Annotated in this window: 55 protein-coding genes, 1 tRNA gene and 1 pseudogene (2 of these 57 only partly in view); 26 read left to right on the top strand and 31 right to left on the bottom strand. The window is 71.9% G+C overall.

The features are described from left to right. Positions 1–1,118 carry the 3' portion of a hypothetical protein gene (locus ACEZDG_RS02590; RefSeq protein ID WP_380501737.1) on the top strand. It extends 277 nt beyond the left edge of the window, so 1,118 of the gene's 1,395 nt are visible here — the last part of the coding sequence; its start codon lies off the left edge, out of view; it ends in the stop codon at positions 1,116–1,118. A 90-nt stretch (positions 1,119–1,208) separates the two neighbouring features. Here the strand turns inward: ACEZDG_RS02590 and ACEZDG_RS02585 are convergent. Then, positions 1,209–2,469 (bottom strand): annotated as a pseudogene (locus ACEZDG_RS02585) (IS256 family transposase). Between the two features lie 306 nt (positions 2,470–2,775). Further along, positions 2,776–2,849: transfer RNA gene (locus ACEZDG_RS02580), tRNA-Pro, on the bottom strand. 258 nt (positions 2,850–3,107) lie between these two features. On the opposite strand from ACEZDG_RS02580, the gene ACEZDG_RS02575 reads away from it, so the two are divergent. Next, positions 3,108–4,895 carry a cytochrome c biogenesis protein DipZ gene (locus ACEZDG_RS02575; RefSeq protein ID WP_380501735.1) on the top strand — a complete coding sequence of 596 codons (1,788 nt, stop codon included), beginning with the start codon at positions 3,108–3,110 and terminating at the stop codon, positions 4,893–4,895. On the opposite strand, the gene ACEZDG_RS02570 is transcribed toward ACEZDG_RS02575, so the two are convergent. Continuing rightward, positions 4,857–5,585, bottom strand: coding sequence for a TetR/AcrR family transcriptional regulator (locus ACEZDG_RS02570; protein ID WP_380501733.1), 729 nt, complete (start codon positions 5,583–5,585; stop codon positions 4,857–4,859). The two genes, ACEZDG_RS02575 and ACEZDG_RS02570, sit on opposite strands and share 39 nt — an antisense overlap. Before the next feature lie 92 nt (positions 5,586–5,677). Here ACEZDG_RS02570 and ACEZDG_RS02565 point away from each other — a divergent pair, with 92 nt between their 5' ends. Next, positions 5,678–6,379 carry an SDR family oxidoreductase gene (locus tag ACEZDG_RS02565; RefSeq protein ID WP_380501731.1) on the top strand — a complete coding sequence of 234 codons (702 nt, stop codon included), beginning with the start codon at positions 5,678–5,680 and terminating at the stop codon, positions 6,377–6,379. Between the two features lie 202 nt (positions 6,380–6,581). Here ACEZDG_RS02565 and ACEZDG_RS02560 read toward each other — a convergent pair whose 3' ends face one another. Then, complete coding sequence (locus ACEZDG_RS02560; protein WP_380501729.1) at positions 6,582–7,511, bottom strand: LysR family transcriptional regulator; 930 nt, start codon at positions 7,509–7,511, stop codon at positions 6,582–6,584. Between the two features lie 130 nt (positions 7,512–7,641). Here ACEZDG_RS02560 and ACEZDG_RS02555 point away from each other — a divergent pair, with 130 nt between their 5' ends. Continuing rightward, positions 7,642–8,004 (top strand): YybH family protein, encoded by a 363-nt coding sequence (locus ACEZDG_RS02555; protein WP_380501727.1) that lies wholly within the window; start codon positions 7,642–7,644, stop codon positions 8,002–8,004. A gap of 14 nt (positions 8,005–8,018) precedes the next feature. Here ACEZDG_RS02555 and ACEZDG_RS02550 read toward each other — a convergent pair whose 3' ends face one another. Continuing rightward, positions 8,019–8,648 carry an ArsR/SmtB family transcription factor gene (locus ACEZDG_RS02550; protein ID WP_380501725.1) on the bottom strand — a complete coding sequence of 210 codons (630 nt, stop codon included), beginning with the start codon at positions 8,646–8,648 and terminating at the stop codon, positions 8,019–8,021. Between the two features lie 105 nt (positions 8,649–8,753). Here ACEZDG_RS02550 and def point away from each other — a divergent pair, with 105 nt between their 5' ends. Further along, positions 8,754–9,416: a peptide deformylase gene (def, locus tag ACEZDG_RS02545; protein ID WP_380501723.1), complete on the top strand. Its 663-nt coding sequence runs from the start codon at positions 8,754–8,756 to the stop codon at positions 9,414–9,416. Between the two features lie 47 nt (positions 9,417–9,463). Here def and ACEZDG_RS02540 read toward each other — a convergent pair whose 3' ends face one another. The 5 genes from ACEZDG_RS02540 to ACEZDG_RS02520 form a co-directional block, all read right to left on the bottom strand. Next, positions 9,464–10,099: a carbonic anhydrase gene (locus tag ACEZDG_RS02540; protein WP_380501721.1), complete on the bottom strand. Its 636-nt coding sequence runs from the start codon at positions 10,097–10,099 to the stop codon at positions 9,464–9,466. Positions 10,100–10,158: 59 nt separating this feature from the next. Further along, positions 10,159–10,728, bottom strand: coding sequence for a hypothetical protein (locus ACEZDG_RS02535; RefSeq protein WP_380501719.1), 570 nt, complete (start codon positions 10,726–10,728; stop codon positions 10,159–10,161). 97 nt (positions 10,729–10,825) lie between these two features. Then, positions 10,826–11,836 carry a magnesium transporter CorA family protein gene (locus ACEZDG_RS02530; RefSeq protein WP_380501717.1) on the bottom strand — a complete coding sequence of 337 codons (1,011 nt, stop codon included), beginning with the start codon at positions 11,834–11,836 and terminating at the stop codon, positions 10,826–10,828. Then, positions 11,829–12,830 (bottom strand): polyphosphate kinase 2, encoded by a 1,002-nt coding sequence (gene ppk2, locus ACEZDG_RS02525; protein WP_380501715.1) that lies wholly within the window; start codon positions 12,828–12,830, stop codon positions 11,829–11,831. Before ppk2 ends, ACEZDG_RS02530 begins: the two co-directional genes overlap by 8 nt. Before the next feature lie 66 nt (positions 12,831–12,896). After that, positions 12,897–13,682, bottom strand: coding sequence for a hypothetical protein (locus ACEZDG_RS02520; RefSeq protein ID WP_380501713.1), 786 nt, complete (start codon positions 13,680–13,682; stop codon positions 12,897–12,899). A gap of 244 nt (positions 13,683–13,926) precedes the next feature. On the opposite strand from ACEZDG_RS02520, the gene ACEZDG_RS02515 reads away from it, so the two are divergent. Beyond that, a complete protein-coding gene (locus ACEZDG_RS02515) occupies positions 13,927–14,094 on the top strand; it encodes a hypothetical protein (RefSeq protein ID WP_380501711.1) in 168 nt (55 codons plus the stop codon). A gap of 94 nt (positions 14,095–14,188) precedes the next feature. On the opposite strand, the gene ACEZDG_RS02510 is transcribed toward ACEZDG_RS02515, so the two are convergent. Both ACEZDG_RS02510 and ACEZDG_RS02505 read right to left on the bottom strand, forming a co-directional pair. Continuing rightward, the gene (locus tag ACEZDG_RS02510) at positions 14,189–16,024 is read right to left on the bottom strand and encodes a discoidin domain-containing protein (RefSeq protein WP_380501709.1); all 1,836 of its coding nucleotides are present in this window, start codon (positions 16,022–16,024) and stop codon (positions 14,189–14,191) included. 206 nt (positions 16,025–16,230) lie between these two features. After that, positions 16,231–18,711: an RICIN domain-containing protein gene (locus ACEZDG_RS02505; RefSeq protein ID WP_380501707.1), complete on the bottom strand. Its 2,481-nt coding sequence runs from the start codon at positions 18,709–18,711 to the stop codon at positions 16,231–16,233. Positions 18,712–18,970: 259 nt separating this feature from the next. Between ACEZDG_RS02505 and ACEZDG_RS02500 the strand changes: the two genes are divergently transcribed. Further along, positions 18,971–19,414: an ATP-binding protein gene (locus ACEZDG_RS02500; RefSeq protein WP_380501705.1), complete on the top strand. Its 444-nt coding sequence runs from the start codon at positions 18,971–18,973 to the stop codon at positions 19,412–19,414. Between the two features lie 66 nt (positions 19,415–19,480). Continuing rightward, entirely contained in the window at positions 19,481–20,356 is an 876-nt protein-coding gene (locus ACEZDG_RS02495) for a DNA-formamidopyrimidine glycosylase family protein (RefSeq protein WP_380501703.1), read from the top strand. On the opposite strand, the gene ACEZDG_RS02490 is transcribed toward ACEZDG_RS02495, so the two are convergent. Beyond that, on the bottom strand, positions 20,329–20,598 hold the full coding sequence (locus ACEZDG_RS02490; RefSeq protein WP_380501701.1) for a GlsB/YeaQ/YmgE family stress response membrane protein: 270 nt from the start codon (positions 20,596–20,598) through the stop codon (positions 20,329–20,331). The two genes, ACEZDG_RS02495 and ACEZDG_RS02490, sit on opposite strands and share 28 nt — an antisense overlap. A 178-nt stretch (positions 20,599–20,776) precedes the next feature. Here ACEZDG_RS02490 and ACEZDG_RS02485 point away from each other — a divergent pair, with 178 nt between their 5' ends. Then, positions 20,777–21,346, top strand: a complete 570-nt coding sequence (locus ACEZDG_RS02485) for a DUF421 domain-containing protein (protein ID WP_380501699.1) — start codon at positions 20,777–20,779, stop codon at positions 21,344–21,346. Positions 21,347–21,371: 25 nt separating this feature from the next. Here the strand turns inward: ACEZDG_RS02485 and ACEZDG_RS02480 are convergent, their stop codons facing one another. Both ACEZDG_RS02480 and ACEZDG_RS02475 read right to left on the bottom strand, forming a co-directional pair. Next, complete coding sequence (locus ACEZDG_RS02480; RefSeq protein ID WP_380501697.1) at positions 21,372–21,704, bottom strand: nuclear transport factor 2 family protein; 333 nt, start codon at positions 21,702–21,704, stop codon at positions 21,372–21,374. Between the two features lie 62 nt (positions 21,705–21,766). Beyond that, entirely contained in the window at positions 21,767–22,588 is an 822-nt protein-coding gene (locus tag ACEZDG_RS02475) for a MerR family transcriptional regulator (RefSeq protein WP_380501695.1), read from the bottom strand. 184 nt (positions 22,589–22,772) lie between these two features. On the opposite strand from ACEZDG_RS02475, the gene ACEZDG_RS02470 reads away from it, so the two are divergent. Further along, on the top strand, positions 22,773–24,191 hold the full coding sequence (locus tag ACEZDG_RS02470; RefSeq protein WP_380501693.1) for a lamin tail domain-containing protein: 1,419 nt from the start codon (positions 22,773–22,775) through the stop codon (positions 24,189–24,191). An 83-nt stretch (positions 24,192–24,274) separates the two neighbouring features. On the opposite strand, the gene ACEZDG_RS02465 is transcribed toward ACEZDG_RS02470, so the two are convergent. Together ACEZDG_RS02465 and ACEZDG_RS02460 are read right to left on the bottom strand one after the other, a co-directional pair. Next, positions 24,275–25,342 (bottom strand): cation diffusion facilitator family transporter, encoded by a 1,068-nt coding sequence (locus tag ACEZDG_RS02465; protein ID WP_380501691.1) that lies wholly within the window; start codon positions 25,340–25,342, stop codon positions 24,275–24,277. A gap of 105 nt (positions 25,343–25,447) precedes the next feature. After that, complete coding sequence (locus tag ACEZDG_RS02460; protein ID WP_380501689.1) at positions 25,448–26,347, bottom strand: aminoglycoside phosphotransferase family protein; 900 nt, start codon at positions 26,345–26,347, stop codon at positions 25,448–25,450. Positions 26,348–26,517: 170 nt separating this feature from the next. Here ACEZDG_RS02460 and ACEZDG_RS02455 point away from each other — a divergent pair, with 170 nt between their 5' ends. From ACEZDG_RS02455 to ACEZDG_RS02445, 3 genes are all read left to right on the top strand, one after another. Then, the gene (locus ACEZDG_RS02455; RefSeq protein ID WP_380501687.1) at positions 26,518–30,105 is read left to right on the top strand and encodes a DNA polymerase III subunit alpha; all 3,588 of its coding nucleotides are present in this window, start codon (positions 26,518–26,520) and stop codon (positions 30,103–30,105) included. Continuing rightward, positions 30,075–31,100 carry a DNA polymerase Y family protein gene (locus ACEZDG_RS02450; protein WP_380501685.1) on the top strand — a complete coding sequence of 342 codons (1,026 nt, stop codon included), beginning with the start codon at positions 30,075–30,077 and terminating at the stop codon, positions 31,098–31,100. Before ACEZDG_RS02455 ends, ACEZDG_RS02450 begins: the two co-directional genes overlap by 31 nt. A gap of 331 nt (positions 31,101–31,431) precedes the next feature. Then, entirely contained in the window at positions 31,432–32,160 is a 729-nt protein-coding gene (locus ACEZDG_RS02445) for a COG4705 family protein (protein WP_380501683.1), read from the top strand. 9 nt (positions 32,161–32,169) lie between these two features. Here ACEZDG_RS02445 and ACEZDG_RS02440 read toward each other — a convergent pair whose 3' ends face one another. Then, the gene (locus ACEZDG_RS02440) at positions 32,170–33,030 is read right to left on the bottom strand and encodes an aldo/keto reductase (protein WP_380501681.1); all 861 of its coding nucleotides are present in this window, start codon (positions 33,028–33,030) and stop codon (positions 32,170–32,172) included. Positions 33,031–33,140: 110 nt separating this feature from the next. On the opposite strand from ACEZDG_RS02440, the gene ACEZDG_RS02435 reads away from it, so the two are divergent. Beyond that, complete coding sequence (locus ACEZDG_RS02435) at positions 33,141–34,055, top strand: LysR family transcriptional regulator (RefSeq protein WP_380501679.1); 915 nt, start codon at positions 33,141–33,143, stop codon at positions 34,053–34,055. An 11-nt stretch (positions 34,056–34,066) separates the two neighbouring features. Here the strand turns inward: ACEZDG_RS02435 and ACEZDG_RS02430 are convergent, their stop codons facing one another. From ACEZDG_RS02430 to ACEZDG_RS02415, 4 genes are read right to left on the bottom strand one after another with little or no spacing between them, the layout of a single operon-like run. Next, complete coding sequence (locus ACEZDG_RS02430; protein ID WP_380501677.1) at positions 34,067–35,284, bottom strand: sensor histidine kinase; 1,218 nt, start codon at positions 35,282–35,284, stop codon at positions 34,067–34,069. Continuing rightward, positions 35,281–35,949 (bottom strand): response regulator transcription factor, encoded by a 669-nt coding sequence (locus ACEZDG_RS02425; protein WP_380501675.1) that lies wholly within the window; start codon positions 35,947–35,949, stop codon positions 35,281–35,283. Before ACEZDG_RS02425 ends, ACEZDG_RS02430 begins: the two co-directional genes overlap by 4 nt. A 4-nt stretch (positions 35,950–35,953) precedes the next feature. Then, positions 35,954–36,451 (bottom strand): FMN-binding protein, encoded by a 498-nt coding sequence (locus ACEZDG_RS02420; RefSeq protein ID WP_380501673.1) that lies wholly within the window; start codon positions 36,449–36,451, stop codon positions 35,954–35,956. Between the two features lie 19 nt (positions 36,452–36,470). Continuing rightward, positions 36,471–37,808, bottom strand: a complete 1,338-nt coding sequence (locus ACEZDG_RS02415; RefSeq protein WP_380501671.1) for a ferredoxin reductase family protein — start codon at positions 37,806–37,808, stop codon at positions 36,471–36,473. Positions 37,809–37,965: 157 nt separating this feature from the next. On the opposite strand from ACEZDG_RS02415, the gene ACEZDG_RS02410 reads away from it, so the two are divergent. Then, positions 37,966–38,319 carry a YciI family protein gene (locus ACEZDG_RS02410; protein ID WP_380501669.1) on the top strand — a complete coding sequence of 118 codons (354 nt, stop codon included), beginning with the start codon at positions 37,966–37,968 and terminating at the stop codon, positions 38,317–38,319. Positions 38,320–38,321: 2 nt separating this feature from the next. After that, on the top strand, positions 38,322–39,623 hold the full coding sequence (locus ACEZDG_RS02405) for an RNA polymerase sigma factor (protein ID WP_380501667.1): 1,302 nt from the start codon (positions 38,322–38,324) through the stop codon (positions 39,621–39,623). A gap of 263 nt (positions 39,624–39,886) precedes the next feature. Here ACEZDG_RS02405 and ACEZDG_RS02400 read toward each other — a convergent pair whose 3' ends face one another. Then, positions 39,887–40,510: a LysE/ArgO family amino acid transporter gene (locus tag ACEZDG_RS02400; protein WP_380501665.1), complete on the bottom strand. Its 624-nt coding sequence runs from the start codon at positions 40,508–40,510 to the stop codon at positions 39,887–39,889. Positions 40,511–40,576: 66 nt separating this feature from the next. Here ACEZDG_RS02400 and ACEZDG_RS02395 point away from each other — a divergent pair, with 66 nt between their 5' ends. Continuing rightward, positions 40,577–41,476, top strand: coding sequence for a LysR family transcriptional regulator ArgP (locus ACEZDG_RS02395; protein ID WP_380501663.1), 900 nt, complete (start codon positions 40,577–40,579; stop codon positions 41,474–41,476). A gap of 26 nt (positions 41,477–41,502) precedes the next feature. On the opposite strand, the gene ACEZDG_RS02390 is transcribed toward ACEZDG_RS02395, so the two are convergent. Beyond that, positions 41,503–42,240 carry a Mut7-C RNAse domain-containing protein gene (locus tag ACEZDG_RS02390; protein WP_380501661.1) on the bottom strand — a complete coding sequence of 246 codons (738 nt, stop codon included), beginning with the start codon at positions 42,238–42,240 and terminating at the stop codon, positions 41,503–41,505. Between the two features lie 79 nt (positions 42,241–42,319). Here ACEZDG_RS02390 and ACEZDG_RS02385 point away from each other — a divergent pair, with 79 nt between their 5' ends. Further along, on the top strand, positions 42,320–42,571 hold the full coding sequence (locus tag ACEZDG_RS02385) for a hypothetical protein (protein WP_380501659.1): 252 nt from the start codon (positions 42,320–42,322) through the stop codon (positions 42,569–42,571). 448 nt (positions 42,572–43,019) lie between these two features. Here ACEZDG_RS02385 and ACEZDG_RS02380 read toward each other — a convergent pair whose 3' ends face one another. Continuing rightward, positions 43,020–43,751 carry a DUF7873 family protein gene (locus tag ACEZDG_RS02380; RefSeq protein ID WP_380501657.1) on the bottom strand — a complete coding sequence of 244 codons (732 nt, stop codon included), beginning with the start codon at positions 43,749–43,751 and terminating at the stop codon, positions 43,020–43,022. Between the two features lie 67 nt (positions 43,752–43,818). Continuing rightward, complete coding sequence (locus ACEZDG_RS02375; protein ID WP_380501655.1) at positions 43,819–44,466, bottom strand: hypothetical protein; 648 nt, start codon at positions 44,464–44,466, stop codon at positions 43,819–43,821. 131 nt (positions 44,467–44,597) lie between these two features. On the opposite strand from ACEZDG_RS02375, the gene ACEZDG_RS02370 reads away from it, so the two are divergent. Continuing rightward, positions 44,598–45,308, top strand: a complete 711-nt coding sequence (locus tag ACEZDG_RS02370) for a transglycosylase SLT domain-containing protein (RefSeq protein ID WP_380501653.1) — start codon at positions 44,598–44,600, stop codon at positions 45,306–45,308. Between the two features lie 54 nt (positions 45,309–45,362). After that, positions 45,363–46,319: an NAD-dependent epimerase/dehydratase family protein gene (locus ACEZDG_RS02365; RefSeq protein WP_380501651.1), complete on the top strand. Its 957-nt coding sequence runs from the start codon at positions 45,363–45,365 to the stop codon at positions 46,317–46,319. 19 nt (positions 46,320–46,338) lie between these two features. On the opposite strand, the gene ACEZDG_RS02360 is transcribed toward ACEZDG_RS02365, so the two are convergent. Further along, positions 46,339–47,088: an HNH endonuclease family protein gene (locus ACEZDG_RS02360; protein ID WP_380501649.1), complete on the bottom strand. Its 750-nt coding sequence runs from the start codon at positions 47,086–47,088 to the stop codon at positions 46,339–46,341. Positions 47,089–47,289: 201 nt separating this feature from the next. Between ACEZDG_RS02360 and ACEZDG_RS02355 the strand changes: the two genes are divergently transcribed. Next, entirely contained in the window at positions 47,290–47,979 is a 690-nt protein-coding gene (locus ACEZDG_RS02355; RefSeq protein ID WP_380501647.1) for a DUF4232 domain-containing protein, read from the top strand. 27 nt (positions 47,980–48,006) lie between these two features. Beyond that, entirely contained in the window at positions 48,007–48,783 is a 777-nt protein-coding gene (gene cobF, locus ACEZDG_RS02350) for a precorrin-6A synthase (deacetylating) (RefSeq protein WP_380501645.1), read from the top strand. Here the strand turns inward: cobF and ACEZDG_RS02345 are convergent. Beyond that, positions 48,758–49,516, bottom strand: coding sequence for a cobalt-precorrin-6A reductase (locus ACEZDG_RS02345; RefSeq protein ID WP_380502230.1), 759 nt, complete (start codon positions 49,514–49,516; stop codon positions 48,758–48,760). The two genes, cobF and ACEZDG_RS02345, sit on opposite strands and share 26 nt — an antisense overlap. A 14-nt stretch (positions 49,517–49,530) precedes the next feature. Further along, positions 49,531–50,514: an acetylxylan esterase gene (locus tag ACEZDG_RS02340; RefSeq protein ID WP_380501643.1), complete on the bottom strand. Its 984-nt coding sequence runs from the start codon at positions 50,512–50,514 to the stop codon at positions 49,531–49,533. 151 nt (positions 50,515–50,665) lie between these two features. Here ACEZDG_RS02340 and ACEZDG_RS02335 point away from each other — a divergent pair, with 151 nt between their 5' ends. From ACEZDG_RS02335 to ACEZDG_RS02325, 3 genes are all read left to right on the top strand, one after another. Further along, the gene (locus ACEZDG_RS02335) at positions 50,666–51,403 is read left to right on the top strand and encodes a DUF2470 domain-containing protein (RefSeq protein WP_380501641.1); all 738 of its coding nucleotides are present in this window, start codon (positions 50,666–50,668) and stop codon (positions 51,401–51,403) included. 199 nt (positions 51,404–51,602) lie between these two features. After that, positions 51,603–51,821, top strand: a complete 219-nt coding sequence (locus tag ACEZDG_RS02330) for a CbtB domain-containing protein (RefSeq protein WP_380501639.1) — start codon at positions 51,603–51,605, stop codon at positions 51,819–51,821. A gap of 33 nt (positions 51,822–51,854) precedes the next feature. After that, the gene (locus tag ACEZDG_RS02325; RefSeq protein WP_380501637.1) at positions 51,855–52,724 is read left to right on the top strand and encodes a CbtA family protein; all 870 of its coding nucleotides are present in this window, start codon (positions 51,855–51,857) and stop codon (positions 52,722–52,724) included. A 55-nt stretch (positions 52,725–52,779) separates the two neighbouring features. On the opposite strand, the gene ACEZDG_RS02320 is transcribed toward ACEZDG_RS02325, so the two are convergent. Next, entirely contained in the window at positions 52,780–53,742 is a 963-nt protein-coding gene (locus tag ACEZDG_RS02320; protein ID WP_380501635.1) for an aldo/keto reductase, read from the bottom strand. Next, entirely contained in the window at positions 53,739–54,131 is a 393-nt protein-coding gene (locus ACEZDG_RS02315) for a winged helix-turn-helix transcriptional regulator (RefSeq protein ID WP_380501633.1), read from the bottom strand. The genes ACEZDG_RS02320 and ACEZDG_RS02315 overlap by 4 nt, the downstream gene beginning before the upstream one ends. Before the next feature lie 104 nt (positions 54,132–54,235). On the opposite strand from ACEZDG_RS02315, the gene ACEZDG_RS02310 reads away from it, so the two are divergent. Beyond that, positions 54,236–54,447, top strand: the 5' portion of a protein-coding gene (locus ACEZDG_RS02310) for an SDR family oxidoreductase (RefSeq protein ID WP_380501631.1). Its footprint extends 646 nt past the window's final position; 212 of the gene's 858 nt are visible here — the first part of the coding sequence; it begins with the start codon at positions 54,236–54,238; its stop codon lies off the right edge, out of view.

The following is a 54,447-nucleotide window of genomic DNA, read 5'->3' as shown; positions in this document are numbered from 1 at the left end:
TCCTCGTGGACTTCACCGGCGCGACAGCGCATGGCAGGGCAGAACTACGTGAGGGGCGGATGGACCTGTCCCTGCTGGTGGGCGAGCAGTCGCTGGCCTCGGACGGCTGGGAGCATCTGAAGTCACCAGCTCTCGATGCGCTCTGGCAGGAGGCCGAGCGCGATCGACGGAGTTTGGCGGAGGACCTGCAGCGCCAACTCACCCATCGACTGCCCATGATGCTGGCAGCGCAGTGGATCCTGAACGGCAAAACTCCGCGCAGGCGCCAGCCCCGATACACCGCCTTCCTGAACGTCGCGGCGGACGAGTTCAAGGCCCGCGAGATCACTGCGTCGACGAGCACCCGCTACCTCGACAACGAGGACCTCCTGCCGTTCTGGCTTCACCAGGTCGCCCACGGTCGCTCGGCGACATCCGCGACCACGGACATGAGCGAGCGAGTGGAGAGCGAGACCCGCCACTACCGCAGCGACCTCGAAGAGGACTTCTACACCCGGCTGCGCGCAGCAATGGCCCAGGTCGGACAGGCTTGGGCGCACAAGCTCGACGGCGTCGTACTCGCCCACTCCGGAGACGTCGCCGCCCTCTTCGACGAGCACAAGCTCCTCATCTCCTGGGACCTGCAGTGCGTCCTGGCCTCGGTGCTGCCCTGCGCCCGGCTGCGCACGACGGACTTCTCCTGGGTGGCCGGCCGCGTCCCCGCGATCCTCTCCCTGTTCCTGCGAGAGAGGGACAAGGGCCTGGTCGGGCTGGTCCTGGAGACCGAGCGCACCCAGACCTTCGAAGCGGAGCAGGCCACCCTGCTCCTGCGCAACATCGTCCGCCTGCTCGACCGGCCGGCCCTCCTCGACCACATCGCGCAGTGCGGCGCCGAGCCCATCGGTCCTCGACGGCCCATCACCGTCAGCGACCACGTCGAGTCCGAACTGCACTGGCAGCTCCACGGCTTCGGGTACGGGATCCATGACGCCGGACTGACGCCTGCCAAGCTGCTCCCTGCTATTCAGGCGACCTGGGACGGGTGCGAGTTGGAGACGCCCAGGAGCCGAGGGGCGGCGTCGAGGCAGGGGCGGCCGACTCGCCCGCGGACTGCGGCCCGGCTTCGTGACCAGGGATGACCAGAAGGTCTCAGCGGGCCGGCTCGGGGGCCAGAACGCCTGCGGCCCGAGGGTGTGTCCAGCGAGTGGTGGGAACTTGTTTGATGGGGTTCAGCGGCGGGCAGCGGAGAACCGTCCGTCGAAGGCGATGTCGAATGATGGCCCAGCGTTTGCGGCCTGTGCCGGTCGGGTCCAGGCTCATGACCGCCAGATAGACGCACTTGAGGGCGGCCTGCTCGTTCGGGAAGTGCCCGCGGGCGCGGACGGCCTTGCGGATGCGGGCGTTGACCGACTCGATGGCGTTCGTCGTGCAGATGATCTTTCGGATCTCGACGTCGAACTGCAGGAACGGCACGAACTCCGCCCACGCGTTCCCCCAAAGCCGCACGACCGCCGGATACTTCGCGCCCCAGGCCTCGGTGAACTCCAGGAACCGCTCCAGGGCGGCGTCCTCGGTCGGCGCTGTGTAGACCGGCCGCAGCGCCTTCGCGATCTTGTCCCAGTCCTGGCGGGCCGCGTATCGGAACGAGGCCCGCAGGAGGTGAATCACACAAGTTTGGACAATCGTTGCAGGCCAGACGGTGTTTACAGCGTCCGGAAGTCCGGTCAGTCCGTCACAGACGACCATGAGGACGTCGTTGACGCCGCGGTTCCTGATCTCGGTCAGGACCTGCAGCCAGTACTTCGCGCCCTCTCCGCCGTCGCCGACCCACAGGCCCAGGATGTCGCGGGTGCCGTCGGCCGTGACCGCCAGCGCCACGTAGATCGGCCGGTTGGCCACCTGGCCGTCGCGGACCTTCACGTGCACACAGGCGATGAACACGACCGGGTAAACGACGTCCAGGGGCCGGTTCTGCCATTCCGTCATGCCGGCCACGACGCTGTCGGTGATCGTGGAGATCGTCTGCTTGGAGACCTCGGCGCCATAGACCTCCCGCAGGTGGGAGGAGATCTCCCCATGCGTCAAGCCCTTCGCCGACAGGGACAGCACCATCTCGTCAACCCCGGACAGGCGCCGCTGGCGCTTGCGCACCAGTTGCGGCTCGAACGTCCCCTCCCGATCCCTGGGCACCGCGATCTCGACCGGCCCCACCTCAGTGGTCACCGTCTTGGTGCGGTGCCCGTTGCGGTGGTTGGGCGCCTCCTCGCCACCGGCCACCTCATGCCGGCCACGGCCCAGGTGGTCGGTCATCTCACCTTCGAGCGCCGACTCCAGCACCCGCCGAGTGAGCTCCGCCAGCAGGCTGCCCTCGCCCGTCAGCTTCATCCCACCAGCCCTGGCCTGAGCCACCAGTTGCCCGACCAGATCCCGATCCACCAGGTCCAGCACGGGGCTCGCAGCCCCGGGCGCGGCCGACCCGTCGGCCTCGATCTCACTCGTCACGGTAGACATCAACTAGCACTTCCTGTCCGGAAGTTCCCACCACTCACGGTACAGACCCCGGAGCAGTGGAAGCCGTCGCCCGCCTCCTGGCCCAAGCCGAAGGCGACAACCATGCGACAGCCAGCCCCGCCCCCTCCACCACCCGCAGAATATGGAAAAGCCTGCTCAGAAGGCACCAAAACACCACCCTGCAGGCCGCGTGAACAAGCGTTCACGACCACACTGCGACCACCACGCAAAAGAGACCGTCCCCACCAGAAGGTGGAGACGGTCTCTGACCTGCGAAAACTTCTGTCGGGACGACAGGATTTGAACCTGCGACCCCCTGACCCCCAGTCAGGTGCGCTACCAAGCTGCGCCACGTCCCGAGGCTGCGCTGCCTTGCGGCTTTGCGGCCCTGTTCCCGGTCTCCCGGGCACAGGAAGAACAATACAGCACGTCGGGCGGTGTTCGCGCCCACCTTTCGCGCGGCGGGTATGGGGCGTCTGCGGGGCGGAAGCCCTGGTCAGGGCGGGGGTGGGGGAGGGAAGGGGCGAGTACGGGGGGTTCCCAGGTACTCCCAGGTACGGGGCCTAGGCTGGGGCCGGCCGGTGAACTGTGCACCGGGGCCGTTTGGGGAGGCACCCTTGATCACGCTGCTCCTGATCGGGTTTGTGGGTGGCCTGATCACTGGCATCTCGCCCTGCATCCTGCCGGTCCTGCCGGTGATCTTCCTGTCCGGCGGGGTTCAGGGCGTCCAGGCGGACCGGAGGCGTCCGTACCTGGTGGTGCTGGGGCTGACGCTGAGCTTCGCCGCGTTCACCCTGGTCGGGACGCTGCTGCTGAGCGCGCTGCCGCTGCCGCAGGACATCATCCGCTGGGCGGGGCTCACGGTGCTGGTGCTGCTCGGGGCGGGGATGCTGTTTCCGCAGGTGGAGGCGCTGCTTGAGCGGCCGTTCGCGCGGATTCCGCAGCGCAGGGTGGCCGCGGACCGGGGTGCGTTTGTGCTCGGGCTGGCGCTCGGGGCGGTCTACGTGCCCTGCGCGGGTCCGGTGCTCGCGGCGATCACGGTGGCCGGTGCGACCGGGCGGATCGGCGCCGACACCCTGGTGCTGACCATGGCCTTCGCGGTCGGGACCGCCCTGCCGCTGCTGGCGTTCGCGCTGGCGGGACGGGGTATCGCCGAGCGGCTGCGGTGGTTCCGCAGTCGGCAGCGCGGGATCCGGATCGGTGCCGGGGTGGTGGTGATCGCCCTCGCTGTCGCGCTCACCTTCCATGTCACGGATGCCGTCCAGCGGGCCATCCCCGACTACACCTCCGCGCTCAACCGGGCCGTCGACAGCCCGCACAGCGTGGCCAAGGCGCTGGCCGGCCAGCAGGGAACGGGATCAGGGACAGGAACGGGGTCGGACGACGGGGCGGGGGCCGGGGCGGGAACGGCGCCGTCGTTCGCGCTGTCCGACTGTGTGCAGGGCGCCAGCACCGGCGAGGGTCCGGCCGGGCTGCAGGACTGCGGCCCGGCGCCCGCGCTCTCGGGGATCCAGCAGTGGCTGAACACCCCAGGGGACGCGCCGGTCAGCCTGTCCTCGCTCAAGGGCAAGGTCGTCCTGATCGACTTCTGGGCCTACTCCTGCATCAACTGCCAGCGTGCCATCACCCATGTCAACGCCTGGTACTCGGCCTATCGGGCCGACGGTCTCGAGGTGATCGGGGTGCATACGCCGGAGTACGCCTTCGAGCACGTCCCCGGCAATGTCGCGGCGGGGGCGAAGCGGCTCGGCATCGGCTACCCGGTCGCCCTGGACAACAACTACAAGACCTGGAACAGCTTCGGGAACCAGTCCTGGCCGGCCGACTACCTGATCGACTCGACGGGCACGGTGCGCCATGTCGGCATCGGCGAGGGCAACTACGCGGGGACCGAGTTGCTGATCCGCCAACTGCTCAGCGCCGCCGATCCGGGCGTCGTGCTGCCTCACGCGACCGACGTCGCGGACACCACGCCGACCTCCGCGACCCAGACTCCGGAGACGTACCTGGGCGCGGCCCGTGCGGACAACTACGCGGGCCGGACTCCGCTCACCCTGGGGACCAAGGCCTTCGCCTACACCGCCTCCGTCCCCGGCGACGCCTTCACGCTGGCCGGGAGTTGGACGGTCAGCGACGAGTCGCTGACCGCGAAGGCCGACGCCGGGATCACGCTCAGCTTCGAGGCGGACGAGGTCTACCTCGACGTGGGCGGCACCGGGACGATCACGGCGACGGTGGACGGGAAGACCACGACCCGCCGGGTCTCGGGGGCGCCCAACATCTACACCCTGGTCGACCGCAAGGCCGGGGCGCAGGGGTCGGCGCAGGCCCAGGGGCAGGGGCAGGACACGCTTCGGGTGACGCTGTCACCCGGCCTGAGCGCGTACTCGTTCACCTTCGGCTGAGGCTGAGTCAGAAGAATCAGAAGCAGATTGAGCGGCGTCGGTCAGGCCGGCCGCGTTCAGGAGGACCAGGGCGGTTGCCGTGGCCAGGCCGTCCAGGGGCTGGTCCTGGACCACGGTACGGGCCCCGGCGCCGTCGAAGACGATGGTCAGCTGCCGGGCCAGGGTTTCGGGGTCGGACACGCCCGCACGCGCGGCCTGTGTGTGGAAGAACGCGGTCAGGGCCTGCTTGTAGCGGCGGGCGACCAGGCTCGCGGGGTGCCCCGGGTCCTTGATCTCGGTCGCCGTGGAGACGAACGGGCAGCCCTGGTACTCGGAGGTCGCCGACAGCGCGTCCAGGCGCTCGAACACGTGCAGCATCAGCGCACGGGGCGGACGGGGATCGTCGGGGGCCGGCAGCAGCAGTTCCTGGTAGGCGGGGCCGCTGCGTTCCAGGCTCGCCGCCAGCACCTCGTCCTTGCTGCCGAACAGCTGGTACATGGAGCGCTTGGAGACCCCGGCGGCCTTGCACAGCGCCTCGACGCCGATGCCGACGCCGTCGCGGTAGAAGAGCGCGGCGGCGGCGTCCAGCAGGCGGTCGCGCGAGGCGGCCCCGGGCACGCGGCTGGCGGGGGCGGCGGGGGCGGCGGGCGCGGCGGGGGCCGCGGAGCCCTCGGTGGCCGCGGTGATCGTGGGGGTCTCTGGCGTCGTCATGGTTCCGAGGTTACGCCGGGCGGTGGCGATCGGAAACCGATCGGTGTATGTTCGGTGGAAACCGATCGGTTTCCACGACTGAGGGAGAGACCATGACTGAGATCGCAGGCGCCACCGTCCTCGTCACCGGCGGCAGCCGGGGCATTGGCCGGGCGCTGGTGGAGGCGCTGTACGAACGTGGCGCCAAGAAGGTCTATGCCACGGCCCGCGACGTCTCGACCGTGCGGACCCCCGGGGCGATCCCGCTGGCCCTGGAGGTCACCGACCCCGCCTCGGTGGCGGCTGCCGCGGCCCAGGCCCAGGATGTGACCATCCTGATCAACAACGCCGGCCGGGCGGTCAACGCGTCCTTCCTCGATGCCCCGATCGAGGACGTCCGCACTGAGTTCGAGACCAACTTCTACGGCCCGCTGCTCACCGCCCGCGCCTTTGTGCCGATCATCGAGCGCAACGGCGGCGGGCACCTGCTGAACGTGGCCTCCGTGCTGTCCTGGATCGGGCTGGCCGGCTCCTACAGCGCCTCCAAGGCGGCGCTCTGGTCGCAGACCAACTCGCTGCGGCTGGACCTGAAGCCGCGGGGCATCGGCGTCACCGGCCTCCATGTCGGCTATGTCGACACGGACCTGGCCGCGCACATCGACGCGCCCAAGTCCTCGCCCGCGGACGTCGCCAGGCAGGCGCTGGACGGCATCGAGTCGAACGCCTTCGAGGTGCTGGCCGACGAGTTGTCACGTCGGGTGAAGCAGGGCCTGGCCGGCGACATCGGCGCGCTGTACCCGCAGTTGGCGGGATAACCGAGGGCGGCGGCGGGGCGGCGGCGTCGGGGGGCGCCGGTCGTGCTCGGCCCGGCAGGAGAATGTGCGCGTGGGGTGAGAGAAAAGAGTGCGCAGACTGTTGATTAGTGTGACGTGTACGTGCCATCCTTGGGATGCCCGGACGGTGATGGTCGCAACCCGCCGCCCGGGCGCATACATCTACCACTCTGCATTGCTGCATCTAGATCGACGGTGTGAACTCCCGTCGGCAGTGCAGCAGTAGCTCCCGCAGGGCGGGGCCGCCGGTCGCCGTCCAGACCAGGGCCAGCACAGCCGGTGTGTCGACGTCCTCGATCGGGACGGCGACCAGTCGGTCCGCGCAATCCACTGCCGCGGACCCCGCGGACCCTGTGGATCCCAAGGACGCCATGGACTCGGAGAGGACGGCGACGCCGAGCCCGCGGGCGGCCAGGTCGGCGACCGCGGTCGGCGCACTGGCCTGGAGGGCGATGTCCGGGCGCAGGCCCGCTGCGGCGCAGGCCGCGTCGAACACGGTCCGGATCCCGGTCCCTTGCGGCAGGCAGACGATCGGATGCGCGCAGACCCGGTCCAGCGTCGTCCGCGACCGCGCGGCCAGCGGGTGGTCCGGCGGCACGAGGGCGACCAGGCGTTCGCTGACGATCGGCAGGGCGTCCAGGCCCGCCGGGGCCGTGCCGGAAGCGCCGATCAGCGCGAGGTCCAGCGCGCCGTCGCGGACCCGCTCGACCAGCTGGTCGGAGGTGTCCTCGACCAGGGTGATCTGGATGGACGGGTGGCTGCGGTGGAACGCCGCCAGCGCGTCGAACAGCGGCGTGACCGTGCACGCGGTGACCATACCGACCACCAGCCGGCCCCGGACCAGGCCGTTCACCTCGTCCACGGCCTTCTGCAGCGCGTCCGCGGAGGCGAGTGCGGCCCGTGCGTGACCCAGAGCGGCTGCGCCGGCCTGGGTCAGGGTCGCGGTGCGACCGCTGCGGCCCGCGCGGTCGAGCAGTTGGGCGCCCAACTCCTGCTCCAGTTGCCGGATCTGGGCGCTGACCCCGGACTGGCTGATGTGCACGCGCTCGGCGGCGCGAGTGAAGTTCGCCTCCTCGGCGACGGCGACGAAGTACTCGAGCTGCCTCAGTTCCATAGCTGCTGATTCTAGTAGCGAGAAGAACTATCTGTTGGATTTCTGATGAGACCCGTTCCAGACTGGGAAGTGAGCCGGAACGAATGATCGTCGACAACGGGAGGCAGCAGTGTCCGAGAACGAGCGAGCGATGAAGCCCGAAGACCTCACCCGCCTCTTCGTCGAACGCGCCAACGCCGGTGACGCGGCCGGGATCGCGGCGCTCTACGAGGAGAACGCGGTGATGGCCTACCCGCCCGGCAGCCGGACGGTCGGCCGCGCGGCGATCCGTGAGCTGTGGGAGAAGGTACTGGCCCAGGGGCCCCACTTCGAACCGGAGCAGCCGCTGCCCACGCTGCTCAGCGGGGACCTGGCACTCACCTCCACCCCGCCCAAGGACGGCTCGGGCGCGAGGGCGCAGGTCGTCCGCCGTCAGCCGGACGGCAGCTGGCTGCGGGTCCTGGATCAGCCCGAGTTCAACCCGCCCACGCCGCCCACGGCGCCCAAGGAGTAGCGCGGTCAGCGGTTTCAGTCCTGCTCGGACGTCCCCGGCGTCGGGAGCAGCGGGAACAGGCGGGTGATCAGGGCGACCGGGCGGGCGTCCGCGGGGCGGGCGGAGGGCTCGTGCTCCCGGGGCAGGTAGTGGGCCAGGGTCTGGCGCACGGCGTCGGCGACGGCGGTCAGTTCGTCCGGGGTCAGGTAGACCACGGCGCTGAAGGCCTCGTCCCGGCGCCACTCGGGCGGGGCCTGGTCCCGCTGGGCCAGCCAGCGCTGGTGGCTCTCGTCCTCCAGGCCGCGGGCCAGTTCGCCGAAGCCCTCCTCGGCGGGTGAACCGGGCAGTGGGCCGGCCCCACCGGCCCCACCGGCGGCGTCGGCGTCGGAACCGGGGGTGCTCGGCGCCGGGCGCAGGCGCCAGGGCCGGGCCCGGCCGCCGGCCTGCGGAACTTCCTCGATGCGGCCGTAGCGCGCGAGTTGACGCAGATGGAACGAGCACAGGCCGGAGCTCTGGCCGAGCCGCGCGGCTGCCTCCGTCGACGTGACCGTCCCGAGCTCCGCCAGCAGGTCGAGCAGGGCGCTGCGCAGCGGGTGCGCCGGCATGCCCTGGTCCATGCCCTCGTCGGTGTGCGGGCGCGAGGCTCGGATTTCGTCTTCGGTCACTTTGCAAAGTCTGCTACTTTGCAAAGGATGCGGTCAAGCCGCCCGGCCGACCGCGACCGTGTTCCTGGGACCGTGTTCCCGGTGCGAGAAAAGGTGAGGTCCGCAGTGTCCGCGCTTCATGGCCGTCCCGATGCCGTCGATCGTCGGGTCCGGGTGCAGGGTGTGCCCGTCGACTCCTATCCGGCCCTCCCTCCGGAGGCCGGACGCGGCTCGGTCCGGCGGATCACCGTGGTGGGGGAGGAGATCCTGCACCGTCCCTGCCGGCCGGTGACCGAGTTCGGGACCCCTGAACTGGCCCAGCTCGTCGACGACATGTTCCTGAGCATGTATGTCGCGGAGGGCGCGGGGCTGGCGGCCAACCAGGTCGACGTCGACCTGCGGCTGTTCGTCTACGACTGCCAGGACGAGAACGGGGTCCGGCACGTCGGACACATCGTCAACCCGGTGCTGGACGAGCCCGATCCGGCCCACCGCGTGCTGATCGAGGACGGCGAGGGCTGCCTCTCGGTCCCCGGCGCCGGGGTGGAGGTCCCGAGGACCGACTACACCGTGGTCCGCGGTTTCGACCAGGACGGGAACGCCCTGGTCATCGAGGGCACCGGCTACTTCGCCCGCTGCCTGCAGCACGAGACCGACCACCTGAACGGCTTCCTCTACCTGGACCGGCTCTCCAAGCGGGACCGGAAGGAGGCGCTGCGACAGATGGCGGACCGTCAGGAACGGGTCTTCGCCGAGCGGGTCAGCAAGGCGGCAAGCCTGGGCCGCTAGGGCCTCACCGGCCTCCTCGCGTCCGGCGACACCGTGGGGTCGGGACCCTACTGTTCGGCGTCCTTCTCGTTCGGTCCGACCACGATCCGGGCGCTGCCGTCCGCCAGGCGGTAGGAGAGGCCGACGACGGCGACCCGGCCCTCGGCGACGGCCTCGGCCAGCAGCCGCGAGCGGTTCAGCAGTTGGTCGACGGTGCGGCGTATGTGCGTGTCGATGAAGTCGTCCGGCTCGGTCAGCCCGGCGGCGTGGGTGGCCAGCACGCTGGGGGTGACCCGTTCGACCACGTCGCCGACGTAGCCGGGCTGCTCCGTCCCCTGCTCCACCGCGCTGCGGGCCGCGCCCACCGCGCCGCAGGCGTCGTGGCCGAGCACGACCACCAGCGGGCAGCCGAGCAGGCTGACCCCGTACTCGATGCTGCCCAGCACCTCAGGGCCCGCGACATGTCCGGCGGTGCGGACGACGAACAGGTCGCCCAGGCCGCGGTCGAAGATGATCTCGGCGGCGAGCCTGGAGTCGGAGCAGCCGAACAGTACGGCGAACGGGTACTGGGACGGGGCCAGCGAGGCACGGTGTGCGGCGTCCTGGTTGGGATGCTCGGCGCGGCCGTCGACAAAGCGGCGATTGCCCTCCTGCAGCAGGCGCAGGGCTTGGACGGGAGTCAGGTCAGCAGTGGCTTCAGGCACAGCATGATCATACGGCGGTCCCGTTCGGACGGCCCGGACAGCCCCGAACGTCGCCGCCCTCAGGGCTCCCGGGCGGGCAGCGGCTCGCCGCACTGCCCGCAGTAGCGCGCCGACAGCTCGGGGGAGAGCCGCCCGCAGGCCGTGCACACCCGGTCCAGTCGGCACGGCCCCTCGCCGCCGGCGGAGCCCGTGCCGGTGCTGGTGCTGGTGCCGGTGCTGTCGGGCAGGCTCAGCCCCTTGATGCTCAGGGCCGGGCGCCGCTGGTGCACGGTGAGGTACACCAGCCCCTCCGGGCCGGCGTTCAGCGACCGCCGCGAGCCGCGCGGCAGCCACACCACGCTCCGCGGCGCCAGGAGCTCCGCACCCCCGTCACCCGTCCCGCCCGCTCCACCCGTCCCGCCCGCTCCGCCGAGCCGTCCGCTGCCCTCGATGACGACCAGCAGGACGTCCAGGTCCTCCTCGACGTGCTCGTCCACCCCGCCTCCGGGCGGCAGCCGCACCACATTGGCGTCCAGCTGCCGTCCCGGCTCGGCGAGCCGCCACAGCGCCCCGCTCCGACCCGCCGCCGCCCGCGCCAGGCACTCGTCGAGCCCGACCAGCACCTGCGGCACGTTCCGGGTGGGTGACATCGGCGACCGCCTCCGGGTGGACCCCATGGGGATGGATGGATGTATGGCTGAGGGCCTTCGCATCGTAGTCGCGGGGGACGGCGGCGCCGCGGACGGGTCAGATCCAGTCGCGGCGCCGGAAGACCAGGTAGAGCACCAGGGACAGCAGGACCATGATCGCGCAGGACACCCAGAACCCCGCATGCGTTCCGAAGCCGGGGTAGGGGACGTTCTGCCCGTAGAAGCCGGTCACTGCCGTGGGGACGGCGATGACCGCGGCCCAGCTGGTCACCTTCTTCATGATCAGGTTCATCCGGTTGCCCTGGATGGTCAGATTGGTCTCCATCACCGAGGTGACCAGGTCGCGCAGCGACTCGGTCCACTCGGTGACGCGCAGCACATGGTCGTAGACGTCCTGGTAGTAGGGCAGCAGCGGCTCGGTCACCAGGCGCAGGTCGCGCCGCAGCAGCGAGTTGACGAGCTCGCGCATCGGCAGCACCACCCGGCGCAGCCGGACCAGGTCCCGGCGCAGTTCGAACGAACTGCGCTGGACCGCGTGGATGGCGTCGCGGCTCTCCTGGAACAGCAGGTCCTCCAGTGCCTCTATCCGCTCGTCCAGCTCCTGGACGGCGCTGAAGTGGTTGTCGACCAGGTAGTCGAGCAGGCCGTGCAGCAGGAAGCCGACGCCCTCCTTGGCCAGGTCGGGGGAGTCGTCCCAGCGGGAGACGACCTGGTCGAGGTCGAGCCGGTCCCCCTTGCGGATGGTGATCAGCGCGTTCGGGGTGACGAACACCGAGACCTCCTCGGCGGTGAGCCGCCCACCGCCCGGATCGGGGCAGACCGCGTAGGCGCTGAGGAAGAGGTGGGTGGGGTAGCGGTCCAGCTTGGGCCGCTGGTGCTCCTGCCCGGCGTCCTCCACGGCGAGCTGGTGCAGCCCGAACTCCTCGGCGATCATCGCGAAGTCGGACGAGGTCGGATCGCAGACGTCCAGCCACACCGTGCAGCCGCTGTCCTGCACATGGTCGGAGATGTCCTGGACCGGGAAGTCCTCCCGCTCCAGCACGCCCTTGCGGTAGAGCCGGGTCCGCGCCGCCCCGGCCGCCCCCTCGACGTGGTGCGGTTCACCCATGCTCGCCCGCAGACGGCACCACGGACGGCGCCACAGAGGACGGCGCCACCGAAGGCTCCGCCGCCTCCTCGCCGGCCTCCAGCAGGTTCGCTGCCGCGCCGATGATCCGCGGGTCCGGAGCGCCGACGACCTCGGCGTCCTTGTCGGTGTAGTCGAACCGCGCCAGGACGCTGCGCATCGCCTCGACCCGGGCGCGCTTCTTGTCGTTGCTCTTCACCACCGTCCAGGGGGCGTGCTCGGTGTCGGTCTCCCGGAACATGGCGACCTTGGCGGCGGTGTACTCGTCCCACCGGTCCAGCGAGGCCAGGTCCATCGGGCTGAGCTTCCACTGCCGCACCGGGTCGATCTGACGGATGGTGAAACGGGTGCGCTGCTCCTCGCGGGAGACCGAGAACCAGAACTTCACCAGCGCGATGCCGTCGTCCACCAGCATCTTCTCGAAGGCGGGGGCCTGCCGCATGAACCGCTGGTACTCGTCCTCGCTGCAGAACCCCATCACCCGCTCGACCCCGGCCCGGTTGTACCAGGAGCGGTCGAACAGCACGATCTCGCCCGCGGTGGGGAGGTGCTCCACATAGCGCTGGAAGTACCACTCGCCGTTCTCGCGGTCGGTGGGCTTCTGCAGGGCGACCACCCGGGCGCCGCGCGGGTTGAGGTGCTCGGTGAACCGCTTGATGGTGCCGCCCTTGCCGGCCGCGTCCCGGCCCTCGCAGACGATGACGATGCGCTGGCCGGTGTTCTTCACCCAGCTCTGCAGCTTCAGCAGCTCGATCTGCTGCTGCCGCTTGTGCAGCTCGTACTCCGGGCGCTGCATCCGCTCGTCGTAGGGGTAGTTCTCGCGCCAGGTCTGCACGGCGCTGCCGTCCTGGCGGATCAGTACCGGCTCGTCCTGGTCGGTGTAGTCGATGCGGAAGTCGGAGAGAAGTTCGATTCCATCGAACAGGGCTCGGGTCTGGGTACCGGTGCTGTCGGGTGACACGGGCTGTCCTCTCATGCTGGGCCGGTGCTTCTGCGGTTCTGCGGGGCTTTTCGTCGAGGCGGGTCCGTACCGGCGGCTCGGTCAGGGCGATTGGGCGAACCACAGCACCAGTGCCCCTGACAGCAGCGTCACCACGGCCCCGGCCATTCCGAGCGACCGGGCCAGGCTCCGCGAGTTCGCCGCCTGCAGGCGGCGCCGCTCCCGGACGGCCGTCCGGTCGTCGGTGGTCAGCACGGTGAAGCCGCCGTGCCGGGTCGGCAGCAGGACGATGGAGCCCTGCCGGTGGCCGTGGCCGGCCGAACCCAGGGCGTACACCTGCCGTCCCGCCGCGAGCCGGGTCTCCCACAGCTCCAGCCGCTCATGGCTGCGGGCGGTCTCGATCAGCCGGCGCGGGACGATCGGCGGGGCGGTGTCGACCGACGAAGGGCCGAGCACCCGCAGGGTCAGCTCGGTGGCCACCGGGTCGTGCAGATTCGGCGGCCCGGTCAGCAGGCGCGGGTCGATCAGCACATGGCCGGACGGGTCGACCAGCGCGGGCGGCATCGGCGCGGCCAGGTCCAGCAGCAGGTCCTCGCCCGGGGTGTCCTCGGTCTGGCGTCGGGTCGGCGTCCGGACCAGCCGGATCGCGAACCAGGCGCACTCCTCGCCGCTGACCGGTGCGGTCAACGGCCCGGCGGGCCCGTACGCGGTCTCGCCCACGGCGGCGATCCGCCGTCTGCCGCCGTGCAGGGCGCCGAGCGGCGTCAGCGGTGTGCGTTCGACCAGCCGCCCCTCGTGGAGCTCGCCGACATGCAGCAGCAGTGAGGTGGCGGCGGCGATGAGGAGACAGAAGCCGAATATCAGTGCGAGCACCATGACGGTGAGCATGCGACCACGGTAGGGATGCAAGGTGAACGCAGGACAGGCCTGGGCACACATCCGTTTACATCCGCTGTACACGCGGGCGCGTACGGTTGACCGGAGCTCATTGGAGAGTTGAGTCGCCCGCGACGGGTAGACGACAGGACAACACCCACCCCCGCAGGAGGGCAGTACCGTGTGGGAATGGCGGCGACCGCGCTCCCGCTCCGCTCAGGACCAGCCGAAGCTGCGTCTTGGCATCCGTCCGGCCGTGCCCGCCCATCCGGCCGCCGCAGTGGACTACGTCCTGGCCCAGGCCACCGCGCTGCTGTCCTGCGCCCGCGCGGCCCGGGACGGGGTGGAGGTGCAGCGGCTGCTCCAGTGGATAGACGCCCGCCTGGACGAGCGCCTGCGGCTGACCCGGTCGCCCAGCCCCTGACCGGAACACGGGGGAGGGGTGGAGCCGCCCGGTCAGGCGGCCCCACCCCTCCCTTTGTCATTCCGGCTCGACCAGGGTCTGTCCGGCGCGGCGGTCAGCTGCCGAGCACCTGGAACTCGTAGAGCGAGTAGCCGTAGGCGGTGCCCCGCTGGGTCCCGTAGACCCGGACGTAGCGGCCGGTGCCGGTGACGTTCAGGGTCTGGTTGCCGCCGGTGCCTGTGGTGGTGGAGTAGACGGTGGTCCAGTTGGTCCCGTCGGGCGAGGTCTGGATCTGGAACGCCTTGGCGTACGCGGCCTCCCAGTTGAGCTTGACCTGGCTGATGCTGTGGCTGGCGCCCAGGTCGACCTGGAGCCACTGCGGGTCGCTGAAGGCGCTGGACCAGCGGGTCCCGGCGTCGCCGTCGACCGCCGCCGAGGCGGGGAAGGTGGCGTTCTCGGTGGACGAGGCGGTCGCCGGGTGGCCCTGCGAGAGCAGCGTGCCTCCGCCGCCGCCCGCCGCCGGTGTCCCGTTGACCGAGAACTCGTAGAGCGAGTAGCCGTAGGCGGTGCCCCGCTGGGTTCCGTAGACCCGGATGTAGCGGCCGGTGCCGGTCACCGCCAGGTCCTGGACTCCGCCGGTGCCGGTGGTGGTGGAGTAGACGGTGGTCCAGTTGGTCCCGTCCGGGGAGGTCTGGATCTGGAACGCCTTGGCGTAGGCCGCTTCCCAGTTGAGGGTGACGTGGCTGATGTCGTAGGACTGGCCCAGGTCGACCTGGAGCCACTGCGGGTCGCTGAAGGCGCTGGACCAGCGGGTGGTGGTGCTGCCGTCCACCGCCGCCGAGGCCGGGGTGCCGGCGTTCTCGGTGGAGGAGGCCGTCGCGGTCTTGCCCTGGGCGATGTTCGTCCCGCCGCCGGTGCCCCCGCCGCCGCCCGGGGCCTTGTTGTAGACGGCGACGTAGTCGATGTTCATCTGCCCGCCGGAGACGGTGGCCGCGTTGGGGCCTCCGCCGAAGGCCGCCGGGAAGCCGCCGCCCATGGCCAGGTCGTAGATGATGAAGAACGGGTGGTCGACGGCGTTCGCCCAGGTGGTGGCGTCGACCTGGGTGGAGTTGACGGTGAAGTAGTTGCTGCCGTCGAGGTACCAGCGGATCTGCTCGGGCGAGACCGAGCGGTCGATCTGCACGGCGTAGGTGTGGTAGCCGGTCTGGCAGCCGGCGCAGGCGCGCTCACCGCTGCCGATGCCGGTGGTCTCGTTGCAGGGACCGCCCTGGCCGACCCCGCAGTGCAGGGTGCCGAAGACCGAGCTGCGGCTGTTGATGTCCTCCAGGATGTCGACCTCGCCGGAGCCCGGCCACGGGGTGCCGGTGCGCAGCGTGGAGCCGAGCATCCAGAAGGCCGGCCAGTACCCGGCGCCGTTGGCGGTGGTCAGGTTGGGCTGCTGGATCGAGGACTGCATCTCGACCACGCCGCCGGGAGGGGCGCCGAAGGTCGCGGCCTGGGTCTCGATCCTGCCGGAGGTCCAGCCGGAGTTGGGGTCGCTGCCGGAGTGCAGGGCCTTGAGGACCAGGTGTCCCGCGCCGTCCTGGTAGACGTTGGAGGCGCTGTTGGTCATGGTCTCGATCTCGCCGGTGCCGAAGCTGCTGCCTGGTCCGGTGTCGTACTTCCAGTTGCCGGCGTCGACGCCGCTTCCGGAGGCGCCGTTGAAGTCGTCGCTCCAGGTGGTGGTGAACCCGCTGGGTGCGGCGGGCACCGTCGCGGGGGAGACGGCGGCGGGTGCGGCGGCCGGTGCGGCGGCGACCGTGGACCCGAGCGCGCTGGGGGCGACGCCGAGGCCGATCCCGCCGAGGCACAGCGCTCCGACCGCGACTGCTGCGGCGAACCGCCGTGTCCTGAACGGGGAATGACGCTCTGTCTGATTGTCAGTGCTGCGTGGTGTGCGGCCCGTGAACATGGGTCTCCTTAGCGGAGGGTGCACGCCCGCAGGGGGATACGGGCGTGCAGGTGGGGGCCTCCGGCCCAGGGCGCGGCGCGGTCCGAATTGAGGGGTTTCAATTCAGAGAGCGCTCTCAGATCCAGGACGCTACCAGCGCTTGACGCAGTCAAGTCAACCCCTGTGCAGCTCCGGAACCGCGATCCAGGGTTTTGTCACGGTGGTTGTCACAGCAGTTGCCAGAGATGGTCACTGGTGCCGTTGTCGGCGAACTGGACGACCTGGGCGCTGTTGGCGGTCGACATGCCGGCCACGCCCAGCACCTTGCCGGAGTTCTGGTTGCGGATCCGGAACCAGCCGCCGCCGCTGTCCAGCAGCTGCCAGAGGTGGTCGGCCGTGCCGTTGTCGTCGAACTGGACCACATTGGCGCTGTCGGCCAGTGACATGGTGTCAACACCCATCACTTTGCCGGAGTTGAGGTTGCGGATCCGGTACCAGCCGCCGCCGTTGTCGACGAACTGCCAGAGGTGGTCGGCGGTGCCGTTGTCGTCGAACTGGACCACCCGGGCGCTGTTGGCGGTGGACATTACGTCCACGCCGATCAGCTTGCCGGAGTTCTGGTTGCGGATCCGGACGTAGCCGTTGCCGGGGGTCCAGGGGCGGCCGGTCGCCGAGGTGGTGGGGAAGGCGCTGATCCGCAGCCGGGCCGCGCCCATCGGGATCAGGGTGACCGTCTCGGTGGTGGTCGTGGTGAGCGCGGGGCTGTCCTCCAGGGTGGTGACCACCTGCTGGCTGTCGGCCGCCCAGGAGGGGATCCGCTGGGCCGGCGCGGTGATCCGTACCGGCACCGTGCCCTGGGTGAAGGGATTGGCGGCCAGCGTGCCGCCGACAGCGGTGAAGGCCAAGCCTGTTGCGGGTGCGGACGGGTTCAGCGCCAGGCCGTAGTTCCACGGGGTGGTGGCATGGACCGCGTACTCGGGGAACTCGGCGCTGCCCGCGTACTGGACGTAGCTCTCGCCGATCTGCAGCGAGTACTCCAGCGGGCCGTGCGAGACCGACACCGCGCTGTGGTCGCTGCCCCAGGTGCGGACGGCGGTCTGCTGCGGCAGCCGCAGGGTGACGGTGTCGCCGTTCGCCCAGGTGCGGCTGAGCTTGGTGTAGGCAGGACCGGCCGGGGCGCTCACCGTCTGCCCGTTGACCGCGAGTTGGGGGCTGCCGCACCAGCCGGGGATGCGCAGGTAGAGCGGGAAGGCGAGGCTCTTCGGCAGCGACAGGGTGAGTGTGACGGTTTCGGCGAAGGGGTAGTCGGTGGTCTCGGTGATGGTGACCGAGGTCCCGTCGGCGACCTTGGCGGTGACCGCGCTGGCCGCGTACATCGCGGCGGCCAGGCCCTTGTCCGGGGTGGCCAGCCACAGCTCCTCGGTGAAGTAGGGCCAGCCCATGCCGTAGTTGTGCGGGCAGCAGCGGTACTGGTCGACGCCGGGCATGTACGCCTGCATGGCCCAGTTGTTGGAGAACTGCCCCTGGGTCTTGGCATTGTCGTCCAGGTCCACGCTGTTGGCGGAGGTGATGTAGTGCACCCCCTTGCCATTCGGATCCAGGGCCGCCGGAAGGGAGTTGAAGGCCAGCTCCTCGCAGCGGTCGGCCCAGACCGGGTCGCCGGTGATCCGGTTCAGCAGCTGGTGGCTGGCCATGAACTCGACGATGCCGCAGGTCTCGAAGCCCTGCCGCGGATCCCCGTACCCGGGACGGGCGTTCTCGTCCCCGGCGAAGCCGCCGCCGGGGAACTGCCCGTAGGCGTTCATCACGGCGGTGTAGTTCTGGTAGGCGGACTGGCTGAGCGCGGCCGAGGGGGAGCGCAGCGCGTACTGGGCCGGCTCCCGGAAGCCCTGGGCGATATTGACGTTGTGCAGGGTGGGGAGGTTGTTCACCCAGTTGGCGCCGCCCGCGTGGATCCTGTCGGCGAGGCTGAGCAGGGCGGCGTCCCCGGTGCGGTTGTACAGCCAGAAGATGCTGTCCAGGCCGTCGCCCCAACGGAAGGACACCCAGCTGCTGTTGAAGGCGCCGGGCCCCTGTGCGTTCATGTAGTGGAAGAAGTCGGTGAGCAGCGGGACGATCCGGCTGTCGCCCGAGTACTCCTGCCAGGAGCGGAGCGCCCAGGTCAGCGGCAGGAAGGGCCAGAAGTCGGGCCCGCCGTTGAGGGAGGTGCGCAGGGCGGTCGGGCCGAAGAAGCCGTCCGGCTGCTTGGTGGCGATGATGGCGTCGATCCAACTGCCGGCGCTGGCAAGGGCAGTGGCGTCACGGGTGGCGATGGCGAGGTCGACGTAGCCGCGCAGCCAGTAGGGCACCTCCTCCCAGCCGACCTGGCTCGGGTTGGCCCAGCCGGAGTTGGCCTTGACCAGGAAGTGCGAGGTGTCCTGGTAGCGCCCGCACAGGCCGCCCAACTGCAGTTGCAGCTGGCCGGCCAGCCAGCCCCGGGCGGTGACGCTGCCCGGCGGCAGCCGGAGGAAGGCGGTCGGCTGGAGCGGGGCGGCGTTGGGGGAGTAGAGGCCGCCGGGGGCGGGGGCCACGGTGGCGGCGGCCGGTGTGGCGGCGGCGCCGCGGGCGGTGGCTGGGGTCGCGGCGTTTGCGCCGGGGGCGGGCAGGACCAGCCCGGCGGTGCCGGTGGCCAGGATGGTGCCGACGAACTGGCGTCGGTTGAGAGGCATGGCGAACTCCGGGAGGGGACGACGGAAGGGTGGGGGGTCGTTCCAACGTTGGAAGAGTGGTCGCAAACGGAATGAGAGCACGCGGTGCGGTCGCTGTCCAGGTTTTTTGCCCGCATTTGCTGTTTTTCAACGTTGAAACTGCTGCTGCTGAGGCGTGCTGATACTCGGGGGAATGCCCTGTCGGAACCGGGGTAGGGGATGCCCTGTCGTTCGAGTGGCTGACCGGGGCCCCGGGCGCGGTGCGGGAAAGCAGGCAGGGATGGACCAGGGAGCAGCGGTGCGGATGCAGCGGCAGGACCAGCTGTACGGTGCGCCGATCAGGGCCGGAGTCTCCTACGACGGCCGTCCCGGCACGATCGCCGCCGCGCGCGACTTCGTGGCCGGCTTCCTGCGGCAGGCCCAGGCCGAGCACGCGGTGCCGGTCACGGCGCTGCTGACCGAGGACGTCCGGCTGGTCGTGAGCGAGCTGGTCACCAATGCCGCCAAGTACGCGCCGGGGCCGTGCCTGCTCGACCTGGAGATCCTGGACGACATCCTGCGGATCACCCTCTGGGACACCGAGGCCGCGCTGCCCGTCCCGATCGGCGCCGACCCGGGCCGGGTGGGCTGCCACGGGATGGAGATCGTGCTCGCGCTGTGCCGCCGCTACGAGGTCGAGCGCCAGGCCGGCGGCAAGCGGGTGCAGGTCGACCTCGCGCTCTGAGGCCGGCGGCTCCGCCCCCGCAAGGTGGTTTCGTCCCCGGCCGCAGCGGCCGGGTAGCGTGGTCGCATGCCCGAGGGTGATTCGGTGTTCCGCGTGGCCGCGCAGCTGCAGCAGGTGCTGGGCGGGCGCGTGCTCACGCTCGCGGACCTGCGGGTGCCCGCCCATGCCACGGCCGACCTGGTGGGACGCCGGGTGCTGGAGGTCGCACCGCGCGGGAAGCACCTGCTGACCCGGCTGGACGGCGGGCTCACCCTGCACACGCATCTGCGGATGGACGGCCGGTGGAAGGTGTTCACCGCCGGTGAACGCTGGACCGGCGGCGCCGACTGGCAGATCCGCGCCGTGCTCGGGACGGCCGGGCACACCGCCGTCGGCTACCGCCTGCCGGTGGTCGAACTGCTGCCCACCGCACAGGAGGAGAGCACGGTCGGCCACCTCGGACCCGATCTGCTGGGGCCCGGCTGGGACGCCGAGGAGGCGCTGCGGCGGCTGCTCGCACAGCCGGAGCGGCCGATCGCGCCCGCGCTGCTCGACCAGTGCAATCTGGCCGGCATCGGCAACGTCTACGCCAATGAGCTGTGCTTCATGGCCGGGGTCACCCCGTGGACGCCGGTCGGGCAGGTGGCCCGGCTGGACCGGGTGGTGGCCCTGGCCCACCGGCTGCTGGGGCTCAACCGGCTGCGCCACGGCCATGTCACCACCGGCGACACCCGGGTCGACCGGCGGCACTGGGTCTACGGCCGGGCCCGGCAGCCCTGCCGCCGCTGCGGCACCCCGGTCCGGACGACCGGCTTCGGGGCGGCCGGTCCGGGGGCGTCGGCGCAGGACCGGGTCGTGTTCTGGTGCCCGCGCTGCCAGAGCGGCCCCACCGGTGCGAGCACCGATGGGGCCGGGGGGAGTCGGACAACCGAGGGTCAGACCCGTCGGCGGCGATTGGTGTAGGCCGGGGTGGCCAGGGCGACCAGGACCGCGGCCACGCCTATCTGCAGCAGGTGGCGGATCCAGTCGATGCCGTTGGTGTGACGTACGCCGACGTAGTTGGAGATCCAGTTGCCGATGAGCGCGCCGACGATGCCGAAAATGATCGTCAGCAGGATCGGGACGGGGTTGCGGCCAGGGACAGCGAGCTTCGCGAGCACGCCGATGACCAGGCCTTCGAGGATGAGCCAGACGAGCCAGAGCACGATGCCTCCTGATGCAGTATCAGTTCCTTGGTCACTGACTGGAACTGCCGACATCTCGCATGTGCCCGGCAACGGGCGGGCCATGCCTGCCGCGGGTCGGTGAACTCCGCGGGCCGCCCCGCGCCGGATACTGGGCCGGATACCGGGCCGTGCGAAACGTTGCTGAAGGGGAGAGTCCATGTGGCATGACCTGTGGTCGGTCCAGGTGCCGATCGCGGAGAAGGTGATCCGCACGGTGCTGGTCTACGCGCTGCTGCTGGTGCTGTTCCGGGTGGCGGGCAAGCGCGGGCTCGCCAATCTGAACACCTTCGACTTCGTGGTGATCTTCCTGCTGTCCAATGTGGTGCAGAACGCGATCATCGGGGCGGACAACAGCCTGCTGGGCGGCGTCATCGGCGCGGTCACCCTGGTCGTCGTCAACGCGGGCGTCACCAGCTGGCTGGCCCGCGACAGCCGCGCCGAACGCCTGCTGGAGGGCACGCCGACCACGGTGATCGAGGACGGCGCGGTGGTGCCGGGGGCGCTGCGGAAGCTGTCGCTGCGCAGCGGTGAGATCGAACAGGCCGTGCGGCTGCAGAACGGCGACAGCATCGACGGCGTCGCCCTCGGCAGCCTGGGCCCCGACGGCCAACTGGTGATCACCCTCAAGCGCGACGAGCAGAACGCCACCCGGGGCGACGTCGAGGCGCTGCAGGCCCGCCTCGCCGCGATCGAGGAGCTGCTGGCCGACCTGGCCGCCCGACCCTGACCCCGGGTCGGATGGTGACCCCGGGTCAGCCCAGGATCGTCAGCGACGCGATCCGGTCGTCCCGGAGCGCGAAGTGGAAGTACAGCGTGACGGGGCTGCCGGGGAAGTCGCCGGCGACCTCCACGGCCACGACGGTGCGGTCGGCGACCGCTGCCACGTCCTCGACGGCGTAGGTCGCGCCGACCGCCTTGCTGGCCTTCTCGTTCCAGGCCCGGATCGCGTCGCTGCCCCGGTACTCGTTGCCCTCGTCGGTGATCACCGCGTCCTCGGTGAGCGCGGCGAGCAGGGCGTCGCTGTCGTGGGCCTGCTTGGCCTCCAGGTAGGCGGCGACGGGGGCGGGGAGTGTGGTGACGGACATGGCCTTCTCCAGTTCGGTGTGTTCGGTGTGTGGGTCTGTTCGGTTCGCGGGGCCGGTGCTGCTCAGCGGTCGCCGGTGCGGAACACCGGCCAGGCGATCTCGGTCCGCCAGCGGGTGGCGTCCGGGGTGTCGAAGCGGTCGGTCAGGTAGTACTCGCGTACCGGCCCCTCGACGCCCAGCGCGTGCTCGGCGACGTAGGTGCCCAGCGCGCCGTAGGTACGGTCGGCGTCCGCGTGCGAGCCGCAGTGGGTGCTGACCGCCAGTTCGGCGCCCGGCACCCGCAGGGCCCTGGTCCGTCCCAGCGCCGCCGGAGGCTGCGCGACGGGGACGAACGCGACGATCTCGCCGCACTCGTCCGCGAACAGCTCGGTGGCGAGGAGCGCCCCGTACGGGCCGTCCGCCACCGCGCCCAGGCCGCGCAGCGCGCCGTGCAGCTCGTCGAAGGCGGACTGCCACCAGCGGCCCAGGTCGTCCAGGTGCACGGTCCCGGTGATCGCCAGGGCGGTCACCTCCGGTACCGTCCGGTGCTCCACCGGGACCGGCAGGTCCGGATGCTCGATCAGTGCGCGCAGTGACTCCACCGCTGATCGGGTCTGCTCCAGCTGGTCCTGCATCCGGTCGAGATGCGCCAGGATCAGCCGGTTCCGGACGGCCGGATCGTCGGTAGCGAGCACGGCCCCGACCTGCTCCACCGGCATCCCCAGCTCCCGGAACCGCCGGATCACCTGCGCCGCCGGGACCTGCCCGGTGACGTAGTAGCGGTACCCGGTGGCCGGGTCGACCTCGGCCGGCTCCAGCAGTCCCACCTGGTGGTAGTGCCGCAGCGTCTTGACGCTGAGGTGCGTCATCCGGGAGAAGTCGCCGATCGCCAGCCGTGTGTCCATGTCCGCCAGTGTTCGCCCTCCCGCAGGGGGAGAGTCAACGCGGCGCGCGGCAGTTCGAACGCTTAACTACCCGTACTGTTCGCGGCCTGTTCAGACCAGGGTCGCCGGTGTGCCCGAAGCTTCGCCGGGAGCGCGAGCGCGCTCCTCGCCTGCTCGTCCACCCACATGAAGAGGACCGGCCATCTTGCGTACGCACTGGCGTAGACAAGTCTCCATCACCGCCGTTGCCCTTGCCTTCCTCGCTCTCGGCCTGTCCGGTGTGCCGGCCTCGGCGCAGAGCCAGTCCACGGTGCGGATCAACGAAGTCGAGTCGAGCGGCGGCAGCCCCGGCGACTGGATCGAGCTTGTGAACACCGGGACCTCCGCGGTCGACATCTCCCAGTGGGTCGTCAAGGACAACGACGACTCGCACTCGTACAAGATCGCCAAGAACACCTCGCTGGCCGCGGGCGCGTTCCTGGCACTGGACGTCGAATCCTCGTTCGGGCTGGGGAGTTCGGACTCCGCGCGGCTGTTCACCTCGGACGGCTCGACGCTGGTGGACTCCTACACCTGGACCGACCACGCCAGCACCACGTACGGGCGCTGCCCGGACGGCACCGGGGCGTTCACCACCACCCTCGCCCCGACCAAGGGCGCGCCCAACTCCTGTGCCGGAAGCGGCGGCGGGGGCAGCCAGCCGACCCACGGCGCCTGGCCGGGCGGCTCCGCGGTGACCATCGCCGACGCCTCGAACGTGTTCGGCGAGAACCTCAGCGGCCTGTCCTTCGAGAGCCCCAGTGTGCTGTGGGCCGTGGACAACGGTCCGAGCAAGCTCTACCGGCTGGTGCCCAACGGCGCTACCTGGAAGCCCGATACGACCGGTGGCTGGTCCTCGGGCAAGGCCCTGCACTACCCGGGCGGCAGCGGCGACCCCGACTCGGAGGGCGTGGTCACCACCCCCGACGGGATGTTCGTCTCCACCGAGCGCGACAACAGCCACGACTCCACCAGCAAGCCGGAGATCCTGCGCTTCGACGCCACCTCCACCGCCTCCTCGCTGAACGCGACCGGCGAGTGGAACCTCACCTCCGACCTGCCCTCCGTCGACGCCAACTCCGGCCTCGAGGGCGTCTCCTGGATCCCCGACTCCTTCCTGACCGCGCACGGCTTCCGCGACCAGCACACCGGCGCCGCCTACAACCCGGCCAACTACGCCAACCACGGCACCGGCCTGTACTTCGCCGGCCTTGAGGCCAACGGCACCGTCTACGCCTACGCCCTCAACCTGACCAGCGGCGCGTACACCCGGGTCGCCACCATCGCCAGCGGCTTCCCGGCCGTGATGGACCTGGAGTTCGAGCCCGCCACCGGACACCTGTGGGCGGCCTGCGACGACACCTGCCAGGGCCAGACCGCGACCCTGGACATCAACGCCCAGGGCCAGTTCGCCCTCACCGCCACCTACGACCGCCCCAGCGGGATGGCCAACTACAACAACGAGGGCTTCGCCATCGCGCCCCAGTCCACCTGCACCGGCGGCCACAAGCCGGTCGTCTGGTCCGACGACGCCAACGACGGCGGCCACGCCCTGCGGGCCGGCACCCTGAACTGCACCCCCTGACAGCAGTGGGGTGGATGGAGCAGTAGCGAAGGCCGCGGTCCTCCCGGACCGCGGCCTTCGTCCGTATCGCGTGCCGGCGGTGCTCAGGCGTCGGCGTGGTGGGTGAGCGGGGCGTGCGGGTCGGTGCCGTGGGCCGCCAGGTGGTCGGTGTGCACGGTGGCGGCGGTCAGCCGCGGGACGGCGTGGATCAGGGCGTGCTCGGCCGACACGGCCACGGTGTGGGCCTGGACGACGGTCAGCCGGGGGTCCACGACGATGTCCGCCTCGGCCCGCAGCGCGTGGCCGATCCAGCGCATCCGCACCTGCCCGGTGCCCAGCACGCCGTCGACGCCGCGCAGGGCGGCTTCGGCGCGGTCGACCAGGGCCGGGTCCACGGAGTCCATCAGCCGCCGGTAGACCTCGCGGGCGGCGTCCTTGAGGACCATCACGATGGCCAGGGTGATCAGCAGGCCGATGACCGGGTCCGCCCGGCGCAGGCCGAGCGCCGCCCCGCCGGCGCCCAGCAGGACGGCCAGCGAGGTGAAGCCGTCGGTACGCGCGTGCAGGCCGTCGGCGACCAGGGCGGCCGAACCGATCCTGCGTCCGGTGCCGATGCGGTGGCGGGCGACCCACTCGTTGCCGACGAAGCCGACCACCGCGGCGGTCGCCACCGCCCACAGGTGGCTCACGTCGCGCGGGTTCAGCAGCCGGTCCACGGCCTCGTAGGCGGCCAGCGCGGAGGAGGCGGCGATGGTGAGCACGATCGCGATACCGGCCAGGTCCTCGGCGCGGCCGTAGCCGTAGGTGTAGCGGCGGTTCGCCGTCCGGCGTCCCAGGACGAACGCGAGACCCAGCGGGACCGCGGTCAGTGCGTCGGCGGCGTTGTGGACGGTGTCGCCCAGCAGCGCCACCGATCCCGACAGCGCCACCACCACCGCCTGGACCAGTGCGGTCGCCCCCAGGACGGCCAGCGAGAGCCACAGGGTCCGCATCCCCTCGCGGGAGGCCTCCATGGCGGAGTCGACCTTGTCCACGGCCTCGTGGCTGTGCGGGGCGACCAGGTGCGAGAGCCGGTGCCGCAGCGGGTGCCGACTCTCACCGTGGTCGTGGCTATGGCTGTGGTCGTGGCTGTGGTCCGCGGGGTGTTCGTGAGGGTGCCGGTTGTCCTCCATGCGGGCCACCGTGTCATAGGGAACCCATTGCAGCGACCCCCGTCATACTGGCTCTGAGCAGTTGCGACGCATGCGCAACTGCTGGGCGCGGCGCCGGTGCCGGCGTCAGAGGCCCTTCAGGACACGGTCGAGCGCCGACCGGCCCGCAGGTCCCCAGTTCGACTTGCCGCCGGGCAGGCCGCGGTCCCCGCTCTGGCCCATCAGCATCAGGAACAGGCACTTCATCGCGGCCAGCCCGCGCGCCCGTCGGACCGCCGCCTCGTCCGCCTGCGCATAGCCGTCGAAGAACCGTGCGGCGGCGCCCGCGGGGAGCAGCAGCCAGGCGGCGGAGAGGTCCCAGGCCGGGTCGCCGGCGAAGACGTTGCCGAAGTCGACGATGCCCGCCAGCGTCCCGTCCGCGACGACGACGTTCGCGGGATGCAGGTCGCCGTGCACCCACACCCGCGGGCCCTGCCAGGCGGGAGCCGTGACCGCGTCGTCCCAGACGGCCCGGATGTCGGCGGCGGCGAAGCGGCCCAGGTCCACGTCCCGCAGGAAGTTCTCAAAGCCCTGCGTGTACTCCTCGGGGTGGCCGCCGCGGTCCGAGGCGTCCGGCGCCTCGGCGGGCGCCTCCATGTGCAGCGCCTTGAGGAAGGCCGCCAGGATGTCGGCCGCGTGGTCGCCGCGGGTGATCGAGCCGTGGTCCAGCGGCGTGCCCTCGACCCAGGTCATGACGGTCCAGATCTTGGGGAAGCGCTCGGACGGCGCACCGGCCCGCACCGGGACCGGGATCGGCAGCGGCAGGCGTGAGGCCAGGGTCGGCAGCCAGCGGCGCTCCTTGAGCTGCGGCTCCGGGCTGGTGTCCATCCGCTGCATCCGGACCGCCAGTTCGTCCCCGAGGCGCCACATCTGGTTGCCCCAACCGCCCTCCACCGGGCGGACGGGCAGCTCGGCCAGATCCGGATGCTGGTCCCGCAGCAGGTCGCGGACCAGTTCCTCGCTGATCCCACTCTCGGATTCGATCATGCGAAGTCACAGTACTCGCGGCAGGCGGAGGCGTCCGCCGTTCGTCACTGCTGACCCAGGAGCTTCACTGCTACCCTCACGATCGAATAGATGTTCGAACAGTGACGTACGATAAGGGGCTAAAGGGAGATGTCGGGCATGAGGGCGAGCGGGAGGAGGGAGGCCGTGGTGTGTTTACGCATCTGCAGGTCGCATCCGGCTACTCCCTGCGCTTCGGCGCCTCCCACCCCGACGCCCTGGTGCGCCGGGCGGTCGAGCACCGCATGGGGGCGCTGGCGCTGACCGACCGCGACACCGTGTCGGGCGCGGTCAGGTTCGCGAAGGCATGCGCGCGGCACGGGGTGCGGCCGGTGTTCGGCGCCGATCTGGCCGTCGCGGCGTTCGAATCCGCCCCGTCGGCGGCGGTCCCACCGGCACCTCCGGTACCGGCGGTGCCGACCGTCACACGCCGGTCGCCGGTGCGCGGAGGCGCGTTCGTGGACGAGTCCGCGCCCCGGGTGACCCTGCTGGCGCGGGACCGGACCGGCTGGGCGGCGCTCTGCCGCCTGCTGAGCGCCGCCCACGCCGACCCGGGGTCGCGGCAGCCGCTGCTGGCCCGGTCGGCCCTGCGGCAGTGGGGGGACAACGACGGCCTGACCGTGCTGCTCGGCCCGGACTCCGAGCCGCTCCGCGCGCTGGCCGCGGGCCGTCCGGACCGGGCCACCGCGCTGCTGGCGCCGTGGCGCGAACTGTTCGGCGACCGGCTGCGGCTGGCCGCGGTGGCCCACCACCGGGGCGGCACCGGGCCCGGCTCGCTGCGCCTGGCCGCGCGTACCGTCGGCCTGGCCGCGGACCTCGGCATCGAGGCGGTCCTCAGCAACGCCGTGCGCTACGCCGACCCGGCGCAGGCCTCGGTCGCCGACGTCCTGGACGCCGCCCGCCGGCTCGTCCCGATCGACGAGCGCCGGCTCGACGGCGGGCAGCGCTGGCTCAGGCCCGAGGTCGACATGCGGCGGATCGCCGAGCACATCGCCGCGGCCGCAGGCCAGGAGCACGGCGGGGCGGCCCGCCTGCTCGCGGCGACCGAGCGCACCGCGGAGCAGTGCCGGGTGGACCCGTACGCGGATCTGGGCCTGGCGGATCCGGACCCGAGGGCGGGCCTGATCCGGGGCCGGGAGCACCTCCCCGAGCCCTTCACGGTGGGCGCGGGACGGCGCTCGGCGCGCCGGGTGCTGGAGTCCCGGACGATCTCGGCGATGCTCCGGCACGGCTACCACCGGGACCAGGACATGCTGCGGCGGCTGCGTTCGGAGCTGGAGATCATCCGGAACCGGGGCTTCGAGACCTACTTCCTCACCGTCGCCGCCGTGGTCGACGACGCCCGCGGCCTGGGCATCAGGACCGCCGCCCGGGGCTCGGCGGCCGGTTCGCTGGTGGTGCACCTGCTGGGGATCGCCACCGCGAACCCGGTCGAGCACGGCCTGCTGATGGAGCGTTTCCTGTCCCCGCTGCACCGGCTGCTCCCGGACATCGACGTCGATGTGGAGTCCGCGCGCCGATTGGAGGTCTACCGGGCCGCGTTCGAACGTTTTGGCGCGGAGCGGGTGGCCGCGGTGGCGATGCCGGAGACCTACCGGGTCCGCCATGCGATCAGGGACGTCGGCGCCGCCCTGGGCATCGACCCGGAGGAGACCGGGCGGCTGGCGAAGGCGTTCCCGCACATCCGCGCCCGCGACGCCCGCTCCGCCCTGGCCGAGCTGCCCGAACTGCGGGAGGTGGCGGCGCACGCGGAGAAGTACGGGCGGCTGTGGGAGCTGGTCGAGGGCCTGGACGCGCTGCCGCGCGGCATCGCCATGCACCCCTGCGGGGTCATCCTGTCCGACGCCACACTGCTCGACCGCACCCCGGTGCTGCCCACCCCCGGGGAGAACCTGCCGATGAGCTTCTTCGACAAGGAGGACGTCGAGGACCTCGGCCTGCTCAAACTGGACATCCTGGGCGTGCGGATGCAGTCGGCGATGGCGCACGCGGTCACCGAGATCCACCGCACCACCGGTGACCGCATCGACCTGGACGACTCGGCCCAGGTCCCGCCGGGGGACCCGGCCACCTACGAACTGATCCGCAGCTCGCAGACCCTGGGCTGCTTCCAGATCGAGTCACCGGGCCAGCGGGAGCTGATCGGGCGGCTGCAGCCGGAGGACTTCCACGACCTGGTCGTGGACATCAGCCTGTTCCGTCCCGGGCCGGTCGCGGCCGACATGATCAGCCCGTTCATCGCGGCCCGGCACGGCAAGCGCGAGCCCTCCTACCCGCACGAAGATCTGCGTCCGGCCCTGGAGGGGACGCTGGGCGTGGTGGTCTTCAACGAGCAGGTCATGCAGATGTTCTCGGTGATGACCAAATGGGGTCTCGGCTGGGGGGACGCCGCCCGCCGGGCGATGGGCGACAAGGAGCGGCTGCCCCAGGTCGAGGCCTGGTTCCGGAGGGAGGCCGGGAAGCAGGGGTACGCGCGGCAGGTCGTCGACGAGGTCTGGGGGATCCTGCTCGCCATGTCCTCGTACGGCTTCGCCAAGGCCCACGCGGTGGCGTTCGCGGTGCCCACGTACCAGTCGGCCTGGCTCAAGGCGCACCACCCGGCCGCGTTCTACTCCGGGCTGCTGACCCACGACCCGGGGATGTACCCGGCCCGGCTGATCCTGGCCGACGCGCGGCGGCGCGGGGTGCCGATCCTGCCCCTGGACGTGCGGCACTCCGCCGCCGACTACCGCACCGAGCCGGTCGACACCCCGGCGGGCCGGCGCTGGGGCGTGCGGCTGGCGCTGTCCGGGGTGCAGGGCATCACGGCCGAGCAGACCGCCCGGATCGTGGCCGGCCGCCCCTACGCCTCCGTCTCGGACTGGTTCACCCGCGCCCGTCCCGCGCTGCCGGTGGCCGAACGCCTGGTCCGGGTCGGCGCCCTGGACGCACTGGCCCCGGGACAGCACCGGCGCGACCTGCTGCTGCAGATCACCGAGCTGCACCGGCAGCAGCGGAGCACGGCCATCCCCACCCAGCTCACCCTGGCCGGGGACGACACCACCACCCCGGCCCCGACCGGCCTGCCGGTGATGACCGCCAAGGAGGAGCTCGGCGCGGAGCTGGCCGTGCTGGGCCTGGACGTCTCCCGGCATCTGATCACCGATCACCACCAGCTGCTGGCCGAGCTCGGAGCCACCCCGGCGCACCGCCTGGCCGAGCTGAGGACGGGGGAGCAGGTCCTGGTGGCCGGGGCCAAGGTCGCCAACCAGACCCCGCCGAACCGGACCGGCAAACGCATCCTGTTCGCCACCCTGGACGACGGCACCGGGCTGGTCGACCTCGCCTTCTTCGACGACGCCCAGCACTGCGCGCACACCGTCTTCCACAGCTTCCTGCTGCTGGTGCGCGGCACCGTCGCCCGCCGCGGCCCGCGCAGCCTCAGCGTGGTCGGCGCCCAGGCCTGGAACCTCGCCGAACTCGCCGCCGCGCGGGAGGCCGGCGGCCTGGACGCGGTCCGCCGACTGCTCGCCGCGCCACGCGGCTCCGACCCCAGCTCCGACGCCGACTCCGACCCCGACCCCGACGCCGCTCCGGACGCCGAGGGCGCGACCGGTGCCCGGGCCCCGGGCTCCGCCGGCCGGGTGCTGACCCTGCCCACCGGCTACACCCTCGCCCCCTGGGCCGACCTGCAGCCCGCCGGCGACGAGACCACCGCCACCCGCAAGCTGTGGACCTCCAGCCCCGGCAGCGCCGGATGAGCCGCACCCTCGCCTACGCGCACCTGCACCGGCCGGCCCTGGAGACCTACCGGCAGGTGTTCACCGTGCTGGCCGACCTCACCCCCGTGGTCCAGGCGCTGCCGCCGTACGCCGCGCTGCTGGACCTCACCGGCGCCCTGCGCTACTTCGACCGCACCCCCGCCGAGCTCGCCCAGCTGCTCCAGCTCAAGGTCGTGGCCCGCTTCGGCATCCAGACCACGGTCGGCATCGGCCCCAACCGGATGCTGGCGACCCTCGCCGCGCAGACCGCCACCCCCGACGCCGCCCACGTCCTGCCCGACGACCCGCAGCAGATCACCGGGTTCCTCGATCCGTTCCCGGTCCAGGTGCTGCCCGACGTCGGCGCCAGGACCAGCCGCGCGCTGGCCGGGTACGGGCTGACCACCGTGGCCGACCTGCGGACCGTCCCGCTGGCCACGCTGCAGCGGATCACCACCGCGAGCACCGGACGGCTGCTGGCCGAGCGGGCGCGGGGCCACGATCCGCGTACCGTCCGCCCCGGCGGACCGCCCGTCGTCCTCACCGCCCGCCGCGGTTTCGACCGCGACACCGTCGACTCCGACACCGCCCGCCGCGCCCTGCTCTCCACCGCCCTGGAGCTGGGGGCCCAGCTGCGCGGCAGCGGCCAGGTCACCGGCCGGCTCGAACTGGAGGTCCGCTACGCCGACCGCTCCGTCACCACCCGGGCCCGCACCCTGCGCGAGCCCACCGACCACACCGCCGCCCTCCAGCAGCAGCTGCACGACCTCTACAGCAGCCTCGGGCTGCAGCGCGCCCGCCAGCGCTCGCTGACCGTGCGGGCGCAGGCGCTGCGCCCGGTCGAATCCGCGAGCGTGCAGCTGAGCTTCGACCGCCGCACCGAACGGGGACGCCGCCTCGACCCGGTCGTCGACCGCGCCACCACCCGCTTCGGCCCGCACGCGCTCACCCGAGCGGCCCTGGTCACCGGTCCTCCCGCTGCGGTCAGGCCCTGAGCCGTCGCCGGGTCCGCCTGTTACCCCAGTGTTAGGCCCGGGCCGGGAGAGTAGCCCGGTCAACACCCTGCACCAGGAGGGAGCCCGGCGATGTCGCGTGAGCGCCTGCGGCAGTGGCTGCGGACCTTTGACGGTCGTGAAGCACTGCTGTTCGTTGCCCAGGCGGTCGTGCTGTGGTTCGTTTCCACCTGGCCGTCATGAACCAACGGGTCATGCACTCACGGGCCGTCAACTCATAGATGGGTACGTCATCATTTCCGCCACCCCGACGACGACTGGCCAACTCCGGAGGAGCGGGTCGCCGGCACCCGTCCGGCACGCACTGAGCAAGGTGCCGGAGGTGACCCTCTACTTCTGGATCACCAAGGTGCTCACCACCGGGATGGGCGAGACCACCTCCGACTTCATGGCCACCCATCTGAACCAGGTGATCGCGGTCGCCCTGGGCGGGCTCGCCTTCGTGGCGGCGCTGATGCTGCAGTTCTCGGCGCGCCGCTACACGGCGTGGATCTACTGGACCGCCGTGGTCATGGTCAGTGTCTTCGGGACGATGGCCGCCGATGTGCTGCACGTCGCCCTGGGCATCCCCTACGTGGTGTCCACGGTGTTCTTCACGGTCGTCCTCGCCGCCGTGCTGGGCACGTGGTACGCGGTGGAGCGGACGCTGTCGATCCACAGCATCCACACCCGGCGCCGCGAGGGCTTCTACTGGGCCACCGTCATGGCCACCTTCGCGCTGGGCACCGCCCTCGGCGACTGGACCGCGACCACCCTGCACCTGGGCTACTTCTCCTCCGGGGTGCTGTTCGCCGTGCTGATCGCGGTCCCGACCGCGGCCCACCGGTGGTTCCGGCTGAACCCCGTCCTGGCCTTCTGGTTCGCCTACATCGTCACCCGTCCGCTCGGTGCCTCCTTCGCCGACTGGATGGCGGTCTCCCACGTCCGCGGCGGGCTGGCCTGGGGGACCGGACCGGTCAGCCTGGCCTGGGCGGTGGCCATCCTCGGCTTCGTGGCCTACCTGGCGCTCTCCCGCAAGGACGTCGCGCCGACCGAGTCCTGACGAAGGGCCTCAGGCCGGGTCGAGCCGGCCCAGCTCCTCGAACGACAGGTTGAGGTCCAGCGCCGCGACCGAGTCGCGGACGGTCTCCGGACGGGACGAGCCCGGGATCGGGACCACCACCGGTGCCTTGGCCAGCATCCAGGCCAGGCAGACCTGTTGGGCGCTGACCCCGTGCTCCCGCGCCACCTCCGCGAACGCGGCGAAGCGCGAACCCAGCTGCCCGGCCTGGGAGATGCCGCCGAGCGGGCTCCACGGGAGGAAGGCGATGCCGAGCTCCGCGCACAGGTCCAGCTCCGGCTCGCTGGAGCGGAAGGCCGGGGAGAACTGGTTCTGCACGCTGACCAGCCGTCCGCCCAGGATCTCGTTCGCCTGCCGGATCTGCTCCGGGTTCGCGTTGGAGATGCCGGCGGCACGGATCTTGCCCGCGTCGAGCAGGTCGCGGATCGCTCCGACCGACTCCGCGTAGGGGACCTTCGGGTCCGGGCGGTGGAACTGGTAGAGGCCGATGGCCTCCACACCGAGCCGCTTGAGCGAGGCCTCGCAGGCCCGCTTCAGGTACTCCGGCGACCCGTCCAGGGTCCACGACCCGTCGCCGGGGCGCAGGTGGCCGCCCTTGGTGGCGATCAGCACCTCGGAGCCGCCGCGGCCGAAGCTCGCCACCGCCCGGGCGATCAGGGACTCGTTGTGGCCGACCTCGTCCGCGTCCCGGTGGTAGGCGTCGGCGGTGTCGATCAGCGTCACGCCGGCCTCCAGGGCCGCGTGGATCGCCGCGACGCTGCGCTGCTCGTCCGGCCGCCCCTCGATGGACATCGGCATTCCGCCGAGACCGATGGCACTGACCTTGACGTCGCCGATGGTGCGCGTGTGCATGGGCATGTCTCCTCGGGGGTTTCTGATCCGGCGTTCCCAGCCTGCACCTCAGCCGATTAAGCTGTCCAACAGAAGATACTGATTCCTTTGAGCGGCTCGGGTGATGAATCGTGGAACTGCGGCAACTCGAGTACTTCGTCGCCGTCGCGGAGGAGTGCCACTTCACCAGGGCGGCCAAGCGGCTGCAGGTGGCCCAGTCCGGACTGTCGGCCTCGATCCGCTCGCTGGAGCGTGAGCTGGGGGCCGCGCTGTTCCTGCGCAGCACCCGGTCGGTGGAGCTGACCGCGGCCGGACAGGCCCTGCTGGTCGAGGCCCGGCGGGCGCTGTCCGCGACCGACGCGGCCAAGGACGCCGTCGCCGCGGTGCAGGGCCTGCTGCGGGGGAGCCTGTCCATCGGCTCGCTGCAGTGCCTGCACGTGGTGCACCTGCCGGCGGTGCTGGCCCGGTTCGCCGCCGCCTACCCCGGCCTGGAGATCCGGCTCTGCCAGGGCGGATCCAACGAGCTGACCGAGCAGGTGCGCACCGGACGGCTGGACCTCGCCTTTGTCTCCCGTCCCGCCCGGAGCACCGAGGCGCTGCTGGTGGAGACCCTCGCCGACGAGCCGCTGGTCCTCGCCTGCGGGCCGGGGCACCCGTTCGCGGCGCGGGCCCAGGTCGATCCGGCCGAGCTGCGCGCGGAGCGGTTCGTCGACTTCCAGCCGGACTGGGGGACCCGCGACCTGGCCGACCGGGTGCTCGCCGACGCGGGGGTGGACCGCCGGGTCGCGCTGGAGGTGACCGATGTGCACTCGCTGCTCGACCTGGTGACCTTCGGGCTCGGCGTCGCCCTGGTCCCGCAGTCCTTCGCGGCCAAGACCGACCGCGCGCACTTCGTCCCGCTGGCCGGGGTCCTCCCGTGCTGGGAGACGGTCACGGTCACCGGCGACCCGGTCAACCCGGCGGCGGCGGCGCTGCTGCGCGAGGTCCACCGGGCCAGGAGCGGGGCCGGGAGCGGCCACAGCCCAGTCGTCGCGGCGGTCGGCTGACCCCCTACCGCTCAGGGGGAGCCGGGCAGCCGCAGGGTGACGGTCAGTCCGCCCTCGGGCCTGGCCCGGGCGGTGACCTCGCCGCCGTGGGCCCGGGCGACCGCCCGGACGATGGACAGGCCCAGGCCGGCCCCGGCCTGCTGGGCCCCGGACCGGCCGTCGCCGGCGCGGGTGTTCCGACCGCGGTGGAAGGGTTCGAACAGCGCCTCCGGATCGGCCTCGTCCAGCAGCGGGCCGTCATTGCTGACGGTGAGTTCGGCCCAACCGCCGCCGCCCGAGCCGTCGCTGACCTGGCCGCTGCTGACCTGGAGCAGCCCGCCCTCGCGGTTGTACTTGACCGCGTTCTCCAGCAGGTTGGTCGCGGCGATGCCCAGCAGCGCGACATTGCCGTGCACCGGGCTCGGCGCCAGGTCCGTCCGCAGGTCCAGGTTCCGTTCCTGGCAGCGCGCGGCGACCTGGTCCAGGGCCTCGGCGGCGACGTCGGCCAGGTCGTCGTCCACCGGGTCGGTGACCCGCTGCTCGGAGCGGGCCAGGGTGAGCAGGGCGTCGATCAGACGCTGCGCCCGCGCGGTGGACTGGGCGACGTCCTGGCCCATGGTGCGCCACTGGGCCTCGGTGGGCTCGGGTTTGGCGAGGGTGACCTCGACGGCGGTCCTGGTCAGGGCGAGCGGGGTGCGCAGTTCATGGCTGGCGTTGGCCACGAAGCGGCGCTGGGTCACGAAGGCGGCGTCCAACCGTTCCAGCATCTGGTCGAAGGTGTCGCCGAGTTCCTTCAACTCGTCGGCGGGGCCGGGCAGGTTGAGGCGTTCGTGCAGGGTGGTGTCGGTGGCGCGGCGGGCCGCGGCGGTGATCGCGGCGATCGGCCGGAGCATCCGTCCGGCGGTCCACCAGCCCACCAGCGCGGAGGTGGCGACCACGGCCAGCAGCAGGATCAGCGCGATCCGCAGCAGGTGGGAGGCGGCGGCGTCGCGGATCTGGTCGGAGAGCCCGATGAAGTGGTCGTGGTCCGGGTCCAGTCGGCTGGGCACCGCGTCGTCGGGCAGCGGCTGGAAGATGAGCCGGTAGAAGGCCGTGGTCAGGGCCAGCACCAGCAGGCTGCCGCCGACGGCGAACAGCGCGGCGTAGGTGAGGGTGAGCCGGGTGCGGATGGTCAGCGCGGGCCGTCCCGCCCAGGCCGTGCGCAGCCGCGGCCACAGCTGGAACCGCGACCCCGGCGGCGGCGGGTTCACGGCACGATCCGGTAGCCGGCCCCGACCAGGGTCTCCACCAGGTCCGGGCTGCCGAGCTTGCGGCGCAGCCGGTTGACGGTGACCCGGACCGTGTTGGTGAACGGGTCGGCGTGCTCGTCCCAGGCGCGTTCCAGCAGCTGCTCATGGCTGAGCACCGCGCCGTCGGCGGCCAGCAGGATCTGCAGCACGGCGAACTCCTTGGCGGTCAGCGTGATCGGCCGCCCGGCCCGGTGGACCGTGCGGCGCAGGGTGTCCATGCTGAGGTCGCCGCGGGTCAGCACGATGGGCTGGGAGCGGCCCCGGTGCCCCCTGCGGCCCAGGGCCTGGATCCGCAGGGTGAGTTCGGCGAAGGAGAAGGGCTTGCCCAGGTAGTCGTCCGCGCCCAGGGTCAGTCCGTCCACCCGGTCGTCGGTCCCGGCGAGCGCGGTGAGCATCAGGATCATCGGCGCGTCCGGACGGCCCGTCAGCTCCTGGCACACCTCGTCGCCGGACCGGCCGGGCAGGTCGCGGTCCAGTACCAGGACGTCGTACGCCCCGTTGACCTCGACCTTGGCCAGGGCGTCGTCGCCGTCGTGGCTGACGTCCACGGCCATGCCCTGGTCGCGCAGGCCCTCGGCGATGCGCGCGGCCAGGCGTTGTTCGTCCTCGACGACCAGGATCCGCATGCCCTCATCCTCTCCCGGCCCGGTCGAGTGCTGCCTGCAGGGACTGGGCGTAGCCGCTGGAGGTGTAGGTGGCGCCGGAGACCACGTCGATGTTCGCACCCTGCGCGGCCAGAACCTCGGACCGCAGGATCGGCAGCGCGTAGGAGTCGATCGCGCGGCTGCGTCCGCCGTCGGTCTCCTGGAGGACCACCACATCGGTGATCCGGCCACCGGCCAGGACGGCCCTGACCTGCACCGGGCCGTAGCGGGTGTCGACCACGGTGCCGGTGAACCTGCCGCTGACCGCCGAGGCGCCGGGCCGTGCGCCGGTACTCGCGCCGGGTGCCGCGCCAGCACTCGCGCCGGGTTCCGCGCTGGGCCGCGCGCCGGGTTTCACGCCGGCACGCGGGCCGGCGTTGACCGCCAGGGCCGAGCGGGGCGCCCCGGCGGACTGCGCCTTCACCCCGATGACCAGGGCTATCCCGGTACTGGTGGCGGCCAGGGCCATGGTGATCCTGCGCACGGGTGGGCCTTCCTGCTTCCTAGAACTCGAACGCTTCGGTGTGGATCCGCCGCCGGGGTACTCCGGCGCGGTGCAGTTCCTGGCGGGCGCTCCGGGCCATCCCGGCCGGTCCGCACAGGTAGACCTCGCGCTGGGCCAGGTCGGGGACGATGCGGCGCAGGTTCTCGGCCCGCAGCGGGTCCTGTCCGGGGCTGCGCCGCGGTCCCACCAGCGGGTACAGGCCGAGGCCCCGGTGCGCCGCTATCGCCGCCAGCTCCGGGTAGAGGACCAGGTCCTCGTGGCGCGAGCCGCGGTAGAGCAGGACCAGGTCGGCGCCCCGGCCTGGCAGCGTCTCGTACAGGGCCCGGATCGGGGTGATCCCGGCGCCGCCGGCGATCAGCAGCACCGGCCTGGTGCCGCTGCCGTGCCTGCCGCGCCGACGCGCGGTGAAGGCGCCGTACGGGCCCTCGAACCAGACCCGGGTGCCGGGAGGCAACCGGGCCAGCGAGGAACTGGAGTCGCCGAGGTCCTTGACCGTGATCCGGAGCCGGTCCGGTCCCGGCGCCTCGGAGAGCGAGTAGGGGTGGGACTGCCACCAGTGGCCCGGGGCCAGGAACCGCCAGCGCAGGAACTGGCCGGCCTCGGCCCCCAGCAGGTCCAGGTCCCGCCCGGCCAGGTAGAGCGACACCACGCCCGGCCCCTCGGCCACCACCTCGGTGATCCGCACACCGTGCCGCAGCGAGCGCCGCAGCGGGACCGCGACCCGGAACAGCAGCAGCGCCGCCGCCACCACGGCATGCGCGCCGGACCACAGCAGCCGGTTGCGCGGCGAGGTGGAGAAGTCCGTGCCGACCGCGAACTCGTGCGAGAAGGCCAGCCCGATCGCCAGGTAGACCAGCAGGTGGACGTGGTACCAGGACTCGTAGGACAACCGCCGGCGCACCGCGCGCGCGGACACCGTGCCGACCAGCAGCAGCAGGCCGAGCGCGACCGCGGACAGCCACACGTCGGTGTAGTCGACGACGACGTCCACGGTCTCCGCGACCGGGTTCGTCCCGGTCTGCCAGGCGTAGCCGGCGATGATCAGCGCCGCGTGCGCGCAGGCCAGCACGACGGTGTACTCGCCCAGGGCCCGGTGGTAGCGCGCGGTCACGTCCGAGCCGACCCGGTTCTCCAGCCACGGCACCCGGGCCATCAGCGCGACCAGCACCAGCAGCAGGTACGCCGCCAGCAGCCCGGTGATCCGCCCGGCCGCGGTCAGGCAGGCCGCCGCGTTGTCCAACGAGCCCGGGATGGTGTTCTGCCACCAGAGGAACAGCACCGGCAGCACCCCGGCGCAGATCGTCGCCAACAGCGCCCGCGACCACAGCAACCTCATGAACGGTTCCCATCGTGCGGCGTGAGTGGTGAGGCTTCACTGTTGCTGGCAGCCCCTAACACTGCGGTAACAGAGAATCCGGGGTGTCGGAGGTGTCGATATGGGCGGGTGCCGTTCGTATGGAGGGTGAGAGACCGAATCGTCAAGGAGGAGCACCATGAAGCAGTACCTGCTCAGCGTGATGCAGCCCGGCGGGCCCGTTCCCGCGCCGGAGGTCCTGGAGCAGATCGGACGGGAGCTGGAGACCTTCCACCGGGAGCTGCGGGAGGGCGGGGCCTGGGTGTTCGCCGGGGGGCTGCACGACCAGGGCTCGGCCACCGTGCTCCGGGTGAAGGACGGGGACGTGCTGATGACCGACGGCCCGTACGCGGAGGGCAAGGAGTTCCTCGGCGGGCTGTGCATCGTCAAGGCGCCCGACCTGGACGCGGCGCTCGAGTGGGGCCGCAAGGCCGCCCGGGCGACCACCCTGCCGATCGAGGTACGGCCGTTCCACGGCGAGGTGGAGGACTAGGGATGGCAGCGGAGCCGGGCCCGGCGGAGGCCGCGCGGGTCGCCGAGGTCGAGCGGGTGTTCCGGGAGGAGTACGGCCGCGCGGTGGCCGTCCTGGTGCGTGCCTTCGGCGACATCGACCTGGCCGAGGAGGCGGTGCAGGACGCCTTCACCGCCGCGCTGCGGCACTGGCCGTCGGCCGGGCCTCCGCCGAGCCCGGCCGGGTGGATCATCACCACCGCCCGCAACCGGGCGATCGACCGGCTCCGCCGCGAGGCGTCCCGGACGGACCGTCAGGCCACCGCCGTCCGGGAGGCCCTGCTGCTCCGTCCCGACCTGCTGCACCAGGACCAGCCGCACCAGGGCCCGCCGCACCCCGGCGGCGGGCCGACCGAGGAGGAGGGCCCCGTGCGCGACGACCGGCTGCGCCTGGTCTTCACCTGCTGCCACCCCGCGCTCGGCACCGGCGCCCAGGTCGCGCTGACCCTCCGGCTGCTCGGCGGGCTCAGCACCGCGGAGATCGCCCGCGCCTTCCTGGTGCCGGAGGCGACGATGGCCCAGCGGCTGGTCCGGGCCAAGGGCAAGATCCGCGACGCCCGGATCCCCTACCGGATCCCGTACGAGGCCGATCTGCCGGACCGGCTCAGGTCCGTCCTGGCCGTGGTGTACCTGGTCTTCAACGAGGGCTACGCGGCGAGTTCGGGCGACCGTCCGGTCCGCGAGGACCTGGCCGCCGAGGCGGTCCGGCTCGGCCGGCTGCTGGTCGAGCTGATGCCGGACGAGCCGGAGGCCTGGGGGCTGCTGGCGCTGATGCTGCTGGCCCGGTCCCGCCAGGCCGCCCGCTTCGCCCCGGACGGGACGCTGGTGCTGCTCGCCGACCAGGACCGGAACCGCTGGGACCGGCCGCTGATCACCGAGGGCCAGGCCATCGTCCGGCGCTGCCTGCGGCGCAACCAGCCGGGCCCGTACCAGATCCAGGCGGCGATCAACGCCGTGCACAGCGACGCGGCGGACCCGGCCGGCACGGACTGGCGGCAGATCCGGCAGCTCTACGACCAGTTGCTGGCGCTGGCCCCCAGCCCGGTCGTCGCGCTGAACCGGGCGGTCGCGGTGGCCGAGACCGAGGGGCCGGAGCCCGCCCTCGCCCTGGTGGACGCCCTCGACCTGGACGGCTACCACGTGTTCCACGCCGTCCGGGCCGACCTGCTGCGCCGGCTGGGCCGCGACGCCGAGGCGGTCCTCGCCTACGAGGCGGCGATCGCCGTGACCGGCAACACCGCCGAACGCGCCTTCCTCACCCGCCGCCGCGACGGCCTCGGCGGGTGAGAAAACACCAGGAGGGCCGGTCCTTGACGGACCGACCCTCCTGACTCCGCTGTGTCCCCCACCCGGGAACGCGGAGAGCGGGCGGGCGCGGCCGGACGGGGTTGAACCCGTCCACCGCGTCCAGTCGGCGGCAGTGGGATCCGGGAGCCGCTCCGGATCCTCACCGCCACCAAGCTTGGCTGCCTGCTGTGATCACTATCCTGCCCGGCTCGTGTTAAGGGCATGATGCGGATCCGTGTCGTGGACGTACGAGTTTGCGCGATCTAGCCTCTTGCGATCATCAGGACGCCGAGGGCGGTCATGGTGCAGGCGATCACGATGTCCAGCACCCGCCAGGCGCCGGGCCGGGCGAAGAGGCCGCCGAGCAGCCGTCCGCCGAAGCCCAGCCCGGCGAACCACAGCACGCTGCCGGTGGCCGCGCCGACACCGAAGGCCCAGCGCTCCGTGCCGTAGCTGTTCGCCACCGATCCCAGCAGCAGCACGGTGTCCAGGTACACATGCGGGTTCAGCCAGGTCAGCGCCAGGCAGGTGAGCACGCTCGCGCGCAGCGAACGCCCGGCGCCCCCGCCCCTGCCGCCGCCGGGGGCCAGGCCGGCCGGCCGCAGCGCCCGCCGGGCCGCGAGCAGGCCGTAGCAGACCAGGAAGGCGCCGCCGATCCAGGTGACCACGGTGACCGCCTCCGGCCAGGCCCGCACCACGGCGCCGATCCCGCTGACGCCGGCGGCGATCAGGACGGCGTCGGACAGGGCGCAGATCGCCACGACCGCGGGCACGTGCTCGCGCCGGATGCCCTGCCGCAGCACAAAGGCGTTCTGGGCACCGATGGCCACGATCAGCGACAGGCCGGTGCCGAGTCCGGCGGCTGCCGCGAGGAGGGTTCCAGGCATGGGGTGAGGTTAGGCAGCGATCCTTCCATCAGACCAGCTAATCCTTCTTCAGTATCATTAGCGAATGTGATGACAGACCTCCCGCTGGACCAGGTCCGCACCCTGCTCGCCGCCGTGGACGAGGGGACCTTCGACGCGGCGGCGCGGGCCCTGCATGTGACGCCGTCCGCCGTCAGCCAGCGGATCAAGGCGCTGGAGCAGCGGACCGGACGCGTCCTGCTGCTGCGGACCAAGCCGGTCGAGCTGACCGACTCCGGCGAGGTGGTGGTCCGGTTCGCGCGCCAGCTCGCCCGGCTGGAGCGCGACGCCGGCGCCGAGCTCGGCCTGACCGGGACGGACCGGCCGACCCGGCTGTCGATCGCGGTGAACGCCGACTCCCTGGCGACCTGGTTCCTACCCGCGCTCAGCGCGGCTGCCGCGGAACTGCCGATCTGCTTCGACCTGCACCGCGAGGACCAGGACCACACCACCCGGCTGCTGCGGCAGGGCCTGGTCATGGCCGCTGTCACCTCCTCGCCGGACCCGGTGCAGGGCTGCACCGTGCGGAAACTGGGACAGATGCGCTACCACGCCATGGCCGCGCCCGGCTTCGTCGCCCGCCACCTGTCGCACGGTCCGCTGCGGCAGCTGCTCAGCGACGTCCCGGTGGTCGTCTTCGACCGCAAGGACGACCTGCAGGACGGGTTTCTGCGCGGGCTCGCCCCGGACCGGCCGGCCCCCACCGTCCGCCACTACGTCCCGGCCTCCGAGGCCTACGTCCAAGCGGTGCTGGCCGGCCTCGGCTGGGGCATGGTCCCCGAGGCCCAGGCCGCGGCGCACCGGCGCTCCGGCGCGCTGGTCGACCTCGCCGCCGACCGCCCGGTCGACGTCCCGCTGTACTGGCAGCAGTGGAAGCTCGACTCCCCGGCGCTCACCGCCCTGGCCACCGCCGTCGCCGCGGCGGCAGCCGCCGCCCAGGTGTCCTGACCCGCCGTCACCGCCCGTGCCGCGGCTCAGCTCCGGGCGGCAGCGGCGGCGGTGAGCTGCAGGGCCTCCTCCACGATGGATTCGAGCCGGGCGTGGTGGGCGCCGCGCCAGTAGACCTGGGCGCAGCTGGTGCACTGGGCGAAGACGTCGTAGCTGCGCTCGGTGCCGTCGTGCAGCTGCTCGTGCAGGGTCGCCTTGTCGGCCGGACGGAGGTCGCCGTTGCAGGCGGTGCAGCGGGTCCACGGCCGCAGCGGCGGCGCGAAGCGGGCGAGGACGTCCTTGAGCTGCTCCGGCGGGCGGTGGCTGTAGATGTACGCGCCGGCCCAGAGCTCGCGCCGCCGCAGCAGCCCGCGGTCGCGGGTCAGCATCACCCGCTGCTCGGCGGCGGAGCGGGTGGAGAGCGCGGCGTCGCCGATGTCGACGCTCTCGTAGGCGGCGTCGACGCCGAGCAGCCGCAGCCGGCGGGCGAGCGTGCCGAGGTGGACGTCCAGCAGGAAGCGGGTCGGGCCCGGCAGTTCCTGGGGTCTCGCCACCGCGTCGACGGTGACCACCTCGCCGTCGACCGGGATGTGCGCGGGGCGCACCGGGCTGCCGTCCACCACCAGCGTGCCGACCTCGGTGAGCGGGATCCCGAGGGACTCCACCACATGGCCGAGCGTCGAGGTGCCGTCGGTGAGCAGCGGCGAGCGCCCGGTGCGGCGGGCTCCGGCGACGAAGACGTGCAGTTCGGGGGCGAATTCTATTGAGATCTCCGGTCTCTCCACCTGGTCAGCATGCCAGCGCGCGGCTGCTCCCCGCCAACCCTTTCCGTTCCCCGCCCGATCGAGGGAGCACACTGGGCGTATGGCCCTTCCCAGCACACACGAATGCCGACTCTGTTCTGATGGCGGCAGCACCGGAACCACCGTGCACGAGGACCTGGTCGTCGGCGCGCCGCTGTCCATGGAGGACCTCGACGACGCCCAGCGCCTGGCGCGCTTCGCGGGCAAGTACGGGCACGACGGCTGCGAGGTGGTCGAGGTGCGCAAGGTCGCCTCGGACAGCCTCGGCGGCTACGCCTGGGCGGTGCGCTTCCTCGAAGGCTCCGCCCACTAGGCCAGGACGTGGCGGGTCCGGACGTGGCGGGTCCGGACGTGGCGAGACCCCGGAGCGCTATCCCGCTTCCGGGGCCTCTGAAAGGTGCCACCTGGTGTGCACGCCAGCACGTTTAAGACGTCGGGTCAGTTCTTAGTTCGCATCGCTCTGCCATTGAGCGCACCCGAGCACGGAGAGCTCGGGGCCGGATTCGAACCGGCAGCCTGCGACGGGGGCCCGACGTCGTTCGATCTGGCGATCGGCGGCGATGCTGAGTCTGGAGCGAGAGTCTGAATGTGATCACGGTTGCCTCTTCCGCTTGGGCTACCCGGGCCTGTGGTGCCCGGGGGAGGATTCGAACCTCCACTTGACCGCGTCGTCAGTCTCAGCGTCAGCTTCAGCTTGCGCTCCTCGCGCACCCCGCCCGAAGGCGGGGAGTCTGTGGTTGTCCTACTCGAAGAGGGTTGACCTACTCGAAGAGGTAGGCGAACACCGCGCCACCGACCCGCTGGTCGACGACCTCCGTGCCGTTCGCCTCCTCGCGGGCGAACTTCACCGCCTGCTGCAGCTTCTCCACCCGCTCCAGCAGGTCGTTGACCCGCCGGGCCGGCAGCGCGCCGGAGAACTTCACCAGGGTCCAGTAGCCGATGGTGACGTCCTCGGTGTACACGTCGACCTGGGCCGGGTGCTCCTTGGTGGCCTCGGCCTTGACGTGGTTGCGGTAGACCTTCTTGGTGCGGTGGGTCCGCACCGGGTCGGTCCGCCACGAGTCCGTCGACTCGTCCTTGGTCCAGGTCTCGGACGGGTCGAGCACCGGCAGCTTCTTCACGAAGGTGTGCAGGTCGACGAGCTGTTTCTCCAGGAAGAGGAGGTAGCTCACCGGCGCGCCCTGCACCAGCGTGCGGCCGTCCACGGTGACATCGGCCTTGGCCGTGCAGTTGGCCCAGTCCTTGGTCGCGGTGACGTCGAACAGCCGGGTGAGGGTCGCCGCGGTGGCGGCGATCGCGTCCTCGGCCTTGACCTGCACCCGGGTCGACTCGGGCGGCAGCATCTCGCCCTCCTCGTCCTTCGGCTGGTAGGTCCGGCTGAGTCCGGACAGCAGCGCGGTCTTCTGGACGTCGTGGTGAGCCGCGGTGAGGTCGGCGAAGGACTTGGTCTTGACGCCCTTCTCCACCGCGATGATCTGGTTGAGCTTGGCCACGCTCTGCTCCTCTCCCTCTCGAATCTGATCGAGACGGTAACATCAACTGATCGGCGAGGAAGCCGAATTAATGGGCGACCGCGGCTCTGTTGATCTTGTCGAGCTGTGACTGCAGTGACAGCAGGGTCATCGTCCCGGTGTACATCTCGCTGCTCGCGGCCGAGAGTTGGCTCGAGAGCGAGTGGGTCACCCCGTCCACACAGCCGTCCGCGCCCAGTTCGAGGTGCCCGAGCGCGGCGGCCCAGGAGTCCTGCGCCCCGGCGTCCGGCAGCGGCAGGTACGCCTGCGCGGCGGCCACGTCGCGGCTCAGCTGACTGCAGTCGCTGCCGAGGGCGTTGAAGTCCTGCCGGATGTGGTCGACGGCGATCCGGTCGGAGTCCACGCTGAGCACCGACACCGCCTGCTTGCCGCCGCCCGCGTACCACGCGGTGACGGCGGGCGCGCGGTCGGCGTCGATCCGGATCGGCGGCGGCTCGGGCGAACTGCTCGTGGCGGTGGGACCGGGAGCTGCCTCGGCTCGGTGGTTCCCGTTACCGTAGCGGGAGTTGACGGACAGTCCGATGACGAGGGCCGCCACGGCGAGCCCGACGATCCACAGCGTACGGACGGTGCGGCGGCTCCTGGCCGGCCGCGGCCCGCTGCCGAGGACGTCGCCGCCGCCGCCGTCGAGGTCGCCGCTGTCGAGGTCGCCTTCGAGGTCATCGTCACCGTTCATCGCACAATCCCCCTTCGGCCCGCAAGGAAGGCTACCCGGCATTCGGAACCGGCGCGGGTGAGGTCGCGTCGGAGTGATCAGAGGTGCTGCGGCGGTTGATACGTTGGCAGGACCTGACCAGGAGGCGAACGATGCCAGCAGCACAGAGCCGGCGGCGATGGGGATGGGCCGTGGTGGTCGCTGCGGTCCTGGTGATCGGCTGGACCGTCCAGCACCAGGGCGGCAGCGGCAGTGCCGGTGCGGGCGCCGGCGGCGAGGCCGGGGCCACGGCCGCGCCCTCGACCTCCGCCGAGCCGTCCCCGAGCACCCGTACCCCGGCCCCCGGCCCGAGCGCCTCCGCGAGCCTGGACCAGAACGACACCGCGCTGTTCGCGCCCCAGGTGGTCACCTACGCCAGGAAGGCGGGCATCGACCCGCAGCTGCTGATGGCGATCCTCTACAACGAGTCCTACAAGCCGCACGACCCCTCCTTCCAGCGCTCCTGGCAGCGGATCAAGCCGGACGCCGCCTTCGGCATCGCCAATATGCACAAGGCCGCCTTCGACGAAACCAAGCAGGGCCGCGACTTCGCCGACCGGAACTGGAACGAACTGCCGGACGACCCCGGCCTGGCCATCGAGGCCGCCGCCTACTTCCTGCACGACCTGGGAAAGCAACTGCCCTCCCAGCTGTCCGGCGGACACACCAGGGACGAGCTGATGGCCCTGGGCTACAACACCGGCGCAGGCAACATGCGGGCCTTCGCCCGCGGCGTGAAACCGGGCCCGCAGGCCCAGACCTACCTGGACACCCTCCACCAGAACTGGGCCAAGGCCGGCGCCGACGTCAAAGCCGCCGAATAGCCCTCAACGCGCTCGGGGCCGAGCGGCCGCGCCGTCCGGTTAGGGTCGGGCGGTATGCGACTACTCGTACTTGGCGGTACTTCGTTCGTGGGCCGGGCGATCGTGGACGACGCGCTGCGGCAGGGGGCCGAGGTGACCCTGTTCGGTCGGGGCCGGACCGGCACCGAGCTTTTCCCGGGGCTGCCCCGGCTGCTCGGTGACCGGGACACCGGGGACTACGCGGCGCTGCAGGACGGCAGTTGGGACGCCGTCGTGGACGTCAGCGGTTATGTCCCGCGTCATGTCGGGCAGGCGATGGCGGCGCTGGGCGACCGGGTCGGCCGGTATCTGTTCATCTCCAGCCACGCGGTGTACGAGCGGTCCGGGGTGGGCCCCGGTTCGGACGAGGACACACCGCGGCGCCCGCCGGTGCGCCATACCGAGGAACTGGACGAGGACACCTACGGGCCGTGCAAGGTGGCCTGCGAGGACGATGTGACGGCCCGCTACGGCTCGCGGGCGACGATCGTGCGGCTGGGAAAGGTCGCCGGGCCGCACGATGTGCAGGACGGGCTCACCTACTGGGTCCGCCGGGCCGCGCGGGGTGGCCGGGTGGCGCTGCCGGGCCGCCCCGAGCAGCCGGTCCAGCTGGTGGACTCACGCGACGTGGCGTGCTTTGTGGTGCGGTTGCTGCAGGACGACAGGCCAGGCGCCTTCCACGCTGTCGGTCCGGCCGAGCCGACCACCATGGCCGAGTTGATCGCCGTCTGCGCGCAGGCGGCGGGTACCGAGGTCGAGGTGGTCCCGGTGCCGGCCGACGCGGTGCCGGCGTTCTTTCCACTGACCCGTCCCGAGCCGTTGTGGCCGACCCAGCAGCGGAGCGCCGCGCGGGCCCGTGCGGCCGGCCTGCCCGCGACCCCGTTGGCGGTCACCGTCGCCGACGTGCTGGCCTGGGACCGCGAGCGCGGCGAGCCGCCGCTCTCCTACGCGTTGTCCCCGGCCGAGGAGGCGAAGCTGCTCGACCGGGCCTGACGGACGGTCACTCGGGACGTCACTCGGTGGGGAGGGTCTGGTCGGGGCAGGTGGTGAGGACCTTCTGCATGGCGGACCGCTCCGCCGCGGTGACCCAGAGCTTGTACTTGGCCTTGACCGCGATCTGACGGGCCACGTACTTGCACTGGTAGGCCGTGTTCGCCGGGAGCCACTCGGAGGCGTCGCCGTCGCCCTTGGCCTCGTTGGCGGGGCCGTCGGCGGCGATCAGTTCCAGCGGGTCCTCGGCCAGGTCCAGCCGCTGGGTGGCGCTGAGTTGGGCGGCGCCGGTGACCCAGGCGTCGCCGAGCGGGACCACGTGGTCGATCTGGACCTTGGTCGAGTCGGGGCCGCGGACGAAGTGGATGGTCTTGCCGGTGTAGGGGTCCTGCAGGGTGCCGGTGGCGACGGTGCAGTGGCCCGACTTGTAGCTGACCCCGGTCAGGTCGCGGGCCAGTATGTCGTCCCTGGTGTCGCAGTGGTTGTGGCCGCCGGGGTCGTTGTTGTTGTCGGTCCAGGCGGCGCCGAACTTCAGCCGGTCGTAGCCGGTCATGCTGCCCTTCGGATGGACCGTCAGACCCGCCAGGGCCTTGGCGGCTGCCGAGCCGCCGCCGTCCCCGGAGCCGCCCGACGTCGCGCCGGCCGTCGACGTCGCACGGGTTGTCGCGGCGTCCCCCGCCCCGTCGCTGGAGGTCCCGTTGACGGGGTGGCAGCCGGCCAGACCGGCCATCACCACGGCGGCGCTTACCGCGACGACCTGCAACCTGCGCACAGGAACTCCTCAGACGAGTGGATGGCCCAGCATAGGGGCTGGACAGGCGGTACCGTGCCGTCCTTCCGTTCCACTGCCCGGGTACGGAGAAGACATGCCCAGCGGGTTTGATCAAGAGCGTTACCGGCCAGGGGTTAAACCGTGACAATCAGTCAGAACCGCTCGTCGCGGCTCCACGTCCCACGAGATATGAGATCTTCGATGATGCCCACCCCCGCCCGTCTTGTCCTGACCGCCGCCGTGCTCGGACTGGCCCTCACGGCGTGCAGCAGCAACGGAGGCACCTCCTCCGCGCCCACCCCGGGCGCCGCCGGCACGGTCGCCACGACCAGCACCCCCGGCCCGTCCGGCTCCGCCGGCACGACCGGTGGCAGCGGCAGCACCGGTGGCACCGCCTCCGGCGGCACCGGCACCGCTGCGGCGACCGGCGGGGCGGACGGCTCCTCGGTGGCCCCGCGGGTGCCCGCGGCCAGTGCCTGCACCGGCGACCACCTCGCGGTGAGCGCGGGGCAGAGCAGCGGCGCCGCCGGGCACATCGGTGCGCGGGTGGTCTTCAAGAACACCTCAGGCGCGGCCTGCACCCTCTACGGCTTCCCCGGCCTGGCCGGTCTGGACGCCAAGGACAAGCAGGTGGTCCAGGCCAAGCGGGTCACCTCCGGCTACCTCGGCACCGCCAAGGAGTCGATGGTCACCCTGGCGCCCGGCGGGACCGCCTCGGCCCTGGTCGGCGGCGTGGACGTGCCCAGCGGCAATGCCACCAGCTGCCCGAGCTATCCCGCGCTGCTGGTCACCCCGCCCGGGACCAGGGCCTCCACCAAGGTCGCGCTGCAGATGCCCGGCTGCCCGACGCTCGTGGTCTACCCGGTCGTCGCCGGGGTCCCCGCGATGTAGCCAGGGGGGTGCGGCAGACTCGCGGGTATGAAGAAACTCCTTGTCATCGGCATCGGGGCGGGCGATCCCGACTACCTCACCCTTCAGGCGGTCAAGGCGATCGGCCGGGCGGACGTCTTCCTGGTCCTCGACAAGGGCGAGGAGAAGAGCGATCTGGTGCGCCTGCGCCAGGACATGCTGGCGCGGTACGCCCGTCCCGGGCACCGGGTGGTGCAGGCCGCCGACCCGGACCGGGACCGGGCCGCCGCCCCGGCCGCCTACGCCGCGGCGGTCAGCGACTGGCGTGCCCGCCGGGCGGACCTGTACCAGGCGTTCGTCCGGGACGAGCTGCCCGCCGGCGGCACCGGCGCGCTGCTGGTCTGGGGCGACCCGTCCCTCTACGACAGCACCATCGCCGCCGTCGACGAGGTCCTCGCCCGCGCCGACCAGCACTTCGAGTACTCCGTGGTCCCCGGGATCAGCTGCGTGTCCGCGCTGACCGCGGCGCACCGCATCCCGTTGAACCGGGTCGGCCGTCCGGTGACGGTCACCACCGGGCGCCGGCTCGCCGCGACGGCCGCCGCGGACGTCCCGGACGACGTCGCGGTGATGCTGGACGCCCACGACGCCTTCGCCGGGCTGGCCGAGCCGGAGGCGTTCACCATCTACTGGGGCGCCTACGTCGGCACCCCGGACGAGCTGCTGCTCTCCGGGCCGGTCGCCGAGATCGCGCCGACGATCCAGCGGGTCCGCGCCGAGGCCCGGGCCCGCAAGGGCTGGATCATGGACACCTATCTGCTCAGACGCGTCCACGCAGCCAACTGACCGCCCCGGCGCAGTCGTTGACCGTCTCCACACCGGCCGGGGCGGGCGGACGCCGCACCAGGACCACCGGCAGTCCGGCCTCCCGGGCGGCGGTGAGCTTGGGGGCGACGGCCGCGCCCCCGCTGTCCTTGGTGACCAGCAGGTCGATCCGGTGCTCGCGCAGCAGCGCCCGCTCCCCGTCCAGGGTGAACGGGCCGCGGTCGAGCAGCAGCGCGCTGCGGGGCGGCAGCGGCGTCCTCGGCGGATCGACCGATCGGACCAGGAAGAACAGCTCGGACAGCGCCGAAGGCGCGGACGGTCCGGCGAAGGCGGCCAGGCCCAGCCGACCCGTGGTCAGGAACACCCGCGACCCCAGCCCCGGCAGCAGTTCGGCGGCCTGCTCCAGCGATCCGGCCGGGTGCCAGCGGTCACCCTCGACGGGGGTCCAGCCGGGCCGGCGCAGCGCCAGCAGCGGCACCCCGGCCGCCGCCGCGGCCTGCGCCGCGTTGGCGCTGATCCGGGCCGCGAACGGGTGGGTGGCGTCGACCAGGGCCGCGATCCGCTGCTCCCGCAGCCAGGACGCCAGCCCCTCCGCCCCGTCGAACCCGCCGACCCGCAGCTCGGCGGCGGCGGGCCGCAGCGGCTCGGCCACCCGTCCGGCCAGCGCCACGGTCACCAGCAGGCCCGGCTCCCCGGCCAGTTCGCCGGCCAGCTGCCGGGCCTCGGCGGTCCCGCCGAGCAGCAGCACCCGCAGCGGAGCCGCGGCTGTCAACGCCCGGCGCCGGTGAGGTACCGGGGCAGCCAGCGGAGCTGCGCGACCTGCTGCTGGTCGCCGCCGCCCTCATGGCCGTTGAAGTCGTAGACCTCGATGCCGCGGTCCTGGTGGCCGTAGGCGTTGAAGGCGGCGAAGACGGTGGACGGCGGGCAGGTGCGGTCCTCCAGCGCGGTGGAGAACAGCGCCGGCGCCCGGCCCCTGGCGGCGAAGTGGACGCCGTCGAAGTAGGCGAGGGTGCGGTAGGTCTGCTTGACCCGGGTGCGGTAGGTGTTCAGGTAGTCGCCGATCTCCCGGTAGGGGTTGCTGTCGGTGAGCGTGGTGGCCCGCGGGAAGTCGCAGAGGAACGGCACGTCGGGGGCGATCGCGACCAGGTCGGGGACCAGGCCGCCCACGGCGACGGTGATCCCGCCGCCCTGGCTGATGCCGATGGCGGCGGTGCGGGAGGCGTCGACCAGCGGGTGCGAGCGCGCGGCCTCGACGGCCCGCACGCCGTCGGTGAAGACCCGGCGGTAGTAGTAGTCGGCCGGGTCCTCGATGCCCCGGGTCATGAAGCCGGGGAAGGCCGGGCCGCTGCCGACCGGGTCGGGGGTGTCGCCGCCGCCCCAGCCGCTGCCCTGGCCCCTGGTGTCCATCACGAAGTGCGCGAACCCGGCCGAGGCCCACAGCAGATGGGTGTGCGGCAGGCCGCGTCCGCCGCCGTAGCCGATGAACTGCACCACCACCGGCAGCGGCTCGGAGGTCCCGGCGGGGAGTATGAACCAGCCCTTGACCGGGTGTCCGCCGTATCCGGCGAAGGTCACGTCGTACACCTCCACCGAGGCCAGGCCGGTGTCCTCGACCCGCTCGAAGCGCGGGTCGAGGTCGTGGGTGCGGGCCTCGGCCAGGGTCTTGGACCAGAACTGGTCGAAGTCCTCGGGCTCCACCGAGGCGCTGCGGTAGCTGCGGAGCTCGTCGAGGGGCAGGTCGAACAGGGACATCGCGGGCGTCCTTCGTCACTCGGGGACCGGCTGGTGATCACACGGTAAGGCAGTCCGCAACATTCGAATCGGGTCGGGGGCGGGTGCTCTTGGCCGAGGAGCGCGAAATGGATAAGGTAAGGCTTGCCTAACTAGACGGATGGAGAGCCGAGTGGACCTCGCCGAGAGCCGAGCAGCAGAGTCGCGTACGCACGAGCCTTCGGACGCCGAGGTGGTGCGCAGCGTGATCCGACGGGCCACCTCGCTGACCGCCGCCGCCAACGGGGGACGGCACGAACTCCTGGGCCCCGACCTGGTGCTGGTGGCGCCGGGGGAGTGGGGACTGCTGCTGCGGGTGCCCGCCGACAGCAGGCTGGCCCGGGAGACGGCGATGGTCGCCCGGGAGGGTGACGGGCTGCCGGTGGTCCTGGACTGGACCGACGTGGCACCCCTGGCGGTCCGGGACCGGGTACGCAGCCGGGTCCGGCTCGCCGGCCGGCTCTTCGCGCCCCAGGGCCGGGGCCGCCGGCTCCAGGACGGCCCGGTCGAACTGCTGCTGGACGTGCGCCAGGTGACCCTGGACACCGCGGGGGCGAGCACCCTGGTCGACCCGGCCGACCTGCTGCGGGTGGAGGCCGACCCGCTGGCGACGGTCGAGTCCGCGCTGCTGATCCACCTCGCCGAGGACCACCAGGACCATGTCGCCGCGCTGCTCGGCCTGATCGACCCTCAACTGCTGCGCGGGGTCCTCGGCGTGAGCCCGCTCACACTCGACCGCTACGGGATCGTGCTGCGGCTGACCCGCCGCCACTCGCACCAGGACGTCAGGCTCTCCTTCGGCGAGCCGCTGCCGGACGCCGAGCAGGTCGGCCACCGGCTGCACGCGCTGCTGGCGGGTCGTCCGGCGTGATTGACGGGCTGCGTACAGGTCCGTAATGTCAACCCTGAGTGATGGCTTGAGGAAGCTGGTGGAAATCCAGCACGGTCGCGCCACTGTGAGCGGGACACCGGACACAACCAGATGAACGGTGCCTGCGAGTCAGACAGTCATCCACCACTCCGCTCCATTCGCCGAGGGACGCACGATCCCCTAGAGGAGGCTCTGACTCATGAGCAGTCTGTCCGCACCCCCCACCGCCATACCGACACCCGTTGTGCTTCCGGTGTCCAAGGCAGTCCTGTGGCTGTTCGGCACCGCGCTGATCGCGCTCGCGGTGTACTACTTCATCGGCGTCGACCAGGGCGCCTACTCCGTGTTCGGCAACGACATGCACATCCATGAGTTCGTGCATGACTCCCGCCACTTCCTCGGCTTCCCCTGCCACTGACGCGCCGCCGAGCAGAAGTACGGACAACTGGACATGGAAAAGAGACTCATCCTGCGCGGCGTCATCGCCGGCGCAGTCGCCGGGCTGCTTGCGTTCCTGTTCGCGCGGATCTTCGCCGAGCCGGTGATCAACACCGCCATCAGGTACGAGAACGCCCGTGACGCGGCCCAGGACGCCCTGGACAAGGCGGCCGGTGTCGCGGTTCCCGACGCGGGTCCCGACATCTTCAGCCGCACCGTCCAGGCCAATATCGGCATCGGCGTCGGCATGGTGTTCTTCGGCATCGCCATGGGCGCGCTGTTCGCCGTCGCCTACGCGGTCTGCCTGGGCCGGGTCGGCAATCTGAAGCCCCGCAACCTGGCCCTGCTGGTGGCCGGCGGCGGCTTCCTCGGCATGTACTTCGTGCCGTTCGTCAAGTACCCGGCCAACCCGCCGTCCATCGGCCACCCCGACACCATCCACACCCGGGGGAACCTCTACCTGGTGATGGTGCTGTGCTCGGTGCTGTTCCTGGTCGGGGCGGTGGTGCTGGGCAAACGGCTGCAGCCGCGCTTCGGCAACTGGAACGCCACCCTGCTGGCCCTGGCCGGCTACGCGGTCGCCGTCGGCGTGGTGATGGCCCTGCTGCCCCAGCTCGGCGAACTGTCGTCCAATGTGCAGCAGTTCGGCCACCACGCGACCGAGACGCCGCTGCCGCTGACGAACAGCGAGGGCGCCATCGTCTTCCCCGGCTTCCCGGCGGACACGCTGTTCTCGTTCCGGTTCTACTCGGTGGCGGCGCAGTTGCTGCTGTGGGCGACGATCGGCCTGGTCTTCGGACCGATGGCGGAGCGGCTGCTCGGCCCGCGCCGGGAACCGGCCGCGGTGCCCGCCGGCCCGGCCGCCCAGCCCGCCGCGCTGTGAGTTGACGGCGCGGCCCCCCGGGGGGCCGCGCCGTACGCCTCTCAGCCGGACACTTTCAGCCCAACAGCCCCTCGGCCCGCAGGTCCTGCCACAGCTCGGCCGGGACCGGGTGCGCGGTCATCGCCGCCGCGTCGGCGGCCTCCGCGGCCGAGCGGGCGCCGACCAGGACGCTGCGCACGGCCGGGTGGTCCAGCGGGAAGCGCAGCGCGGCGGCCCGCAGCGGCACACCGTGACGTTCGCAGACCGCCTTGATCCGCAGCGCGCGGTCCAGCAGTTCGGCGGAGGCCGGGGAGTACTCGAAGGTCGCGCCGGGCCGCGGGTCGGCCAGCAGGCCCGAGTTGAAGGCACCGCCGATCACCACGCCGGTGCCGCGCCGCTGCGCCTCGGGCAGCAGATCGGCCAGCCCGCCCTGGTCCAGCAGGGTGTAGCGGCCGGCCAGCAGCACCACGTCCACGTCGGTCTCCCGGACGAAGCGGGTGAGCAGCGCGGACTGGTTCATCCCGGCCCCGATGGCGCCGAGCACCCCCTCGGCGCGCAGCTTCTCCAGCGCCGGGTACGCCTCGGCCAGGGCCTGCGGCCCGTGGTCGTCCGGGTCGTGCAGATAGGCGATGTCGATCCGCTCCAGGCCGAGCCGGGTGAGGCTGTCCTCGATGCTGCGGCGCACGCCGTCGGCGCTGAAGTCCCAGACCCGGCGGTGGGTGGCCGGCACCGCGAAGCCGTTGGCCAGGTCGTCGCCGATGACCTCGGCCACCGGTTCCAGCAGTCGGCCGACCTTGGTGGACAGGGTGAACTCCGCGCGCGGCCGCTGCCGCAGCGCGGCGCCGAGCCTGCGCTCGGCCAGGCCGATGCCGTAGTGCGGCGCGGTGTCGAAGTAGCGCACGCCGCTGTCCCAGGCGGTGTCGACGCAGGCCGTGGCCTGCTCGTCGGTCACCGCGGTGAACAGATTGCCGAGCGGGCCCGTGCCCAGCCCCAGTTCGGTGACGGAGACGCCGCTGCGTCCGAGCGTTCCGGTCCTCATGCCGCCTGCCCCGCCTGTCGCTTGGCGTCCCGGTCCTGCTGGGACTCGATGATCTGCGGCATCCGCTGCTCCACCCAGCAGACCAGGGCCAGGACCAGTTCCGCGGCCTCCCGGCCCTGCTCGGTGAGACTGTACTCGACCCGCGGCGGGATCTCCGGGTAGGCCACCCGGAGCACAAAGCCGTCCCGCTCCAGGGTCTGCAGGGTCTGCGCGAGCATCTTCTCGCTCACCCCGTCGATCCGGCGCCGCAACTCGCTGAAGCGGTAGGTGCGTTCGAGCAGCGCGCCGAGGGCGAGCACACCCCAGCGGCTGGTGACGTGCTCCAGGACCAGCCGGGAGGGACAGGTCTTGTTGAAGACGGTGAAAGGCAGCTGCGCACTTACTGGCATGACACGAGCTTACTTCAAAGTGGGTACTTCCGATACGAAAGTGTCCAGCCTAACGTGGGTGACGCAGCACCCCACCGTCCCGTCAACGATCGGAATCTCCCGTCATGACCATCCTCGTCACCGCCGCCACCGGCCAGCTCGGCCGCCTCGTCGTCGACAGCCTGCTCAGCAGGGTCCCCGCGTCCGAGGTCGCGGTGGCCGTGCGCAGCCCCGAGAAGGCCGCCGACATCGCCGCGCTGGGCGTGGAGGTCCGCCGGGCCGACTACGCGCAGCCCGAGACCTGGGCGGCTGCGCTGGCCGGGGTGGACCGGCTGCT

Origin of the sequence: Streptacidiphilus alkalitolerans (assembly GCF_042511045.1) — a bacterium.
Classification (GTDB): Bacteria; Actinomycetota; Actinomycetes; order Streptomycetales; family Streptomycetaceae; genus Streptacidiphilus; species Streptacidiphilus alkalitolerans.
Note: the sequence above shows the minus strand (reverse complement) of the source record. Positions and strands in the feature narration are given on the sequence as shown.

Excerpts from the sequence above, each read along its gene's own strand:
- ACEZDG_RS02570 (WP_380501733.1), bottom strand. The coding sequence starts at position 5,585 with ATGACGACGCCAGAGACCCCCACGATCACCGCGGCCACCGAGGGCTCC.
- ACEZDG_RS02565 (WP_380501731.1), top strand. The coding sequence starts at position 5,678 with ATGACTGAGATCGCAGGCGCCACCGTCCTCGTCACCGGCGGCAGCCGG.
- ACEZDG_RS02560 (WP_380501729.1), bottom strand. The coding sequence starts at position 7,511 with ATGGAACTGAGGCAGCTCGAGTACTTCGTCGCCGTCGCCGAGGAGGCG.
- ACEZDG_RS02555 (WP_380501727.1), top strand. The coding sequence starts at position 7,642 with ATGAAGCCCGAAGACCTCACCCGCCTCTTCGTCGAACGCGCCAACGCC.
- ACEZDG_RS02535 (WP_380501719.1), bottom strand. The coding sequence starts at position 10,728 with ATGTCACCCACCCGGAACGTGCCGCAGGTGCTGGTCGGGCTCGACGAG.
- ACEZDG_RS02530 (WP_380501717.1), bottom strand. The coding sequence starts at position 11,836 with ATGGGTGAACCGCACCACGTCGAGGGGGCGGCCGGGGCGGCGCGGACC.
- ppk2 (WP_380501715.1), bottom strand. The coding sequence starts at position 12,830 with ATGAGAGGACAGCCCGTGTCACCCGACAGCACCGGTACCCAGACCCGA.
- ACEZDG_RS02520 (WP_380501713.1), bottom strand. The coding sequence starts at position 13,682 with ATGCTCACCGTCATGGTGCTCGCACTGATATTCGGCTTCTGTCTCCTC.
- ACEZDG_RS02510 (WP_380501709.1), bottom strand. The coding sequence starts at position 16,024 with ATGTTCACGGGCCGCACACCACGCAGCACTGACAATCAGACAGAGCGT.
- ACEZDG_RS02505 (WP_380501707.1), bottom strand. The coding sequence starts at position 18,711 with ATGCCTCTCAACCGACGCCAGTTCGTCGGCACCATCCTGGCCACCGGC.
- ACEZDG_RS02500 (WP_380501705.1), top strand. The coding sequence starts at position 18,971 with ATGGACCAGGGAGCAGCGGTGCGGATGCAGCGGCAGGACCAGCTGTAC.
- ACEZDG_RS02495 (WP_380501703.1), top strand. The coding sequence starts at position 19,481 with ATGCCCGAGGGTGATTCGGTGTTCCGCGTGGCCGCGCAGCTGCAGCAG.
- ACEZDG_RS02485 (WP_380501699.1), top strand. The coding sequence starts at position 20,777 with ATGTGGCATGACCTGTGGTCGGTCCAGGTGCCGATCGCGGAGAAGGTG.
- ACEZDG_RS02480 (WP_380501697.1), bottom strand. The coding sequence starts at position 21,704 with ATGTCCGTCACCACACTCCCCGCCCCCGTCGCCGCCTACCTGGAGGCC.
- ACEZDG_RS02475 (WP_380501695.1), bottom strand. The coding sequence starts at position 22,588 with ATGGACACACGGCTGGCGATCGGCGACTTCTCCCGGATGACGCACCTC.
- ACEZDG_RS02465 (WP_380501691.1), bottom strand. The coding sequence starts at position 25,342 with ATGGAGGACAACCGGCACCCTCACGAACACCCCGCGGACCACAGCCAC.
- ACEZDG_RS02460 (WP_380501689.1), bottom strand. The coding sequence starts at position 26,347 with ATGATCGAATCCGAGAGTGGGATCAGCGAGGAACTGGTCCGCGACCTG.
- ACEZDG_RS02440 (WP_380501681.1), bottom strand. The coding sequence starts at position 33,030 with ATGCACACGCGCACCATCGGCGACGTCAAGGTCAGTGCCATCGGTCTC.
- ACEZDG_RS02425 (WP_380501675.1), bottom strand. The coding sequence starts at position 35,949 with ATGCGGATCCTGGTCGTCGAGGACGAACAACGCCTGGCCGCGCGCATC.
- ACEZDG_RS02415 (WP_380501671.1), bottom strand. The coding sequence starts at position 37,808 with ATGAGGTTGCTGTGGTCGCGGGCGCTGTTGGCGACGATCTGCGCCGGG.
- ACEZDG_RS02410 (WP_380501669.1), top strand. The coding sequence starts at position 37,966 with ATGAAGCAGTACCTGCTCAGCGTGATGCAGCCCGGCGGGCCCGTTCCC.
- ACEZDG_RS02405 (WP_380501667.1), top strand. The coding sequence starts at position 38,322 with ATGGCAGCGGAGCCGGGCCCGGCGGAGGCCGCGCGGGTCGCCGAGGTC.
- ACEZDG_RS02400 (WP_380501665.1), bottom strand. The coding sequence starts at position 40,510 with ATGCCTGGAACCCTCCTCGCGGCAGCCGCCGGACTCGGCACCGGCCTG.
- ACEZDG_RS02385 (WP_380501659.1), top strand. The coding sequence starts at position 42,320 with ATGGCCCTTCCCAGCACACACGAATGCCGACTCTGTTCTGATGGCGGC.
- ACEZDG_RS02375 (WP_380501655.1), bottom strand. The coding sequence starts at position 44,466 with ATGAACGGTGACGATGACCTCGAAGGCGACCTCGACAGCGGCGACCTC.
- ACEZDG_RS02370 (WP_380501653.1), top strand. The coding sequence starts at position 44,598 with ATGCCAGCAGCACAGAGCCGGCGGCGATGGGGATGGGCCGTGGTGGTC.
- ACEZDG_RS02365 (WP_380501651.1), top strand. The coding sequence starts at position 45,363 with ATGCGACTACTCGTACTTGGCGGTACTTCGTTCGTGGGCCGGGCGATC.
- ACEZDG_RS02355 (WP_380501647.1), top strand. The coding sequence starts at position 47,290 with ATGATGCCCACCCCCGCCCGTCTTGTCCTGACCGCCGCCGTGCTCGGA.
- cobF (WP_380501645.1), top strand. The coding sequence starts at position 48,007 with ATGAAGAAACTCCTTGTCATCGGCATCGGGGCGGGCGATCCCGACTAC.
- ACEZDG_RS02340 (WP_380501643.1), bottom strand. The coding sequence starts at position 50,514 with ATGTCCCTGTTCGACCTGCCCCTCGACGAGCTCCGCAGCTACCGCAGC.
- ACEZDG_RS02330 (WP_380501639.1), top strand. The coding sequence starts at position 51,603 with ATGAGCAGTCTGTCCGCACCCCCCACCGCCATACCGACACCCGTTGTG.
- ACEZDG_RS02325 (WP_380501637.1), top strand. The coding sequence starts at position 51,855 with ATGGAAAAGAGACTCATCCTGCGCGGCGTCATCGCCGGCGCAGTCGCC.
- ACEZDG_RS02320 (WP_380501635.1), bottom strand. The coding sequence starts at position 53,742 with ATGAGGACCGGAACGCTCGGACGCAGCGGCGTCTCCGTCACCGAACTG.
- ACEZDG_RS02315 (WP_380501633.1), bottom strand. The coding sequence starts at position 54,131 with ATGCCAGTAAGTGCGCAGCTGCCTTTCACCGTCTTCAACAAGACCTGT.